The 57671-nt window shown below is 39.3% G+C and carries 55 protein-coding genes and 2 pseudogenes (2 of these 57 cut by a window edge); 27 read left to right on the top strand and 30 right to left on the bottom strand.

All coding sequences use genetic code 11. The features are described from left to right. Nucleotides 1-848 carry the 5' portion of an alpha/beta fold hydrolase gene (locus tag ACYU0V_RS00540; protein WP_461848655.1) on the bottom strand. The gene continues 349 nt to the left of window position 1, outside the view, so the window shows 848 of its 1197 coding nt (coding positions 1-848); it begins with the start codon at nucleotides 846-848; its stop codon lies off the left edge, out of view. A gap of 242 nt (nucleotides 849-1090) precedes the next feature. On the opposite strand from ACYU0V_RS00540, the gene ACYU0V_RS00535 reads away from it, so the two are divergent. Beyond that, nucleotides 1091-1849 (top strand): AcfC family putative adhesin, encoded by a 759-nt coding sequence (locus ACYU0V_RS00535; RefSeq protein ID WP_461848653.1) that lies wholly within the window; start codon nucleotides 1091-1093, stop codon nucleotides 1847-1849. Nucleotides 1850-1923: 74 nt separating this feature from the next. On the opposite strand, the gene ACYU0V_RS00530 is transcribed toward ACYU0V_RS00535, so the two are convergent. The 5 genes from ACYU0V_RS00530 to pncB form a co-directional block, all read right to left on the bottom strand. Beyond that, a complete protein-coding gene (locus ACYU0V_RS00530; protein WP_461848652.1) occupies nucleotides 1924-2343 on the bottom strand; it encodes a hypothetical protein in 420 nt (139 codons plus the stop codon). 130 nt (nucleotides 2344-2473) lie between these two features. Next, complete coding sequence (locus ACYU0V_RS00525) at nucleotides 2474-3694, bottom strand: acetamidase/formamidase family protein (RefSeq protein ID WP_461848651.1); 1221 nt, start codon at nucleotides 3692-3694, stop codon at nucleotides 2474-2476. A 427-nt stretch (nucleotides 3695-4121) separates the two neighbouring features. Then, a complete protein-coding gene (asd, locus tag ACYU0V_RS00520) occupies nucleotides 4122-4973 on the bottom strand; it encodes an archaetidylserine decarboxylase (protein WP_461848650.1) in 852 nt (283 codons plus the stop codon). Further along, nucleotides 4970-5818 carry a sulfurtransferase gene (locus ACYU0V_RS00515; RefSeq protein ID WP_017398995.1) on the bottom strand — a complete coding sequence of 283 codons (849 nt, stop codon included), beginning with the start codon at nucleotides 5816-5818 and terminating at the stop codon, nucleotides 4970-4972. Before ACYU0V_RS00515 ends, asd begins: the two co-directional genes overlap by 4 nt. Nucleotides 5819-5965: 147 nt before the next feature. Further along, nucleotides 5966-7180: a nicotinate phosphoribosyltransferase gene (gene pncB, locus ACYU0V_RS00510; protein WP_005078724.1), complete on the bottom strand. Its 1215-nt coding sequence runs from the start codon at nucleotides 7178-7180 to the stop codon at nucleotides 5966-5968. Between the two features lie 168 nt (nucleotides 7181-7348). Here pncB and dtd point away from each other — a divergent pair, with 168 nt between their 5' ends. Beyond that, nucleotides 7349-7792, top strand: a complete 444-nt coding sequence (dtd, locus tag ACYU0V_RS00505) for a D-aminoacyl-tRNA deacylase (protein ID WP_032005029.1) — start codon at nucleotides 7349-7351, stop codon at nucleotides 7790-7792. Nucleotides 7793-7836: 44 nt separating this feature from the next. On the opposite strand, the gene ACYU0V_RS00500 is transcribed toward dtd, so the two are convergent. Beyond that, a complete protein-coding gene (locus ACYU0V_RS00500) occupies nucleotides 7837-8316 on the bottom strand; it encodes a hypothetical protein (RefSeq protein ID WP_002119134.1) in 480 nt (159 codons plus the stop codon). 251 nt (nucleotides 8317-8567) lie between these two features. Continuing rightward, a complete protein-coding gene (aciT, locus tag ACYU0V_RS00495) occupies nucleotides 8568-8903 on the bottom strand; it encodes a ciprofloxacin tolerance protein AciT (protein WP_002119105.1) in 336 nt (111 codons plus the stop codon). 113 nt (nucleotides 8904-9016) lie between these two features. On the opposite strand from aciT, the gene ACYU0V_RS00490 reads away from it, so the two are divergent. Next, the gene (locus ACYU0V_RS00490) at nucleotides 9017-9289 is read left to right on the top strand and encodes a hypothetical protein (protein WP_016803107.1); all 273 of its coding nucleotides are present in this window, start codon (nucleotides 9017-9019) and stop codon (nucleotides 9287-9289) included. Nucleotides 9290-9312: 23 nt separating this feature from the next. Here ACYU0V_RS00490 and serB read toward each other — a convergent pair whose 3' ends face one another. Further along, nucleotides 9313-10536, bottom strand: a complete 1224-nt coding sequence (gene serB, locus ACYU0V_RS00485; protein WP_057069122.1) for a phosphoserine phosphatase SerB — start codon at nucleotides 10534-10536, stop codon at nucleotides 9313-9315. Nucleotides 10537-10595: 59 nt separating this feature from the next. Here serB and ACYU0V_RS00480 point away from each other — a divergent pair, with 59 nt between their 5' ends. The 8 genes from ACYU0V_RS00480 to glmS all read left to right on the top strand — a co-directional run bounded on the left by ACYU0V_RS00480 (nucleotide 10596) and on the right by glmS (nucleotide 18859). Then, nucleotides 10596-11903: a hypothetical protein gene (locus tag ACYU0V_RS00480; protein ID WP_014207968.1), complete on the top strand. Its 1308-nt coding sequence runs from the start codon at nucleotides 10596-10598 to the stop codon at nucleotides 11901-11903. A gap of 240 nt (nucleotides 11904-12143) precedes the next feature. Next, nucleotides 12144-13265 (top strand): bifunctional 3,4-dihydroxy-2-butanone-4-phosphate synthase/GTP cyclohydrolase II, encoded by a 1122-nt coding sequence (ribBA, locus tag ACYU0V_RS00475; protein ID WP_069124340.1) that lies wholly within the window; start codon nucleotides 12144-12146, stop codon nucleotides 13263-13265. Nucleotides 13266-13276: 11 nt separating this feature from the next. Further along, entirely contained in the window at nucleotides 13277-13747 is a 471-nt protein-coding gene (ribH, locus tag ACYU0V_RS00470; protein ID WP_002119264.1) for a 6,7-dimethyl-8-ribityllumazine synthase, read from the top strand. 3 nt (nucleotides 13748-13750) lie between these two features. Then, a complete protein-coding gene (gene nusB / locus ACYU0V_RS00465) occupies nucleotides 13751-14200 on the top strand; it encodes a transcription antitermination factor NusB (RefSeq protein ID WP_002119137.1) in 450 nt (149 codons plus the stop codon). 16 nt (nucleotides 14201-14216) lie between these two features. Next, nucleotides 14217-15134 carry a thiamine-phosphate kinase gene (thiL, locus tag ACYU0V_RS00460; RefSeq protein WP_461848647.1) on the top strand — a complete coding sequence of 306 codons (918 nt, stop codon included), beginning with the start codon at nucleotides 14217-14219 and terminating at the stop codon, nucleotides 15132-15134. Continuing rightward, nucleotides 15112-15627, top strand: coding sequence for a phosphatidylglycerophosphatase A family protein (locus tag ACYU0V_RS00455; RefSeq protein ID WP_016143831.1), 516 nt, complete (start codon nucleotides 15112-15114; stop codon nucleotides 15625-15627). The genes thiL and ACYU0V_RS00455 overlap by 23 nt, the downstream gene beginning before the upstream one ends. 16 nt (nucleotides 15628-15643) lie before the next feature. Continuing rightward, nucleotides 15644-17008, top strand: coding sequence for a bifunctional UDP-N-acetylglucosamine diphosphorylase/glucosamine-1-phosphate N-acetyltransferase GlmU (gene glmU / locus ACYU0V_RS00450; protein WP_032005035.1), 1365 nt, complete (start codon nucleotides 15644-15646; stop codon nucleotides 17006-17008). Nucleotides 17009-17020: 12 nt separating this feature from the next. Further along, nucleotides 17021-18859 carry a glutamine--fructose-6-phosphate transaminase (isomerizing) gene (glmS, locus tag ACYU0V_RS00445; protein ID WP_086399886.1) on the top strand — a complete coding sequence of 613 codons (1839 nt, stop codon included), beginning with the start codon at nucleotides 17021-17023 and terminating at the stop codon, nucleotides 18857-18859. A gap of 241 nt (nucleotides 18860-19100) precedes the next feature. Here the strand turns inward: glmS and ACYU0V_RS00440 are convergent. Beyond that, nucleotides 19101-19395 (bottom strand): annotated as a pseudogene (locus ACYU0V_RS00440) (hypothetical protein). 1034 nt (nucleotides 19396-20429) lie between these two features. Here ACYU0V_RS00440 and ACYU0V_RS00435 point away from each other — a divergent pair. Then, nucleotides 20430-21623 (top strand): hypothetical protein, encoded by a 1194-nt coding sequence (locus tag ACYU0V_RS00435; RefSeq protein WP_336030620.1) that lies wholly within the window; start codon nucleotides 20430-20432, stop codon nucleotides 21621-21623. A gap of 185 nt (nucleotides 21624-21808) precedes the next feature. Continuing rightward, nucleotides 21809-22432 carry a LysE family translocator gene (locus tag ACYU0V_RS00430; protein ID WP_461848644.1) on the top strand — a complete coding sequence of 208 codons (624 nt, stop codon included), beginning with the start codon at nucleotides 21809-21811 and terminating at the stop codon, nucleotides 22430-22432. On the opposite strand, the gene murI is transcribed toward ACYU0V_RS00430, so the two are convergent. The 10 genes from murI to hutC form a co-directional block, all read right to left on the bottom strand. After that, nucleotides 22419-23219: a glutamate racemase gene (gene murI, locus ACYU0V_RS00425; RefSeq protein ID WP_461848642.1), complete on the bottom strand. Its 801-nt coding sequence runs from the start codon at nucleotides 23217-23219 to the stop codon at nucleotides 22419-22421. The genes ACYU0V_RS00430 and murI overlap by 14 nt on opposite strands. 23 nt (nucleotides 23220-23242) lie before the next feature. Continuing rightward, complete coding sequence (locus ACYU0V_RS00420; RefSeq protein ID WP_461848641.1) at nucleotides 23243-23881, bottom strand: HAD family hydrolase; 639 nt, start codon at nucleotides 23879-23881, stop codon at nucleotides 23243-23245. Nucleotides 23882-23985: 104 nt separating this feature from the next. Continuing rightward, nucleotides 23986-25812 (bottom strand): DUF885 domain-containing protein, encoded by a 1827-nt coding sequence (locus tag ACYU0V_RS00415; RefSeq protein WP_461848639.1) that lies wholly within the window; start codon nucleotides 25810-25812, stop codon nucleotides 23986-23988. Between the two features lie 253 nt (nucleotides 25813-26065). Beyond that, entirely contained in the window at nucleotides 26066-26986 is a 921-nt protein-coding gene (hutG, locus tag ACYU0V_RS00410; protein WP_461848638.1) for a formimidoylglutamase, read from the bottom strand. 10 nt (nucleotides 26987-26996) lie between these two features. Further along, nucleotides 26997-28202: an imidazolonepropionase gene (hutI, locus tag ACYU0V_RS00405; protein ID WP_461848636.1), complete on the bottom strand. Its 1206-nt coding sequence runs from the start codon at nucleotides 28200-28202 to the stop codon at nucleotides 26997-26999. Nucleotides 28203-28253: 51 nt separating this feature from the next. Continuing rightward, a complete protein-coding gene (locus ACYU0V_RS00400; protein ID WP_016142696.1) occupies nucleotides 28254-29666 on the bottom strand; it encodes an amino acid permease in 1413 nt (470 codons plus the stop codon). A gap of 64 nt (nucleotides 29667-29730) precedes the next feature. Further along, nucleotides 29731-31269 carry a histidine ammonia-lyase gene (hutH, locus tag ACYU0V_RS00395; protein ID WP_000421598.1) on the bottom strand — a complete coding sequence of 513 codons (1539 nt, stop codon included), beginning with the start codon at nucleotides 31267-31269 and terminating at the stop codon, nucleotides 29731-29733. An 88-nt stretch (nucleotides 31270-31357) separates the two neighbouring features. Beyond that, on the bottom strand, nucleotides 31358-33025 hold the full coding sequence (hutU, locus tag ACYU0V_RS00390) for a urocanate hydratase (RefSeq protein ID WP_014207979.1): 1668 nt from the start codon (nucleotides 33023-33025) through the stop codon (nucleotides 31358-31360). 261 nt (nucleotides 33026-33286) lie between these two features. Beyond that, a complete protein-coding gene (locus ACYU0V_RS00385) occupies nucleotides 33287-33862 on the bottom strand; it encodes a HutD/Ves family protein (RefSeq protein ID WP_068929679.1) in 576 nt (191 codons plus the stop codon). After that, nucleotides 33859-34611: a histidine utilization repressor gene (gene hutC / locus ACYU0V_RS00380; protein WP_005066641.1), complete on the bottom strand. Its 753-nt coding sequence runs from the start codon at nucleotides 34609-34611 to the stop codon at nucleotides 33859-33861. Before hutC ends, ACYU0V_RS00385 begins: the two co-directional genes overlap by 4 nt. A 353-nt stretch (nucleotides 34612-34964) precedes the next feature. Here hutC and ACYU0V_RS00375 point away from each other — a divergent pair, with 353 nt between their 5' ends. Continuing rightward, nucleotides 34965-36077 carry an acyltransferase family protein gene (locus tag ACYU0V_RS00375; RefSeq protein WP_068929677.1) on the top strand — a complete coding sequence of 371 codons (1113 nt, stop codon included), beginning with the start codon at nucleotides 34965-34967 and terminating at the stop codon, nucleotides 36075-36077. Nucleotides 36078-36110: 33 nt separating this feature from the next. On the opposite strand, the gene zigA is transcribed toward ACYU0V_RS00375, so the two are convergent. The 3 genes from zigA to ACYU0V_RS00360 all read right to left on the bottom strand — a co-directional run bounded on the left by zigA (nucleotide 36111) and on the right by ACYU0V_RS00360 (nucleotide 39756). Further along, the gene (zigA, locus tag ACYU0V_RS00370) at nucleotides 36111-37376 is read right to left on the bottom strand and encodes a zinc metallochaperone GTPase ZigA (protein WP_461848633.1); all 1266 of its coding nucleotides are present in this window, start codon (nucleotides 37374-37376) and stop codon (nucleotides 36111-36113) included. 142 nt (nucleotides 37377-37518) lie between these two features. Beyond that, complete coding sequence (zrlA, locus tag ACYU0V_RS00365) at nucleotides 37519-38205, bottom strand: D-Ala-D-Ala carboxypeptidase ZrlA (protein WP_461848632.1); 687 nt, start codon at nucleotides 38203-38205, stop codon at nucleotides 37519-37521. Nucleotides 38206-38367: 162 nt separating this feature from the next. Then, nucleotides 38368-39756, bottom strand: coding sequence for an amino acid permease (locus ACYU0V_RS00360; protein WP_002119258.1), 1389 nt, complete (start codon nucleotides 39754-39756; stop codon nucleotides 38368-38370). Nucleotides 39757-40112: 356 nt separating this feature from the next. Between ACYU0V_RS00360 and fahA the strand changes: the two genes are divergently transcribed. The 4 genes from fahA (at nucleotide 40113) to ACYU0V_RS00340 (ending at nucleotide 43679) form a co-directional block, all read left to right on the top strand. Then, nucleotides 40113-41420, top strand: a complete 1308-nt coding sequence (gene fahA, locus ACYU0V_RS00355; RefSeq protein ID WP_039766583.1) for a fumarylacetoacetase — start codon at nucleotides 40113-40115, stop codon at nucleotides 41418-41420. Beyond that, nucleotides 41407-42039, top strand: coding sequence for a maleylacetoacetate isomerase (maiA, locus tag ACYU0V_RS00350; protein WP_461848629.1), 633 nt, complete (start codon nucleotides 41407-41409; stop codon nucleotides 42037-42039). The genes fahA and maiA overlap by 14 nt, the downstream gene beginning before the upstream one ends. Nucleotides 42040-42056: 17 nt before the next feature. After that, nucleotides 42057-42605, top strand: coding sequence for a VOC family protein (locus ACYU0V_RS00345; RefSeq protein ID WP_002119119.1), 549 nt, complete (start codon nucleotides 42057-42059; stop codon nucleotides 42603-42605). A gap of 294 nt (nucleotides 42606-42899) precedes the next feature. Further along, the gene (locus ACYU0V_RS00340; protein WP_002119135.1) at nucleotides 42900-43679 is read left to right on the top strand and encodes an IclR family transcriptional regulator; all 780 of its coding nucleotides are present in this window, start codon (nucleotides 42900-42902) and stop codon (nucleotides 43677-43679) included. 70 nt (nucleotides 43680-43749) lie between these two features. Here ACYU0V_RS00340 and hppD read toward each other — a convergent pair whose 3' ends face one another. Next, nucleotides 43750-44805, bottom strand: coding sequence for a 4-hydroxyphenylpyruvate dioxygenase (gene hppD, locus ACYU0V_RS00335; protein ID WP_284088206.1), 1056 nt, complete (start codon nucleotides 44803-44805; stop codon nucleotides 43750-43752). Between the two features lie 528 nt (nucleotides 44806-45333). On the opposite strand from hppD, the gene ACYU0V_RS00330 reads away from it, so the two are divergent. Next, nucleotides 45334-45804, top strand: a complete 471-nt coding sequence (locus ACYU0V_RS00330; protein WP_461848627.1) for a 2-thiouracil desulfurase family protein — start codon at nucleotides 45334-45336, stop codon at nucleotides 45802-45804. 20 nt (nucleotides 45805-45824) lie between these two features. Here the strand turns inward: ACYU0V_RS00330 and ACYU0V_RS00325 are convergent. The 3 genes and pseudogenes from ACYU0V_RS00325 to pncA all read right to left on the bottom strand — a co-directional run bounded on the left by ACYU0V_RS00325 (nucleotide 45825) and on the right by pncA (nucleotide 48971). Beyond that, a pseudogene (locus ACYU0V_RS00325) lies at nucleotides 45825-47158 on the bottom strand (MATE family efflux transporter). Between the two features lie 176 nt (nucleotides 47159-47334). After that, the gene (locus ACYU0V_RS00320; protein WP_347765881.1) at nucleotides 47335-48273 is read right to left on the bottom strand and encodes a bile acid:sodium symporter family protein; all 939 of its coding nucleotides are present in this window, start codon (nucleotides 48271-48273) and stop codon (nucleotides 47335-47337) included. A 53-nt stretch (nucleotides 48274-48326) separates the two neighbouring features. After that, complete coding sequence (pncA, locus tag ACYU0V_RS00315; RefSeq protein WP_461848624.1) at nucleotides 48327-48971, bottom strand: bifunctional nicotinamidase/pyrazinamidase; 645 nt, start codon at nucleotides 48969-48971, stop codon at nucleotides 48327-48329. Nucleotides 48972-49300: 329 nt separating this feature from the next. Between pncA and dapA the strand changes: the two genes are divergently transcribed. The 5 genes from dapA (at nucleotide 49301) to ACYU0V_RS00290 (ending at nucleotide 52949) form a co-directional block, all read left to right on the top strand. Further along, nucleotides 49301-50194 carry a 4-hydroxy-tetrahydrodipicolinate synthase gene (gene dapA / locus ACYU0V_RS00310; protein ID WP_017402863.1) on the top strand — a complete coding sequence of 298 codons (894 nt, stop codon included), beginning with the start codon at nucleotides 49301-49303 and terminating at the stop codon, nucleotides 50192-50194. 15 nt (nucleotides 50195-50209) lie between these two features. Next, nucleotides 50210-50812: a hypothetical protein gene (locus ACYU0V_RS00305; protein WP_002119179.1), complete on the top strand. Its 603-nt coding sequence runs from the start codon at nucleotides 50210-50212 to the stop codon at nucleotides 50810-50812. A gap of 36 nt (nucleotides 50813-50848) precedes the next feature. Next, the gene (gene purC, locus ACYU0V_RS00300) at nucleotides 50849-51568 is read left to right on the top strand and encodes a phosphoribosylaminoimidazolesuccinocarboxamide synthase (RefSeq protein ID WP_002119240.1); all 720 of its coding nucleotides are present in this window, start codon (nucleotides 50849-50851) and stop codon (nucleotides 51566-51568) included. Between the two features lie 191 nt (nucleotides 51569-51759). Continuing rightward, nucleotides 51760-51963 carry a hypothetical protein gene (locus tag ACYU0V_RS00295; RefSeq protein ID WP_032036259.1) on the top strand — a complete coding sequence of 68 codons (204 nt, stop codon included), beginning with the start codon at nucleotides 51760-51762 and terminating at the stop codon, nucleotides 51961-51963. A 149-nt stretch (nucleotides 51964-52112) separates the two neighbouring features. Next, a complete protein-coding gene (locus tag ACYU0V_RS00290; RefSeq protein WP_057085416.1) occupies nucleotides 52113-52949 on the top strand; it encodes a formate/nitrite transporter family protein in 837 nt (278 codons plus the stop codon). A 13-nt stretch (nucleotides 52950-52962) separates the two neighbouring features. Here ACYU0V_RS00290 and ACYU0V_RS00285 read toward each other — a convergent pair whose 3' ends face one another. The 3 genes from ACYU0V_RS00285 to ACYU0V_RS00275 all read right to left on the bottom strand — a co-directional run bounded on the left by ACYU0V_RS00285 (nucleotide 52963) and on the right by ACYU0V_RS00275 (nucleotide 56074). Further along, nucleotides 52963-54228: a replication-associated recombination protein A gene (locus ACYU0V_RS00285; RefSeq protein ID WP_017402866.1), complete on the bottom strand. Its 1266-nt coding sequence runs from the start codon at nucleotides 54226-54228 to the stop codon at nucleotides 52963-52965. 105 nt (nucleotides 54229-54333) lie between these two features. Further along, on the bottom strand, nucleotides 54334-55506 hold the full coding sequence (locus ACYU0V_RS00280) for a PQQ-dependent sugar dehydrogenase (protein WP_461848621.1): 1173 nt from the start codon (nucleotides 55504-55506) through the stop codon (nucleotides 54334-54336). A 109-nt stretch (nucleotides 55507-55615) separates the two neighbouring features. Next, complete coding sequence (locus ACYU0V_RS00275; protein ID WP_017399446.1) at nucleotides 55616-56074, bottom strand: YcgN family cysteine cluster protein; 459 nt, start codon at nucleotides 56072-56074, stop codon at nucleotides 55616-55618. Between the two features lie 193 nt (nucleotides 56075-56267). Here ACYU0V_RS00275 and ACYU0V_RS00270 point away from each other — a divergent pair, with 193 nt between their 5' ends. The 3 genes from ACYU0V_RS00270 to ACYU0V_RS00260 form a co-directional block, all read left to right on the top strand. Next, nucleotides 56268-56426, top strand: coding sequence for a DUF1328 domain-containing protein (locus ACYU0V_RS00270; RefSeq protein WP_002053759.1), 159 nt, complete (start codon nucleotides 56268-56270; stop codon nucleotides 56424-56426). Nucleotides 56427-56598: 172 nt separating this feature from the next. Beyond that, nucleotides 56599-57336 (top strand): dienelactone hydrolase family protein, encoded by a 738-nt coding sequence (locus tag ACYU0V_RS00265; RefSeq protein ID WP_002119163.1) that lies wholly within the window; start codon nucleotides 56599-56601, stop codon nucleotides 57334-57336. A 184-nt stretch (nucleotides 57337-57520) separates the two neighbouring features. After that, nucleotides 57521-57671: the start of an HIT family protein gene (locus ACYU0V_RS00260; protein ID WP_461848620.1), read on the top strand. 212 nt of this gene lie beyond the right edge of the window; the window shows 151 of its 363 coding nt (coding positions 1-151); its start codon is at nucleotides 57521-57523; the stop codon falls past the right edge of the window.

Raw genomic sequence — 57671 nt, 5'->3', positions numbered from 1 at the left:
CGACTGCGCGCTTGAGTTAGCACCGCATTCATTTCTGCACTGACTAAGTTTTCAGGAACAATACTTGGTTCTGCTGCTTGTGCTCCCAATAACACAATCGGGAAAAAAGCGGCCACACTAGGTTCTGGGTTCGGATTAGTTTTCACATATTCTGCAATGCCTTCATATTGATAGCCGCCTGGCGCAAGAGCAATTGCCCCTTTTAAATCTAGTTCAGGTGCATCTTTTTGACCATAGGCAGACACTGCAATTGCCGCAGCCCCTCCTTGACTGTGCCCCATCACCAACCACTGTTTATTAAAGCTCTTGGGCTTAAGCAAATGTAATGCCCGCACTGCATCGACAACCGTATGTAGTTGGCTCTTTGCATTCATATAAGGATGCCCGCCCGGTGTACCTAAGCCCTGATAATCAGGTGCAACAATTGCATAACCACGTGCAAGCCAACCATCTAAAGCTTTTGAAGCAACTTCTTGATATGAGTGAACTGGTCCACCCACATAGTCACCCGAAGGTGCACAAGTATCAGCAACTCCAGTCGTACCATGCACCCAAGCCAGTATCGGCCAGCCATTTTTTGGTGGTGTTCCTTTCGGTAATAAAATAAAAGCCGATGCAACAATAGGCTCGCCCTGAATACCTCGACTACGATAATTAACCAACAAGCGCTGATCTGCATGAGGAAATAAATCTGTCACATCTTGTTGTGCTATAGAGAGTATTGAGCCTGGTTTTTCGTTCACAATTTGCTTACCCAAATCGGTAATTTGAGCAGCCATAGCAGAGCCAGACACCAAACAAATACTGCTAAATAAAATTTTAAAAAAAGAATTACTTTTTTTAATCAAGGGATTACTCCTCTATTATTTACATTACATCTATTTAAATAATTAATTTATAAAATATAAATTACCATAGAATCTTCTATATTTATATTTAACTCAAAATAATTTACATTTATATATAGTCTATTAAAATCTCATTAAATATATTTTAAAGAAATGTATTATAAATATCGTTGCAAAAATTAATCCAATTTCAATAATAAAAAATATATGCTGATATTTTCTTAATTACTATAGTGATTAAAATGTCAAAACAAAAATTTATACCCTACCTGATTTTTCTTATTCTCGGTTCTCTATCTATCCATAGTTTTGCAGACGTACAAGTCTATGGTCCGGGTGGGCCCGCACCCGCCATGAAAGAAGCCGCCAAACAATTCACCAATAAAACTGGCATAGCAGTCCATGTGACTTCTGGTCCTACTGCTCAATGGTCTGAAAAAGCGAAACTAGATGCAGATGTTATCTATAGTGGTTCCGAAGCCATGATGTCTGATTTCGAAAATACCTTTTCTGATCAAATTATAAAAGACTCGGTTGAACCTTTATATTTACGCCCTGCAGCCATTTTAGTACGCAAAGGAAATCCTAAAAATATTAAAGGATTTAAAGATCTAGCTAAATCTGGCGTTAAAGTTTTAGTTACTCATGGTGCGGGTCAAGTCGGTATGTGGGAAGATATCGCTGGCAGAACCGGAAATATTCAATTAACAAAAGCTTTTCGAAAAAATATTGCCACCTATGCAGCCAACACAGGTATTGCCAAGAAAAAATGGGAAGAAAATAGCAGCTATGATGCTTGGTTAGTCTTTAATATTTGGGGAATCAGTAACCCAGATGTTGGACAAGTTATTCCTATCGAACCAGAGCTAGTTGTCTATCGCGATACAGGTGTAGCCTTGACTAAACATAGTTTAAAAGATGCCGAGGCTAAACGTTTTGTAGAGTTCTTATCTTCACAACAAGGCAATACTATTTTCAAAAAATATGGTTGGACTAAATAATTAAAAAAAAGGGAGCCAAGCTCCCTTTTATTTTTTAAAATTATTCACTCTAGTTCACCTAGAATATATTCGTTTCAAATTAAATATACACCTGCGGCATATAAAGCGCCCAATATTAAACAAAAGGCTGAGCTGACATACCAAAATAAATCACTATTACCGACAAATTTTGACTTTAACCATGGAAAAGCAAAACCACGGATAAGAAACACTGCTGCAACAAGCGACAAAATAATTTTTGTAAAAGGTAATACCTGTATTCCCTTTGCTGCAAAGAAGGCATATGTAGCACATACTGTTAGAATTAATCCCACAGTTATAGCTGTAAAATTAGGATACCAGTGCCCTCTTTCGGCCATCTGGACAATACTTTTCCCCGCCCCTAAAAACCGAAAACCATTTGCTCCCCAGAACACACAAACAAAATGAAGTAATGCGGCACAGAATGTTAATAGTGCAGCAAGATATAGTAGAACGTTCGGAAGTGATTGCATTAGATTTTATACTAATCAATATATGTGAGATTTATTATACTTAATTATAAAATATATAAAACTTATAAATAGTTAAAATAAAATTAACTTGGTATTTAATATTTTAAATACCAAGCTTGGGTCATCTCAATTATTTACTCTCAAACTCTTTAAAATCAGCTTTTCTGATTTTTGCATGGATCCCTTTGATTTTATCTACTACTTGTGAAACTTCAAAATCAGTCGCGGCACTTAAATAGGCATACGCTGTCGCTTCATCAATACCGTATTCTTGGTTTAAGAAACGAATGGCTTCACGTGTAGATTTCTTCATCGCTTCATCAAGATCTTCATCAAGTCCCGGTGTAATCCAAAACTCAGCATTTTCAGCTAAAGGTTGTTTTAAATCTTTGCCCGGTATTTTGTCCTTACCTGCTTTAAGTAAGGTAAATTTCAACGTGGCGCGGGCTGAAGCTTCTAGTGCCGTTAATGCTACTTCGCCATCCCCTTGCGCGAAATGACTATCACCCGTATAGAATAATGCACCTTTAACCTGAACAGGATAATACGCAGTTGAACCTGCACCTAGTTCATTAATATCAATATTTCCGCCATACATTGCAGGCGGTACAGAGTGAACAGGCTCAGACGTATTGGCTGCTACCCCCATAATCCCCATAAAAGGATAGAGCGGAAAACGTATTGATTTACCAGATTCTGTTTTTAATACACCTTCGTATTCACCTTTAGCATTTTTTTCGATTGGGGTGAAAATCGATACATTTCCATAGCGTTCAGGATGCTCAGCCGATGCATTTTCTTGCTTTGCTTTTTTAGGAAACTCCCCTACTAAAGCACCTTTACCATGTCGATTTGAAATCACACCGTAAGGAACACGTGGCTCAACTTTAAGTACTTCAACTTTCAGAATATCACCGGGCTGTGCGCCTTCAATTGCAACAGGGCCTGTCACAATATGCGGCCCATCTTTATGAAAATCATGCTTTAAATTTGACTGCGTAATTGTTTTTGCATCTTCCAAGATTTCATTAGATTTGACACCTTTCGATTGAAAGAACTTTTCAGCATTACGCCCTTGGTCTTCAAGCAAACCTTCATGAGAAACCGTATCAAATGTCACAACACTACCCGACGGAACAGTAAGCACGGGTTTAGCATCTCGATTTGGTAAATAGCCCCATGTAATGGTATTTAAAGTAGATGGAACATAATAATTACCTTTATATTCCCCAGTTTGAAGTTGAGTAGGCTGTTTTGAAATTTGATTTAAAACTTTAAAATCATTGGCATGAGTGAGTGAAATACAAAGTACAGATAAAACTGAAGCTGTCAGACATTTAACTTTTAACATGATTTCAGAACCTAAAAAATATGAAAGTTACAGTAAAGTCCTGAATAATTAGCAAGCATTGTGCCAAGGCTAAAGTTGTGTAATATCTAAAAAGTGCTTCATGCTTATAAAAAACTAAATAATTTTTTTAGATTTAATAACTTATCTTCAAATAAAATTAAAACCTCGACTTAAGTCTAACTTAAATATTTCATTCTATTTTTATTTATTAATTTTTAATCATATTAATATTTTTGCTCTTTTCAGATACATATTTATAGACTAGCTTATATAAGGTACTCATTTAGATCACTTAATAATAATTATATTTTCATATAATATAAATCCAAACATAATTATAAATTTTAGGTTTATATAATTTAAATCAAAAAAAACCCTGAATAATTAAAATCAGGGTTTACTTGTTTTTAGGGAGCAATATAACGGACTAAATGGTATGTCCCATGCGCTCGCCCATTACAACTACAGACTCAGCTTTAAAACGTTTTTCCCATTCGATCTTATCTTTTTCAAATAAAATAACAGCTGTAGAACCTAAATAAAAACGTCCAAGCTCAGCACCTTTCTCTAGCTTTAACTGATGATGTTGCAATTCAATACGGCCTGAAGGTTTTACCTTGCCTGTTGCCACAGTTTCAATACCTGCAACAATCATCGCACCTACTAGAACAACAGCCATACGGCCAAGTTCAGTATCAAACAAACACACCATACGTTCATTACGAGCAAATAATCCAGGTACATTTTCAGCAGTGACCTGATTTACTGAAAATAACTCGCCTGGCACATATAACGTTTCTGTTAATGTCCCTGCAAACGGCATATGAACACGATGGTAATCACGCGGTGATAAATAAACTGTCGCGAACTCACCGTCTTGGAATGGTTGAGCAAGTTGTGGATCGCCAATGAGTTTCTCTACAGAGAAACTTTGACCTTTTGCTTGAAAGACTTCACCCGCAGTAATTTTACCAATTTGGGAAATTGCGCCGTCCGCTGGTGAGACAATGCTATCTGTATTTTCATCAATCAGACGTACCCCCTCTTTTAATGCACGGGTAAAAAAGTCATTAAAAGATTTATATTTCAGTGCATTGCCTTGTTCAGCAATCGATAAATCAATCCCATATTTAGCTTTAAACGCATGAATAGCAGCGTTTTTCACAACTGGATTTTCACTCGCAGCAACTTTACCTACCACACGGCTCAATTGATGCTGTGGTACAAGGTTTTGTGCCTTAATAAATAATTCTTTTTTTAATCGAGATGTGAAACTCACGACGGTGATTCTCCAGTAATAATAGGACTATCGAGGCGATTGCCCCATTCACTCCACGCACCATCATAGGCTTTTGCTTCCCAGCCCAAGAGTCTAGCCAGAATATAGGCCAAACCGGAACGGTGATGTGACTGGCAGTACACAACTACAGGTTGTTGTAAATCGAACCCAAGTTGTTCAAGGCGCTGCCGCGTGCGTTCAAGCGGATGCAATTTTAGATGATTTTGACGATTAAGTGCAGTACTCCATTCAAAATGGAGAGCATTTGGAATGTGACCGCCGCGTCGCGCTGCTAAACGGACACCACTATATTCATCACTCGTCCGGCAATCCCACAGTTGCACACTTTCTTGCTCAACTTGTTTGCGTAGCTCTTCATAGTTCACTCGGAACTGCGCAGCATGTGATAAATCAATCTGAATTAAGTCTGTAACAGGAGAAACTTTTTCGACTTCTGCTGTAGTGGGTAAGCCTGCACCTAACCATGCATGGATACCGCCGTTAATTAAACTGGTACGGGTAAATCCTAAACAGTGCAAATTCCAGATTAAACGCCCAGCCCATGCTCCGCCTTCATCGTCATAAACCACGACATGATGATTAGGTGAAATATTTAATTTTTCAATAAGTGCTTGTAAGCCCGCTTCATCTGGCAAAACACCAGTAGCTTCTTCTTGTTGAGCCACTAACCATTTAGGCTGTAAATGAATGGCATGTGGAATATGGAGTTGTTCATAAACCGATGCACGGCTCAAATCTATAATGCGAATATATTCATTGCCTAAATAAGGCACTAATTCTTCTGCTTCTATTAATAAATCGAGTTTAAAATCAGGGAGTGTCATCGTCATGGTTTCTTTTTATACCAGCTTATTTTCAATCTTAGCATAAGCATATATCTAACAAACTCTGATTTTCTGCTACGCTTTAGCAGAAAATCAGATATCAGCATTCTCACTTTTAAAAATAAAAATAGCGAGACTACTTTTTATTTAAACCACTTCTTCAAGTTCTTCGATTTCAAAAACCTGACGTAAATAGGCCAAGAAAGTATCGTTGTCAGTCATGGTTTTACCCGGACTATCAGAGATCTTCGCAACTGACTGACCGTTACATTCAACCAGTTTCAACACAATATTCAGTGGCTTTTGCCCCATATCGTTGGTTAGGTTAGTACCAATACCGAAACTCACCTGAAAACGATCTTTAAAGTATTGATGCAACTCCCATGCCTTTGGCAAATTAAGGCCATCGCTAAAGGTCAGCATTTTGGTTTTGGTATCAATTTTTAATTTACGGTAATGTGCATACGCCTTATCACCCCATTCATACGGGTCGCCACTGTCATGACGTAAACCATCAAATAGTTTGGCAAAATACAGGTCAAAGTCGCGTAAGAAAGCATCCATCCCTACCACATCAGTTAGGGCAATTCCTAAGTCTCCACGGTACTCTTGTACCCACGTTTCCAGAGCAGCTTTTTGGAAATCACGCAAACGTACATCAAGTGCCTGAAATGCTTGTAGGAATTCATGTGCCATGGTCCCGATTGGAGTAATGTTAAGCTCTTTAGCAAGCAAGACATTACTTGTACCACGGAACACATTTGGTACAGTTTTATGAAATGCCGCTACGACATGTTTTTGCCAAGCAAAGCTATAACGACGACGTGTACCAAAATCAGAAACTAAAAACGGTGGATCATTTGGTTGTTGAGATTTTTCATATTGCTGAATCAAATCGAGTTTTGCTTGTAATCGGCGTTCGCCTTCGGCCCAAACTTGGTCTGTTTTGATACGGCTAAAATACAACTCGTTTACAATGGCTAGGACAAAAATCTCGAACATCATCGCCTGAACCATCGGTCCTTCAATATGAATATCTAAACGGCCTTCTGCATCAATACTAGCCTGAATAAAACGACGTTTGAGTTGGAATAATTCTAAGTAATCGACAAAGTCGCTTTTAATAAAGCGTAATTTTCTTAGATATTGTAGCTCGTCTTCTTTATATTTGAGATTACATAAATGGTCGAGTTGCTCGTTTAAGTCATCCAAAATATCCACTAATGGATAGACTGTATCTTCTAAGTTTCTGCAACGAAAATGATAGACACTATGTGTTTGCGGGAATTTATGCAAAACCACTTGTAGCATCGTAAATTTGTACAAGTCTGTATCTAGTAAAGAATGGATAATTGGAGACATAGTCAATGATTATTCGCTTGCTTCTTAGCATTAAAGCATATTTTTATGGATGAATTACGAGGTTTTATACCATTGTTGCAGTTCCATGAAATTTCCTTTTAAAAATCATTTAATTTAAATTCTGCTAAACTACGTTAATTCAATTAATTATAGAAATTTGCTTTAACTATGCGCGCTTTAATACAACGAGTTCTTGAAGCCAAAGTGGTTGTAGACGGTGAAACTACAGGCGAAATCCAACACGGCCTACTGGTTTTCTTAGGCATTGGCCGAGATGATACTTTGGCTATTGGTCAAAAGCTTATTGATAAAATTTTGAAATATCGAATTTTTGATGATGAACAAGGCAAAATGGGTTGGAACGTGTCTCAAGCAAATGGTGGAATCTTGCTTGTGTCACAATTTACCTTGATGGCACAAACACAAAAAGGTTTACGCCCAGACTTTGGTCCAGCCATGCCACCTAGCGACGCAAAAGCGTTATATGAACAATTGGTTGAATATGCACATTCTCAATTTGAAAAAGTTCAAACCGGAATATTTGCTGCTGACATGAAAGTACACCTCATTAATGATGGTCCGGTGACATTCAATCTGGAAGTCGAAGCATAAATATAAAAAAACTCCCAAAATGGGAGTTTTTTTATAGCTGGATATTAACGTCCAGTTTTCTCTTTAATGAAAGCACGCGCCTGACGTACTTTATCTTTTACTGGTTTTGGTAACTTAGGTGGAATGAGCTTAGCAACTTGGTTGAACCATACCAATAGGCTGAAGTCACCTTCCATTTTAATGCTGCCGTCTTGCATACCCGTCATAAATGCTGTTGGGTCACCTTTGATCAAAGTTTTTACACCTTGCTCACTGTCTGCAAATTGCAAAATAAAATCAGCTTTTTCAGGTGCGCCTGCAACAGTATCAATCTGACCATTATTAATAATGATCTGACGTGCAACACCTAAATCTGTACCGATCTGAATACGGAATGCGCGGTCATGAATCAGTTCAATAAACTTAGGGCTAGTACGCGCCAACTGCTTCATACGCAGCACTAAACCTGCTACCAACAAATCTAATGGGTCTGTACTGACATCAACAAGAGGTAACTTGACTACAGGTATGGAAGAAAGTTTCATGAACATTCACGCCTATTGTATTTTTATGAAAACTTTAGAGCAAAACTTAGCAAGGACATACCATTGCCTGTGTTTTATGCATCAATTGATATTTTTTAGCTGGCAACGCAATCTAGATGAAACGTCAACAGACCCATCTATCGTAGCATAACTGGCTATTTTTTAATAAATGCTTTGTATAATAAAAATCACGTTTCGTAAATAAAAAAGGCATGCTGTGCATACCTTTTTACCTTTAGATAACAATTTAATTATCGGCTAGAACATTGCTGCTGATCATCTTCATATACTGGCGTGTGTTCTATATATTGGCGATTTGCCAATGCCTTTTGTGCTTGTTTATCCTCACGTAACAAAATAAATGTAACCATTACCATCGCTAGACTTAATGCAGTTAAATAACTATATGTGACTGGCATTTCAAAAGTGACTTGAACTCCAAAACGGACCACTTCCAATAGCCCCCAAAAGAACATCCCTGCAAGCATAAAACCAAGCCAACGACGGTAAGGAGAAAAGAAAACAGCAACAAGCGCGACAGCAATTAAGCTGAATCCGGCGATAGCGGCAAAATTCGCTGTTACCATAGAAACCTCCGTCTTAATGAAAACGTCTAAAAACATTCGGTCTTTAATACCCGACCTCATTCCAAAAACAACTTTAATTCATGATTTGTGTTGAAGCTTACGATGCATTATGGATGTTTTTTTTTAGAAAAAAAGACCCGTTTTTTCTTAATGCGACATACTTTGTCGCAACATTCTTTTGTCATTACATTTTTGCAAAATTCAAAAAGTTCGATTCCCTATATGGCATCAATTCTGGCGTGTCATTACAAAAAAATATGCTGTTTTTAAGGACCAAAATAAGTTTTTTTCAGATTTTTTTATTGCCTTTTTTCTGTGCAAAATTTTGTCATAACTTGCTTGTTTTTATGACTATTCTGCATAAAAAAAGCGCTACTCTGAAGTAGCGCTTAAAGCTTATCCATATAGGTTAAGCACGATTTAAATCTTTATCATGCATACCGAGTAAATAAAGCACACCATCTAAACCAACACTTGAAATTGCCTGATTTGCGTTTTGGCGTACTAATGGTTTTGCACGATAAGCAACCCCTAAACCTGCAATCGCAAGCATCGGTAAATCGTTTGCACCATCGCCTACGGCCATCGCTTGCTCTAAAGAAATTCCCATCTTATTTGCAAGTTCGCGTAATAACTCAGCTTTACGGGCACCATCAACAATTGCACCTTTTACTTCGCCTGTTACGAAGCCGTCTTGCACATCTAAAATGTTAGCGTGAACTTCATCAATACCGAGTTTGCCTTGTAAATATTCAGCAAAATACTGGAAACCACCAGATAAAATTGCTGTTTTATAACCAAGTGCCTTTAAGGTCGAGATAAGACGCTCTGCACCTTCGGTAATGGTTAAACGCTCTGCAATTTTAGGTAAAACAGCAGCATCAAGCCCTTTTAATAATGCAACACGTGCACGGAAGCTTTGCTGGAAATCAAGCTCACCTTGCATCGCTCTTTCAGTAATTTCAGCAACTTGTGCGCCTACCCCTGCTTCAATCGCCAACTCATCAATCACTTCTTGTTCAATTAATGTTGAGTCCATATCGAAACACACCAAACGGCGGTTACGGCGATAAGCGTTGTCTTCTTGAACAGCAACATCGATATTTAGTTCGCTTGAAAGAAGTAAACATGCAGCACGCATGGCTTGTGCATCTAAAGTTGGGCCGCTACTTAGACCAAACTGTACACAGGCACGACGTGGGAATGCGCTATCTCTTTCGAAGTCTACACGACCTGATAAACGCGTTACTGTTTCGATGTTAAAGCCTTGGCTAGATACAATTTTTGTAACTGCTTGTAAGTGTGCCGCAGTGAGTTCTGGGGCTAAAGCCGTGACGATATAACGGGTCCGACCACCTTCACTTACCCATTGATCGTATTCTGCGCCCGTGATTGGTTTAAAGCGCACTGTTAAGCCAATATCATGTGCTAAAATCAGAATCTCTTTCATTGCCAATGCGGTCGCAGTTTCATTATCAGAAGCGACTACAATGCCTAATGTAAGTTGATTATGAATAACAGCCTGACCTACATCCAGTATTTGCAATGAATGTACGGATAGTACTTGCATTAATCGGGTAAACTGGTTTGGTTGGTCCGGTCCTAAAAAGGATATAAGAATGATTTCTCGCATGAATTGACTCTAGTCTGAGTGACAACTATTGTAAGAATCATAATCGAATTTCAATATAATTGCCTTGGAAGTTTAACTTGATTGCGCCTAGACAAGGGCTATTTGCTAGCCTACTGATCGTTAGTTTTGCATTGCATACCTTTTTATTGGTCATTGCAACGACACACCAGCTTAATGAAAACCGTGCGAGTCAAGGTCAGCTCATGACCAGTCAGCTCGTTGCAGACAGCTTATCTGAGCTTGAACCTGCTAATACGGTGTCTTTAGCTCTGATTGCCAATCGCTATGCGACCAATCCAAGTGTTGCGTCTATTCGCATTCTTGATGCGAACAAACAGGTTCTAGCAACAAGCGGAATTTCAAAAACCCGCCAAGGCGAAATTTTTGCTCGTGATGCCCTTCAAAATGAAAAGAAAGTCGGATCTATCGAAGTTACGTTGATTCAGCCAAGTATCGGAGAAATTCTTCGTACTCAATGGCTTGCAATTTTAGCTTCTCTGTTTTTGCATGTTTTATTGTGGCTTGCCTATCGCGCGATTGCTCGCCCAACACGAAGCGAATATTTGGCACGCATTAATGAAGAAAACCGCTTGAAGCATGAAATTCAGCAGTTAACTCAAGCATTGGCTCTAGAAAAACAAAATACGGTAACTTTGGTTGCACAAGCGCAGCAACAAGCGAAAGCGAAACCAGCAGCTCGCCAACAAGCCGAGAAAACTTCAGATTCAGCTGACCAACATACGTTGGCACTCAATATTCAGTTTTATGATCCTAAACAGTTATTAAGCAGTGTTAACCAATCGGTATCTGTTCCTTATTTCAAACTCTGCCAGCTCTTTTTAAACAAGAGTATTGAGTTATGCGTTAAGCATTACCAATTGAAGCTCACAGATATTGAAGTAGTAGATGAGTTTAATGCCGAAGGCGCGACACTTGCGATTTCAACCTCTCATACGCATGCCGTAGAATGTCTGCTTATGATTGGAACCGTATTCCAATTACTTTCAGATGTTTTATATAAACGTTACCGTGAAGATAAACGTTTTGCGCTGCAAACTCGTAGTGCAACATGTAATGCTGTAGAAGCGATGCAAATCGATGCAAAAGAAGCTGCTCAACGTTTAGCACAACATCTTCACGCTAAAGAGTCGGCTTTATATCTCGAAAATGAACAACTCAAAGCAATTCAAGACAGCTACCAACTTGTTGCAATGCCAAACCCAAGCAATGTGATGACACGTCACGCATTTATGATCAATGGTATGAATGCAGAATGTGCTGAACTTGCTCAAAATATCCGGACTGAAATTTTAATGGGGAAAAAATCAATCCCACAAAATGATAGTCCAAGTAGTGCAGCTTCATAAAAAGTAACTACGCGCATCAGAACCTAGCCTTTTGGCTAGGTTTTTTTTATTTAAATTCATGGCTTTTATTTAAAACCACTCCATTTTCTTATGATTTATTTGTATAAATAAATCTCGATCTATTCTTAGATGTCACAAATTTGGATAAATCAGAATCATAGGCAAAATTCTCTAAACAGCGTAAACTATGCAAAATTTATTAAATAGAAATTGTCTTACGACAAAAAAAGGTGAAAGCGAATGCCGCTGAGTCGTGTTGAAGATCTTGTCGCCGATATTCGTGCAGGCAAAATGGTTATCTTGATGGATGACGAAGATCGCGAAAATGAAGGTGATCTTGTCATTGCAGCAACGCATGTTCGTCCTGAAGATATTAACTTCATGATTACCCATGCACGTGGTCTAGTTTGCCTAACGCTAAGCCGTGAGCGCTGTAAACAGTTAAACCTTCCATTGATGGTTGACCAAAACGGTGCTCAGCACAGTACAAACTTTACCTTATCAATCGAAGCCGCTGAAGGGATTACCACAGGTATTTCAGCAGCAGAGCGTGCACATACAATTCAAGCTGCTGTCGCAGCGCATGCAAAACCAACTGATATCGTACAGCCGGGTCATATTTTCCCGTTAATGGCACAACCAGGTGGTGTTTTACATCGTGCAGGCCATACCGAAGCAGGTTGTGATTTAGCACGTTTAGCAGGCCTTGAACCGGCTTCTGTCATTTGTGAAATCATTAATGAAGATGGCACAATGGCACGCCGTGCAGATTTAGAAATTTTTGCTGAGAAGCATGGCTTAAAAATTGGTACAATTGCGGACTTGATTCACTACCGCATGACTAATGAGCAAACGGTTGAACGTCTGGATCAAAAAACCATTCAAACAGAATATGGTTCATTTGAACTTTATCGTTATCGTGAGATTGGTAACCCGGACATTCATTTGGCTTTAGTTAAAGGCGAGCCAAAAGAAGGTATTACAACAGTACGTGTGCATGGTTTTAGTCCAATTCGCGATTTGCTTAAGCTAAATAAAGCTGATGGTGAACCTGCGTGGAACTTAGACCGTGCCCTACAGACGATTGCAGCGAGTGATCGCGGTGTTTTAGTCTGGATCGGTCAAGATCATTTGCAAGACTTGGGACCAGCGTTGGATGATTTAAATAAGCCAAAACCGGTGAAATCCAATGCAGCACTTTCACATCAATATCAAACCATTGGTGTCGGTGCTCAAATTTTGCGTGATTTAGGTGTTGAAAAAATGAAGCTTCTTAGCTCACCATTACGTTTCAATGCCTTATCTGGCTTTAATTTAGAAGTAGTGGAATATGTCACTGCTGATCAAATCACAACGAAATAATCGAGGTTGCTATGGCAATTCGCCGTATTGAAGGTTTATTACATCTCGCAAGCGAAGGTCGTTATGCGATTTTAGTGGGTCGTTTCAACAGCTTTGTTGTTGAACACTTATTGGATGGTGCAATCGACACATTAAAACGTCACGGTGTAAATGAAGATAACATTACTGTTATTCATGCTCCTGGCGCATGGGAACTCCCGATTGTTGCTAAAAAATTAGCTACATCAAACCAGTTTGATGCAATCATCGCACTTGGCGCAGTGATTCGTGGTAGCACACCACACTTTGACTTCGTTGCAGGTGAATGTGCAAAAGGTTTAGGTGTAGTCGCGTTAGAAAGCAGCTTGCCTGTCATCAATGGTGTATTAACTACTGATAGCATCGAGCAAGCCATCGAACGTTCAGGTACAAAAGCAGGAAACAAAGGTAGCGAAGCTGCTTTAACTGCAATTGAAATGGTTAATTTATTAAAGGCAATTTAAAGCATGTCTCAAACACTGCAAGCCGCTTATGCAGCAAAACGTAAAGCACGTCGTTTTGCTGTACAAGGTATTTATGAGTGGCAAATGAGTCACAACCCTGTACATGAAATCGAAGCACGCACCCGTGCTGAAAATGCAATGCACAAGGTAGACTTAAACTACTATCACGAACTGCTAACACAAGTGATTGCACAGCACGAAGATCTTGATGCATTACTTATTCCGGTACTTGACCGTGAACTTAGTGCACTTGATGGTGTAGAGCTAGCAACATTACGCTTGGGTGCTTATGAGTTACGTGATCATTTAGAAGTACCTTACCGAGTAGTTCTAGATGAAGCTATTGAACTCGCTAAACACTTTGGTGGAGCAGATAGCCATAAATATATTAATGGCGTTCTAGATCGTTTAAGTTCAACACTACGTAGTGCTGAAAAACAACAAGCAAACTAATAGGTTTGAAGTTGATATGGCTGAGTTTTCTATTATTGACCAATACTTTAACAGACAATCTTACACAGATGTCACCTTGGGTATTGGAGATGACTCAGCCTTAATTACCCCTCCCGTAAACCAACAATTGGTGATCTGTGCAGATACACTCGTTGCTGGACGTCATTTTCCTCTTGATACCTCTGCCCATGCAATTGGCTGGAAAAGCGTAGCTGTCAATCTTTCAGATATTGCAGCAATGGGGGCAAAACCGCATAGTATTTTACTGGCGCTCAGCCTACCTACAATTGATCATGAATGGCTTGAAGGATTCAGTCAGGGAATTTATGACTGCTGTAATCAATTTGGGGTTGCTCTCATTGGTGGAGACACGACCCAAGGCCCTCATCTCACCATTACTGTCACAGCCATGGGCTGGGTTGAAAACGGACAAGCCGTTTTACGTTCAGGTGCCAAAGTCGGTGACTATGTTTGTGTGAGCGGTCAAGTTGGTGATGCCGCGTATGGTTTACAGCACCTAGGTCATCCATTACAAGAAAGACTAGACTACCCGACACCACGTTGTCAGCTTGGACAACAGCTGAAGGGATTAGCATCTAGTATGATTGATATTTCTGATGGATTAGCCCAAGATTTAGGCCATATCTTAAAAGCTTCAAACGTCGGTGCCCGATTACTTTTAGAAAAGTTACCAATTGATTCAACGCTACAAGCACTACCAGAACAACAGCGCTGGCAATATGCTTTGGCCGGTGGTGATGATTACGAATTATGTTTTACAATAACACCGCAAAATTATGAAAAACTTTTGCAAAAACAACTAGACATTAAGATTACAATGATCGGAGAGATCATTGAGCAAACACAACTAACTTTTGAGCACTTGGGTTCAGATTACCCATTGCAAATTCATGGATACCAACACTTTGCATAAGCCACCGATTCATTTTAAGGACATGTCTTGGTTCAACCGCTGCATCGTTTTCTGTGGAGTTGGTTTCGGATCTGGTCTCGCACCTAAAGCTCCCGGTACTTTTGGCTCTGCCTTTGCCCTACTTTTCGTTCCAATCTGGTTATCGCTTGGCTTTAACTTAAGCTTGATCGCTATCCTTATCATGTCCTTGGTAGGAATTTATATTTGTGGTCAAACTGCAAAAGTTATTGATGTACACGATGATGGTCGAATTGTGTGGGACGAGTTTGCAGGTCAATCTATTACCTTCCTTCCCCTGCTTTATTTACAACAAATGAATTGGATGTGGGTGATTGGGGGATTTATATTATTTCGGATTTTCGATGTTTGGAAACCTTGGCCTATACGCGTTATTGATCGTCAAGTGCATGGTGGTTTTGGTATTATGCTTGACGATATTATTGCCGGTGTATGGGCTGCTCTTTGTACACTAATTATTATCCATTTGAGTTAAATCATTAGAGTTATTCATGTCAACTACCGTCATTATTCTTGCTGCAGGCAAAGGAACGCGTATGCGTTCTCAGCTTCCTAAAGTATTACAACCTTTAGCGGGTCGCCCACTTTTAGGACATGTCATTCAAACAGCAAAAAAAATACACGCAGAAAATATTATTACGATTTATGGACATGGTGGTGACCACGTCAAACAAACTTTTGCACAAGAAAAGATTCAATGGGTTGAACAAGCAGAACAACTAGGTACAGGTCATGCGGTACAAATGACCTTACCCGTACTTCCTAAAGACGGTATTTCATTAATTCTTTATGGTGATGTACCTTTAGTACGTCAAACAACGCTAGAGCAACTTGTTGAAGTTTCAAGTAAAACGGGCATTGGCATGATTACTTTACATGTCGACAACCCAACAGGTTATGGTCGTATCGTTCGTCAAGAAGGTAAGATTCAAGCGATTGTTGAACATAAAGATGCAACAGAAGCTCAGCGTCAGATTCAAGAAATCAACACAGGTATTTACTGTGTTAGCAATGCAAAACTTCATGAGTGGTTGCCTAAACTTTCAAATGAAAATGCGCAAGGCGAATATTATCTAACTGACATCGTAGCAATGGCTGTTGCAGATGGTCTAGAAATCGCATCTATTCAACCAGAACTCGCTTTTGAAGTTGAAGGTGTCAATGACCGCTTACAACTTGCTGCACTTGAACGTGAGTTCCAGCAACAGCAAGCAAAAGAGCTTATGCAACAAGGCGTAACTTTTGCTGACCCTGCACGCTTTGACTTACGCGGTTCTGTGAAAGTTGGACATGACGTTCGTATTGACGTAAATGTGATTATTGAAGGTGACTGTGAACTGGGCGATTTTGTAGAAATCGGCGCTGGATGTATTCTAAAGAATACAAAAATTGCCGCAGGCACCAAAGTTCAGGCCTATAGCGTTTTTGATGGCGCAGTTGTAGGCGAAAATGCTCAAATTGGACCATTTGCACGCTTACGTCCAGGCGCTAAATTGGCAAATGAAGTACATATCGGCAACTTTGTTGAAGTTAAAAACACAACGATTGGATTGGGTAGTAAAGCCAACCATTTCACCTATTTAGGTGATGCAGAAATCGGTGCTGAATCGAATATTGGGGCAGGTACGATTACTTGTAATTACGACGGTGCAAATAAACACAAAACCACTATTGGCGATGCCGTTTTTATCGGTTCTAATAGCTCGCTGGTTGCTCCGGTAACCATTGGGAATGGCGCAACAGTTGGTGCGGGTTCTGTGATTACGAAAGATGTAGCCGAACAAAGTCTCTCCTTTGAACGTGCGCAACAAATTTCAAAAGCAAATTATCAACGTCCCCAAAAGGTTAAAAAATAAGAGGATTGAAGTATGTGTGGTATCGTCGGAGGCGTTGCAGAACGTTGTGTAACCGAGATTTTAATTGAAGGTTTAAAACGTCTTGAATACCGCGGTTATGATTCTGCGGGTGTTGCTTTACTGAATAACCAACAAATTTTACGTGAGCGTCGTGTAGGTAAAGTAATCAATCTTGCCGATGCAGTTGCTGAACACCAGCTTACAGGGGCTATCGGGATTGCACATACCCGTTGGGCAACACACGGTAAACCAACTGAAAACAATGCTCACCCGCATATGTCTGGTAAGGTTGCTGTTGTACATAACGGTATCATTGAAAACTACCAAGAATTAAAAGATGACCTTCAAGCTTTAGGTTACGTTTTTACTTCTCAAACAGATACTGAAGTTGTTGCACACTTAGTTGCTGAAGCATTAAAAAGTACAGATAGCCTTTTAGAAGCTGTTGAAACTGTTGTACCTCAGCTTAAAGGTGCTTACGCGCTAGGTATTATCCACAGCGATTATCCGGATGAACTGATTACTGTACGTGAAGGCTCACCACTCGTGATTGGTGTAGGTATTGGTGAAAACTTTATTAGTTCAGACCAACTTGCACTTTTGCCTGTAACTAACCGCTTTATGTACCTAGAAGAAGGCGATATTGCACGTCTTACTCGTACTTCAATTGAAGTATTTGCAAATGGCGAACGCGTTGAGCGTCCAGTACGAGAGCTTGATGCAACTGTAAGTAGTGCATCAAAAGGTGAATACAAACACTACATGCTCAAAGAAATTTATGAGCAACCAGAAGCAATCAAGCAAACAATTTCTCAAGCGCTTGATGGCAACAGCTTACGTGATGATTTCTTGAAAAATGCTGATGCAGATTTCAACAAAATTCAAAGCGTACAAATCATTGCGTGTGGTACAAGTTACCACTCAGGAATGATTGCGAAATATTGGTTTGAGCAACTGATTGGTGTGCCTTGCCAAGTTGAAATCGCAAGTGAATTCCGCTATCGCACTCCTGTAATTGTTGAAAATACACTTTATATTTGTATTTCACAGTCAGGTGAAACTGCCGATACTTTAGCTGCACTACGTGAAACTCAAAAGCGTGCGAAAGCAAACAATATCGATATTCAGACTTTGACTATCTGTAACGTTGCTACGTCTTCAATGGTTCGTGAAACTGATCATCACTTATTGACGCTTGCTGGCCCTGAGATTGGTGTTGCATCAACTAAAGCGTTTACGACTCAGCTTGCTGCGCTTATGTTGTTAATCTTGAAAATTGGTCAAGTTAAACAACGTATTAGCCCTGCTCTTCTTGAAGAAATTACACGTGAGTTATGGCACAGCCCGAAAGTTATTCTTGATACGCTTAAACATGATCCAGAAATTTTGCGTTTGTCTGAATTATTCGTTGAAAAAAATCACTGCTTATTCTTAGGACGTGGTACGAATTATCCAATCGCATTAGAAGGCGCATTAAAGCTAAAAGAAATTTCATATATTCATGCAGAAGGCTATGCAGCTGGTGAGTTAAAACACGGCCCATTGGCACTTGTTGATAATGAAATGCCAATCGTGATTCTTGCTCCAAATGATGAAATGCTTGATAAGCTCAAATCAAATATGGAAGAAGTTCAGGCACGTGGTGGTGAATTATTTGTTTTCGCGGATGAAAATAGCGGAATCAGTGAAAAAGACCGTCAACACGTTGTACATATTCCAGCAGTAAACGAATGGTTAGCTCCAATCGTTTATAGCGTACCAGTTCAGTTATTGTCTTATCACGTTGCTGTATTACGTGGTACAGACGTTGACCAGCCACGTAACTTGGCTAAGTCAGTAACTGTAGAGTAATAATCAGACATGCTATCTATGCCATAAAAGGTGTAGATCGCTTCTGTTGATTAGAAAGCCCGATATGCATTAATTGCCTATCGGGCTTTTTTATTGCGTTCATATCGCTACACAAGCGCTTTTACGTGAAAGAAAATCTAGTTTGATAGTAAAGCCCCTCTAGGACCCTGTGTCACAACGGACTTTTACTTTTGCGCTGATTTAAAGTTTGAGAGATCATTGCGACACAGAGATAAAGGAGCTAAGCGAACTTAGCCCATTTCAGTTTTGTCGCAGCGTCGAATGATGCCGAACAAGTTAGGGGCAAAGTCCTGTGGGAGATCAGGACTTTGCAAACTGGTGTGTTTTAAACGTTGTACGGTTTGAGGCGAATACACCTGTGCAAGCTGTTGGCAAATACAATCGCAACTGGCTTGCATGTGTTCACCTGATAAACAAATTCTTTTAAATTCCTGCTGAGCATTGGCTTCATCATTTGTAATACTGTAAGCACCGACCACAAGGTTTAAAACTAATATAAATTTATGAAGTTTCATATTATTCTCATGATTATTTATATCTTTAAATAAAATAAAAATATGATCAATCTTAATATTAAAATAATTTTTTAAATAACAATTAACCCTCCCATAAATATAGGAAAATAAAATAATTAAAATTTTAAAATAAAAATAATTTATAAATTTAAAAAATCAGGTTGAAAGAGTCCCAATTTTAAATAAATAAAATTATTAACTGAGAGAGAAAATAAGTTTAAATAGTGGCATGGCCAACTCCTTAAAAATGGAGTCCTACCACCAAATCACCGTCAATTGATTAGGGTGGCAGAACGAAAGAGGGTTGACAGACTAGACCTAGCGACCAGCACGCGCGAACGCGTCCCCCTTCCGCCCTACCATAGAGAAAAAGGGGGCACAAAGGTTCCACATGGGAAATACTCAGAAAGTATAACCCATTTGCTAAGTACGGTCTGTCAAAACCGTCTGGCAATGTAGGCCAGCAACGAAATATTAATCTGTATAATAAAGAACGTCAATTTATTTTAATGAAAAAGTTTAAATATAATAATTTAATTAATGTTTATATAATATTTTCCTTATTTTATATTTATAGCTTTTAATAAAATTTAAAATATAAACATGAGTTATATATATTTAGTTAATAAAATAGATTAATCGTTAATTCTAATTTAACAGTCTATATAAATATATAGAGAGATATTGCCCGATCATGTAACTTGGCTAAGTCAGTAACTGTAGAATAATTTAAAAATATCGTGTTATGAAAGTCACCTTTGTTCTGATAATTCATCTATTAAAAAGCCTGATATGTCTTTGAAATACATACTGGACTTTTTTATTACGTTCATGAAACTTTAGAAAATAGTGGTATCTTCTTCTTAAGATATTCTAATAAATACAAATAAATCAATATGTTATATACAAAAACCAACAAAAACACTTGGATTTATATGTGAAAAATTATGGTATAAATCACGCTTCGAAATTTACTTGATAACTATTAATTTCGACAACTACAAAAACTTTCTAATTATAAGGAGCAACTCATCATGGCTAATGGATTTCCAAGTGGAGACTTTAGAATCGTTAACAAAGAAACAGGTGCATGTATCGCAAGTGCATACGGTGGACAATCCCATGGTGTAGAAACGGTATCTAGACGTGGTCAAACAGCTGAGTTCAAATATTCTCATACAAATGACCGACTATTTATGGTACATGACAAGGTTAAAAACATAGACGAAGAACTTTGGTATTTTGACAGCCACGTATATATCGGTCGTCGAGAGAATAAACTATTCAACAAAGTCAGTGACATACGTTCTAATTGGGTATTAGGTGCTATCGTTAATACAAGACCAATTGAATATAAATTACGAGACCACGACTTAGAAAATTTTCTTAGTCTTTTACCAAAGCAAGATGAAGAAACACTAGCACATTTAAGAACCAGTGATTGTCTTGATATTATTGAACTATTAAAAACTTTATTAAGCAAATTGATCTATACTAACAGTGAAGAAACAATTCAATCTGAACTGCTCGGTAAGCTCGATGATAAGAAGTTTGATGACTATTTAAATAACACTTTGGTTGATGACTTAGTTGAGAAAAGCAGATACGGATTCGAAGAAGATTTAAGCTTTCGTTTTGGCTACTACGATTCCGCTCATCTTTCTGAAAAACTCTACAAAATATTTGTTGCTTCTAGCAAATTAGATATTTTGAACCAACAAAGTTATAGCTCATATCCTGTAGAATTTCGATTACGTCTAAGTCAGCAGAATATCATTACACTTTTAGAAAAATTAAAAAAAGAAAGATTCTGGGAGCTATCAAACAGAGAGGAAATAGACGACAACATTGAAGATCCGATCCAAGAAGCAACGAAAATCATTCAAGAGCTTAGAAACGATCTAGATTTACATACTTTTGAAAACAATTTTAATACTGCCAGAAAGATTTGGCAGACAGGCTTAAAGTCAAATGAGTCTTTTGAACAAATCAAAGCCGCATTAAAGAGTATGAATAATATAAAGTTACAAGCAGTGAATAGGCATAGTGGCAAGGTTTTCTTACAAGGCGCGGGTCTCGATTACCAAACTAGTTGGGCCTTTGAAGATGGTTATATTTTTGTAGAAGGTCAACCAGATGCTGTACTAACACATAGCTCGGGTTCATCTGTAAAGATTAGCCATCGATCTAATGACCCAAAACAGCGCTGGGAACTTAAAAGAGCTTAATAGGCAGCGACTCTAAAAGCTAAATAAGCTTATTTTCAATCATCCAAAGAATTTAAATCATTCTTTGGATGATTTTGAGTTTTATAGAAATAAATCTGCTTATAAAATTGAAATACTTATAAATTTCTTATACTTTAAATTATTTAAAATTCATTCAAAAATAGCAACAATAAGATAGGTAAAACATGATTTCTTTAGAGTTATTCATTACATTTTTAATTACTACAATTATTTTTGCTTATATTCCGGGTCCAGCAATGCTGTATACCGCTGCACAAACGCTTTCTCGCGGTAGAAAATCTGGTTTAATGGCAGCATTTGGAATTTTCTTAGGAGGCTGCTTTCATATCATAGCGGCGTCTTTAGGCTTAACGACCATCTTTCAAATTATTCCAAAACTCTATGATATTATTAAAATTTTAGGTGCTTTGTATTTAATTTGGTTAGGTATTAAATTAATTAAATCGTCCTCGTCCCCGACTCTTCAGCAAAATGCTGAAAATGGTCAGTTATCTTTAAAGCAGAGCATTCTGGTCGAAGTCTTAAACCCTAAAACCGCTATTTTTTATATCGCCTTTTTACCTCAATTTATTAATACCTCATTAGATTTTCCTGTTTGGTCTCAATTCATCATTTTAGGACTGATTGTTAATCTAATCTTTGTTTCTGCCGATGTTGTTTGTGTGTTTTTAGCCAACTACATTAGCCAAAAATTAACTAAATCAAAGAAGCCCCAAAAATCTATGTCAGTGATGGGTGGACTCATTTTTATGGGGCTAGGCGTTTTTCTTGGCTTTAAAAACCAGTAGTTTTTACAGGTAAATGCTTACCTAACAAAGAGAAACTAACATCCGCAACTTCCAACGGGTCTGAACTGGTCCAAATAATATGATTCCCCTCATTTGGACTTTCAGAACTTAAATGATATTGATTGAGCTGCCGAATTAATTGCGCTGTTACAGCTTCCGAAGGCTCAATAATTTGAATATCACGACCTACAATTTCCTGAATCGTATCTGAAACAAATGGATAGTGTGTGCATCCTAAAATAATCGTATCGGCTTTTTGTTCGACCAACGGCGCCAAAATATTTTCTAAATAATCCTTAACTTCCGCTGTATGCGCTTTACCCGTTTCGATTTTTTCAGCTAAGCCAATACAAGGCACTAAAGACACTCTAATATCTTGCGCATACATTTCAATTAAACTTTTTAAATTTTTACCCTTTACCGTGGTGGCAGTTGCCAAAACCGCAATATGCTTACTTTGAGTGATTGCCACAGCTGGTTTTACGGCGGGTTCTATTGCAATAAGTGGCACATTAATTTGCGCTCTAATCGTTTCAATCGCTACAGCCGTCATGGTGTTACAAGCAACCACAATCGCTTTGCAATTCCCGTCATTTATAAGATTTGAGATTAAGTGAGTGGTTCGTGAAACAATCCAGTCGCTTTCTTTGTCTCCATACGGGACATATTTCGAGTCTGCAAAGTAAATAATATCTTCATTCGGAAGGGCCTGCCGAATATGCTTAAAGAGAGACAACCCGCCTAAACCAGAATCAATCATTCCAATCGGGTTGTTATTGTTATTCATGGTTTGTCCTGCATTTCATATATTTAGAAAAATCTTTTCATGGTTGCCAAGTCTGTTAGCACGACTTTGGGCTGAATGGTTTTTAATTTTTCAGCCGATGTATACCCCCAACCGACCGCAGCAAAATCAATACCTGCTTTATGTGCAGCTTCGCCATCCGTGGTTTGGTCGCCGACATAAATTGCTTGGTTTTTACTTACATCCAAAATGCTGAGAACACGCTTAATTCGTTTAGCTTTGCCAAATATAGACGAGCCGCCATCAATATGGCTAAAAAGCTCACATAGTTCTGTACCCAAAAGATTTTGACAGTTTTCTTTAGAGTTTGAAGTGATAATTGCGAGTGTATATCCCCGCTTATGCAGTTCAATTAAGTGGTCCCGCATGCCCTCAAACATGTAAACGTCTTGATCTCTTTCTTTCATTAAACGAATGAAATCTTTGGCAATCCAAGGCAGTTTCCATCTGGAAACATTCATCTCTTTCATAATTTCTTTTGGTGAAAGATGTTTGTACTGCTCTACTTCATGTAGCTCTACAGATTTAAATTTATACTTCTTGGCAAGCTGATTTAAAGCACCTAAAAAAAAGCTAAAGGAGTCGACTAAAGTACCGTCCATATCAAAAATAATAGCTTGGTATTCTTTTAAAGATTTTTCCATTTTAAAGTTCTGAAATAAAATATATTTTTTATTATTATATTCTGTTTTCTAGCAGTTTTTAAATCAGGCCCAACGAGGACCTGACCTAAATTTCGATTTTTGTTTTAAGCTGCCGCTTTTTGTTCCTTAATCCAATTTTTAATACGTGCATCCAGAATATTTAAAGGCAATGTTCCTGCATTTAAAATCATGTCATGGAATGCTTTGATATCAAAACGATCTCCAAGCTCCTGTTTCGCGAGCTCCCGTAGCTCTAAAATTTTTAGTTGACCCATTTTGTAGGCTAATGCTTGGGCAGGAATAGCAATATAGCGATCTGTCTCTGCCTGAATATCTGGTTCATCTAAAGCAGAATGTTCACGCATAAAATCAATCATTTGCTGACGGGTCCATTTTTTATAATGTACCCCAGTGTCAACCACTAGACGACAAGCACGGAACAACTCACTCGATAGTCTTCCATAGTCTGAAAGCGGGTCTTTATAAAAACCAACATCTTTACCCAACTGCTCTGCGTAAAGTGCCCATCCTTCAATGTAGGCGGTGTGGTTGGGTTGCTTTCGGAACATCGGTAAATTTGGCAAGTTTTGGGCAATATCAATCTGCATATGGTGGCCGGGAATTGCTTCATGGTAAGCAGTCGCTTCCATTGATATTTTGGAACGTTCAGAGAAGTCGCCAGTATTCACATAGACTTGTCCGGGGCGTGAGCCATCAGGCGTACCTTGATGATACTCCGCACCTGCCGCTTCTTTTTCTCGATATTGCTCTACAGGTAAAACTTCGACTTTATTTTTGGGTAATAAACCAAAGAGCTTCGGCAACTCTGGTTGCATTTGGGCAATATATCCCCGATAAATCTCTAAAATTTCTTCACGAGATTTTGGGAAAACAGCGGGATTTGTTTTTAAGGATTGTTGGAAACTTTTTAAGTCATTGAAACCTTGTGCTTTAGCAATTTTCAGCATTTCCGCTTCTATACGAGCAACTTCTTTTAACCCAAGCTGATGAATATTTTCAGGGCTTTCAGAGGTTGTCGTATTGTTTTCTACATAAAAGCGATAGAGCTCGTCACCGTTTGGCAAGCTCCATATACCCTCATGTTGTCGGCCATGGGGTAAGTAATCTTTCTGAATAAATGTTCCAAGTTTTTGATAAGCAGGCCGAACATTCTGATCTATGGCTTGTAGCACTTCACGGCTTAAACGCTCTTGTTCTGCTTTCGAAATATTTTTTGGAAATTGCTTTAATGGAGAAGCAAACACACTGTCTTTCCCTGCGGGAGTTGCAATGCTATTAATCTGCTTTGCCACCTTTTCAATTAAATATTTGGGTGGCATCAAACCATCTTTTTGTCCTTGTTTCGCTAACTGAATACCTTGATCAAGAATAAGAGGAATTTGTTTTAAACGAGAAATATAGTCTTGATATTGCTTAGCATTATCAAATGGAATCGAACTAATAAATCCCGGAAATTGTAAATGTAGGCCCCACATTTGATTAAAAGGCATCTCATACAATTTCAAATCATAATTTTTAAGTGTTTCTTTCAACTGATAAATCATTAAATCTTTATTTAATTGATCAGTTGCTGAAAACCCTGTGCTATCAATCGCTTCAAAACCTTTTAAAAAATTTTGAGTAGTTTTTTTATCTTTCTCAATCTGATTTTTTGAAAGCTCTGTCCATCGATCGTTGTAGCGTAAATCTCCTAAAACGGTTGCAGTTTCAGGACTATTTTTCAAAGTATATTCCCACTGTTCCTGTAAAAGTTGGTTTAAAGCTTTCACCCGAACAGAGATATCACTCTTTTGTTTAGATTGTGATTTTTCGATGGTATTTGTATTTATTTCGGGGGTTGTAGCATTAGAAGAATGAGACATCCAAAATAAAACACTGATACAAGCCAATTGTAAGGTTCTGTTTTTCATTTAATTATCCAGAAATATTTAACAAAGGTTAAAATAAAGACAAAACAAATTACGTGCCAAGCAGCATATAAAATGGTGTAAAAATCGAGTATTTTTTTAACTAAATGATTTTATAAATTAATTTTCTTTTTAATTATATTATTTATAGTTGCTATCTATATTCCACATCTGACTTTAATAGACCAAGAACTTAAAAAAAGTGCACATGAGCAATCTCAGTGCACTTTTTCATTTCTACATTAAAAATTGTTTCTCAAGAAAACAAATATTGATAAACAATATAGGCAGCCAGTTTTGCTGTTCTATTGTCTAAATCAAATTTTGGATTGCACTCGGCAATATCTAAAAGTTTAATTTTTCCAGTCTCTTGAATATGCTTAAAAATCGCTTCAAAAGTCGCTAAGTCAATTCCTTTAACAGCTGGTGCACTGACCCCCGGTGCAACCGCAGCCGCGAAGACATCTAAATCAATCGTAACGTACAAACAGTCTACTTTTTCAATAAAAGCATCAACCGCTGCGAGCACGTTGTTTAGGTTAAAAATATTAACCTCATGATCACGTAAATATGCACAATTTAGAGCATCGGCCGTATCAAACAAAACTTTAGTATTGGCATGGTTGGCAACCCCAATACATAAATAATTAAATTGTTTTTGATGCTGTTGTGAAAGTCGAGCTGCCTGTAAAAATGGTGTTCCAGAAGTTGCATGCTCAGCTTCACGCAAATCAAAATGGGCATCGAAATTAATAATGCCTATTTTTTTATCTGGTGCGTGGGCTTGTACATATTGGAACAGACCGCTAAAGCTACCAAATGCAACCTCATGTCCACCGCCCAATACAATCGGTTTCAAACCATTTTGTAAGCTGTTTGCGACTTGTTCAGCTAACTCAGCTTGTGCTTGCTCTAAATTGTCATATTCGCAGGTCACTGTACCCAAATCGACAATACTGACTGGACGATGAATCGGTAAGTTAGCAAGCTGATTACGGATTGCGTCTGGCGCATCGGCAGCACCGACTCGGCCTTTATTGCGCTTCACGCCTTCATCAGAACTAAAACCAATCAGCGCAAATTCGGCATGTTGGGTTTTATTCATAATATGGTGAATACGTTGGTGTGCTTTACCCTCGCCATCATGGCGACCTTGCCATTTAAATGTGTGATTCATGTGACACCGTTTAAAAAATAACTTCTTGTCCATGCTGAACGACTCGCTTAGGCAAATCGCCGCCCAGCCAGTAAACAATTTCAGATGGATGCTCAATATCCCAAGCCACAAAGTCAGCGACTTTACCCTGCTCTAAACTGCCGTGTGTTTGCTCTAAACCGAGCGCTTGTGCAGCATGAATGGTGACACCCGCTAATGCTTGCTCAGGCGTTAAGCGGAAAAGTGTGCTGCCCATATTCAGCATTAAACGTAAAGAAAGTGCTGGAGATGTACCCGGATTTAAATCACTCGACAGCGCAATACGCACTCCGTGTTTAATAAGACTTTCAATCGGTGGATATTGTGTTTCACGTAATAGATAAAAGGCGCCCGGTAATAACACAGCAACCGTACCCGACTCTGCCATTGCTTTGACATCATCTTCGGTCATGTACTCTAAATGGTCTGCCGACAAAGCATGATAACGTGCTGCCAAACTTGAGCCACCTAGCGATGAAAGCTGTTCAGCATGAAGCTTAACCGGTAGATTCAAAGACTGTGCTGTTTTAAAAACACGTTCAACCTGAGCTGGTGAAAATGCTAAATGCTCACAGAAAGCATCAACTGCATCGACTAAACCTTCAGCATGCAGTTTAGGCAACATTTCTGTACAAATATGCTCGATATAAGCATCGCTTTGATCTTTGTACTCTGGCGGTAAAGCATGTGCAGCCAAGCAAGTACTTTTGACCGTCATTGGTAAAGCTTCACCAATTTGACGGATCACACGCAGCATCTTGCGTTCATTTTCGTAATTGAGTCCGTAGCCAGATTTGATCTCGATGGTTGTAACGCCGTCTTGTTGCATGCAACGAATACGTTTAAGTGCTGAATTTAATAGTTGTTCTTCGCTTGCTTCACGCGTTGCACGTACTGTACTAGCAATACCGCCACCGCTTGCTGCAATTTCAGCATAACTTACACCTTGTAAGCGCTTTTCAAACTCAACACTACGGTTGCCACCAAATACACTATGCGTATGACAGTCGATGAGCCCTGGGGTTACCCAAGCGCCATTTAAGTTAACTGTTTCGGAATAAGTGTCGGCAGGAAGTTGTTGTTGTTTTCCAATCCAGTGAATGAGATGCCCTTCTGTGACGATTGCAGCATCTTCAATGTAGGAATATTGCCCATTTTGCATGGTCGCAATGTGGCAATTTTGCCAAAGTTTTTTCATTAGCCCTTCCTCAAAACTGCCCAATAGTTCAACCATTGGGCAGTTCATTTGTTAGCTTTCTATCTCAACATTTTGCTGGATAGGATTACTTTCCTTTCCCAAGCTTTGCTCTGGCTTGACCCAAATGCGATAAGCAATCGTTAAGAGAGCAAGCCAAGTGATTCCTACATAAATTGCAGGACGTGAATCTGGGAAATACCCCATCATGACTAAGATGAACGCCATAAAACCAATCGCAAACGCAGGTGCATATGGCCAACCCCATACAGGGAAGTCAAGTGCTTTAATTTCAGCAGTAGATAACTTACGGCGCATTGCAACTTGTGAAAGCAAGATCATGAGCCACACCCAAACGGTTGCGAAAGTTGCAATTGATGCAATGATCATGAATACATTTTCAGGAATCAGGTAGTTCAGCACCACACCAATTAATAGCACACCTGCCATAACCACGACGGTCATCCATGGCACGCCATTACGTGATAATTTCTGGAAAACTCGAGGCGCTTGACCACGATTTGCCATACCATAAAGCATACGGCCAGCACCAAATACATCACTATTAATTGCCGAGATCGCAGCGGTCACCACCACCATATTTAAAATATGCGCAGCAGATGGAATTCCTAGGTTTTCAAAAATTTGAACGAATGGACTACCTTGGCTACCAATTTGATTCCATGGGAAAATCGACATGAGTACAAAAATGGTTAGTACATAGAAAAGTAAAATACGTACTGGAACTGCATTAATTGCTTTTGGTAAAGTGGTTTTCGGATCTTGTGACTCACCTGCTGTAATACCAATAATTTCGATACCACCGAAAGCAAATACAACCACAGATAAACATGCAACTAAGCCGGCAATCCCATGCGGCATAAAGCCATCATAAATCCATAAGTTTTGAATCCCCGGAACTACACTGCTATGGTCAGCATGGAAGCCGTAGAACATTAAGCCTATTCCACCTAAAATCATGGCAACAATGGCGCTCACCTTGACAATAGACAGCCAAAACTCGAGTTCGCCAAAGACTTTAACGTGAATGAGGTTAATGGCACCTAAGAACATAATCAGGGATAAAATCCAGATCCACCGTGGTACATCGGGATACCAGAACCCCATATAAATACCAAAAGCAGTCACATCGGCAATTGCAACAATCACCATTTCAAAGACATAAGTCCAGCCTGTCGTAAAGCCAGCCAATGGACCAATGTACTGTGATGCATAGTGGCTGAATGAGCCAGAGACAGGATTATGGACAGCCATTTCACCCAATGCGCGCATAACGATATAAATTGCAATCCCTGCAACGATATACGCAAGTAATACTGAAGGCCCTGCCATTTTAATGGCAGTTGCCGAACCATAGAAAAGCCCAGTTCCAATTGCTGAGCCCAATGCCAAGAAACGAATATGGCGGGTGTTTAAACCCCGCTGTAGTGTGGAGTTTTGTGACATTATAATCTCCAATCCTTGAGGATATTTAGTTAGATTCGGCCACTCCATGTGACCGTTTTATCAATCACACTTCAGATAAACTAGGGAGTAGTTTTGGAATAATTAACTCGTTTAAGCAGCCGCTTGAGAGTAATTCACTTGCTTGCTCAATATCAGGAGCAAAGAAACGGTCTTCACTGTAGTAAGGCACTTGAGCGCGCAAGATTTTACGAGCTTGTTCAAGTTTAGGCGAGCTTTTTAGGCCTTCACGGAAGTCTAGACCCTGACAAGCGCCTAACCATTCAACAGCTAAAATGCCACGGACGTTGTCAGCCATATACCAAAGACGTTTACCCGCATTCGGAGCCATTGATACATGGTCTTCTTGGTTGGCAGAGGTCGGCAAGCTATCCACACTTGCCGGATGTGCAAGCGCTTTGTTGTCACTCGCAAGAGCAGCAGCAGTTACTTGAGCAATCATAAAGCCTGAGTTAACACCACCATTTGCCACCAAGAACGGTGGAAGTTGTGACATGTGACGGTCCATCATCATCGAAATACGACGTTCAGACAGTGAACCAATTTCTGCAATTGCCAAAGCTAGATTATCAGCCGCCATTGCAACAGGTTCTGCATGGAAGTTCCCACCAGAAATCACGTCACCTTGTTCAGCAAAAACAAGCGGGTTATCAGATACAGCATTTGCTTCAATTTCTAATACTTCAGCAGCCTGACGGATTTGCGTTAAACATGCACCCATCACCTGTGGTTGGCAACGTAAAGAGTATGGGTCTTGAACTTTGCTACAGTCTTCGTGTGAATGCGCAATTTCACTTGAGTCTGTTAATAGGTCACGATAAGCTGCAGCTACATCAATTTGGCCACGTTGACCACGTACTTCATGAATACGCGCATCGAATGGTGCACGTGAACCCAGCATTGCTTCAACGCTTAAGCCACCACAAACTGTTGCAGCTGCAAATAAATCTTCCGCTTCAAATAAGCCGCGTAAAGCATAAGCGGTTGAAACTTGTGTACCATTTAAAAGTGCTAAACCTTCTTTAGCTGCTAAAGAAATCGGTTCTAAGCCTGCAACTTTTAAAGCTTCAACTGCTGGTAACCATTCACCTTTATAACGCGCCTTACCTTCACCAAGTAACACTAAAGACATGTGTGCAAGTGGTGCCAAGTCACCTGAAGCGCCTACTGAACCTTTCAGTGGAATGTGTGGGTAAACTTCGGCATTAATTAAAGCCAACAAAGCATCAATCACTTTACGACGAATACCAGAGAAACCACGCGCCAAGCTATTTGCTTTCAACAGAATAATTAAACGAACCATTGCATCATCAAGTGCTTCACCAACACCTGCGGCATGTGAAAGAACTAATGAACGTTGTAACTTTTCTAAATCTTCAGGAGCAATTTTGGTTGAAGCAAGTAAGCCAAAGCCCGTGTTAATACCGTAAGCTGTACGTCCTTCATTTACAATTTTCTCAACGCAAGCCACGCTTGCATTAATTGCAGATGAAGCACTTTCATCTAATTTAACTTTAATTGGGTTGAGGTAGGCTTGACGTAAATCGGCTAAGGTCAGTTTTCCCGGTTGGATCAATAATTCCATGTTGGCTTCCTAATTTTTTGCACTATATTCTGCTGAGGCGGTGCTTTTCACAATTGCAAAAAGCACCGCCAGTTCTTCCGTGTATTTTTTATTGCGTGATCATTGGCAAGTGGAGGCCTTGCTCTTTCGCACAGTTAATCGCAATTTCATAACCTGCATCGGCATGACGCATAACACCTGTTGCAGGGTCATTGGTCAGTACGCGAGCAATACGTGCAGCAGCTTCATCTGTACCATCACACACAATCACAACGCCTGAGTGTTGAGAGAAGCCCATACCTACACCACCACCGTGATGTAAAGACACCCAAGTTGCGCCGCCTGCCGTATTGAGCAACGCGTTTAATAAAGGCCAGTCTGATACTGCATCTGAGCCGTCTTGCATTGCTTCAGTTTCACGGTTTGGACTTGCAACTGAACCTGAGTCTAAATGGTCACGACCAATCACAACTGGTGCAGACAATTCACCGCTACGAACCATTTCGTTAAATGCCAAACCAAGTTTTGCACGTAAGCCTAGACCAACCCAACAAATACGCGCTGGTAAACCTTGGAAGCTAATACGTTCACGTGCCATGTCTAACCAGTGATGTAAATGTTCATCATCAGGAATTAACTCTTTAACTTTGGCATCTGTTTTATAAATGTCTTCTGGGTCACCAGAAAGCGCTGCCCAACGGAATGGACCAATACCACGGCAGAACAATGGACGGATATATGCAGGTACGAAGCCTGGGAAATCAAAAGCGTTTGCTACACCTTCTTCTTTCGCCATTTGACGGATGTTATTCCCATAGTCAAAAGTTGGAACACCCATTTTTTGGAAATCAAGCATCGCTTGTACGTGCTTCGCCATCGACTGTTTTGCAGCTTTTACAACAGCTTCTGGTTCAGTTTTCGCACGTGCACGGTATTCATCCCAAGTCCAACCTACTGGTAAGTAGCCATTAAGGGGATCGTGCGCACTTGTTTGGTCAGTCACCATGTCTGGACGTACACCACGGCGTACAAGCTCAGGTAAAATTTCAGCAGCGTTACCATGAAGCGCAATTGAAATTGCTTTACCTTCTTTCGTATAACGGTCAATACGCGCTAAAGCGTCGTCTAAATCAGTTGCTTGTTCGTCTACATAACGCGTACGTAAACGGAAATCGATACTTGCTTGTTGGCATTCAATATTTAAAGAACATGCACCTGCAAGTGTTGCAGCTAGAGGCTGAGCACCACCCATACCACCTAAACCAGCAGTAAGCACCCAACGACCTTTTAAGTCACCGTTGTAGTGTTGGCGGCCTGCTTCAACGAAAGTTTCATAAGTACCTTGTACAATGCCTTGGCTACCAATGTAGATCCATGAACCTGCTGTCATTTGACCGTACATTGCAAGTGCTTTTGCGTCTAATTCGTTAAAGTGTTCCCAGTTTGCCCAGTGCGGTACAAGGTTTGAGTTTGCAATTAAAACGCGTGGTGCATCTTTATGAGTTTTAAATACACCTACTGGTTTGCCTGATTGAACCAATAAAGTTTCATCAGTTTCAAGATTTTTTAGCGTATCTACAATTTTGTCGAAACATTCCCAGTTTCGTGCTGCACGGCCAATACCACCGTATACAACCAACTCTTTCGGGTTTTCTGCAACGTCCGGATCAAGGTTATTCATCAACATACGTAATGGAGCTTCAGTTAACCAACTTTTAGCCGTCAATTCAGTGCCGCGTGGCGCACGAATTTCTACATCACGAAATTTTGTTGTCATTGTTGTCACAGGCGGACTCCTTCCTTTGAGCTTACATCAGCAGAACATCACTTGTTTCTGCATTTGTATAGTAATGTATTAACTTGTATATACATCTATATACTACACAAATATTTTTCGGCGTGAAGAGGTTTGCTCATATTTTTTTGAAAAATTTGAATAAGCTCATGAATTAAATTAATTTATTTTTATATCAAGCATAAAAAAAGCACATATCTTTTCACGAGACATGTGCTTTTGAATAAGCAAATTACTTAAGTTTTAACGTTGAATTAGCTCCATGACATAGCAGCTTTTGAGTTGTTTTTTGGGAAAACTAATCGATGTCACGCCAGCGTTTTTCTCAATTTTTAGTGTTTCTTGAGCAGCAAGCTGAACGGAATGATCATCAACGTTCACTTCCGTTTCACTACCCTGATTAAAAATGAAAATCAGGTCTGCCGAACTGATAAATGCCTGCTCCGCTGCATCATTCAACCACTGAAAACGAGCATAGAACTTTGCGGGATCATAAATTAAATTTAAATCTCGAATTGCACCGTCGACCAGTTCACTTTGGACCTGACTCTCGCCATGGAAAGCAAAAATATCGCCTTGGTTCAGCGTTTTGGCAGGAAGATCATCGACATGCAGTACCATACCCTGTCCATCGAGTACGCTAATAATGCGCTGCTTATTGGGAAATAGCGAAAATGGCCCAGAAGTGGTCACATCTGCCATCGAAATACGCCAATCGAAATCAGCTTCACCTTGGCTTCTGGCAATTTCTAAAGTAAAACCTGCACCATTTTTCCAAAGCATTTTTGTATATTGATCGGCCCTGATCAATTCAATCATGGGTTAAATTTCCCTTCGAGATAGTAGCGGCTACCCGGATAAATCAGACGCGCACTTGAAATGAGTTGTTTGTTTGACCATGTACGGCGACGGATCAGTAAGCATGGTTCAGCTTTGGTAATCTTTAACCACTTGCACTCTTGAGGTGATGCTAAAACTGCCTCAACAATATGCTCACCTTCTGACACAGGTGCTTTTGCCATGAGGTAAGCATTCGGGGTAATGGTTTTAAAATCTTGTTGTAGATAATCTGGAATCAGTGCTGCATCAACTAAACGATCTTCGACCTGAACAGGTACATCATTTTCATAATGCACAATAATCGAATGAAATAATCTTTGCCCTTCACGAGTCTGCATTAACACGCTTTGCTCTGCATTTGCATAAATTTGTTCTAAGACTAAAACTTCAGCGTGGTGCTTATGGTTTCGTGCAATAATCTCATCGGCAATATTATTAATTTGAAAAAGTGCAGTTCGGCCTTGCCCTTCAGCTACGAAAGAACCAACGCCCTGAATTCGAACGAGTAAGCCTTCTGTTGTTAACTCACGTAGCGCACGGTTTACCGTCATACGGCTACAGCCAAGTTGATTAACTAGTTCACTTTCCGAAGGAATTTTTTTATTTACAGCCCACGAGCCTTCATAAATCTTTTGTGAAATCAGCTGTTTTACGCGTTGATATAAAGGAACTGGACTATCAGCTTCAATCGAAAGCTCAGCATGTTCTTGTTTTGATGTTCTGGGCATAACAAATACTCAAAAAGGCGGCAGGCAAAAAAGTATTTTAGTTGACATGCTATGTATATACAACCACATACAACATGTTAATTTTTGAAATAAATAGATTTTAAAAAGTTTAAAAAATAAACATAGCTCAATAAGAGCTAATTTAAAGTTTTATGTAGAGAAATTCAAATATATAAAGACTTTATCAATATTTATTTAATGGTTATTTCTGCTATGCCTGTGCTCAATTCAAGGATGTAAAAAGTATTGTCTTTTCTGATTTACGAAATGATGCTTAAAACTTTTATTTAAAATAACTGATCGATAGTATTCTTCTGCCACACAGTATATTAATAAAACTGGAAGCACATCGAATGCGTAATTATAAAATAGATATTCTTCGAGGAATTTCTATCCTTTTGGTTCTTTTACACCATTTTAATATTCCCTATAAACTTAAAGATACATGGTTAGGTTTTGATTTCTTAGGTGAAGCATTTAGCACAGTCATCGCAAGAAATGGAAATTATGGCGTCACCATGTTTTTTGTGATTTCGGGTTTTTTAATTACCCATCACACTTTAAAACGAGACAAACAATTTTCTGCAATTAACCTCAAGCATTTTTATATCCGACGAGCAGCGCGTATTTTACCGTGTCTGGTATTACTCATTTTAGGTGTAAGCATACTTGGTTCATTTGACTTAAAACCCTTTATGAACCAAGCGCCGAATGGCATTGAGGTCTCTTATCCTTTAACCATATTTGCAGCCTTAACTTTCTGGATGAATATCCTGATTATTAAATTCGGTTGGGTAAACTACGCTTTGGGTGTGTTGTGGTCGCTCTCTGTGGAAGAAGTTTTTTATTTTGTTTTTCCATTATTGTGCTTGCTTACGCATAGTAATAAGGTCTTTGTTGCTGTACTAATTGGAGTCATTTTATATGGCCCTTATTTTAGATCTTTGCATTTTGGAGAAGAAAGCGGCGCCTATTTATATCATTATTTTTCGAGTTTTGATGGTATAGCGGTAGGCTGTTTAACTGCCATTTTTTCTTATAAATATCAGCCAAATTGGACCTATAAAAAACCTCTTTCGTGGTTAATTATTTTGAGCATGACCGCTCTCTATTTATATGCGCCAATTAAAGAAGTCAGTACATGGGGTATTAGCTTATTTACTTTTGCTACTGGCTTACTTATTTTGTGTTTTCAACATCCTGCTGGAACGCATGCGCACAACCTATTTACCAAAGTGATGGTCTGGTTGGGGCAAAGAAGTTACGAAACTTATTTGTTTCATCTGGTTGTATTGGGCCTTATGAAAGTTGCGTTTATTCCTGCTCAAACCGACTCTAGCATCAAAATTATGCTTTTAATTAGCTATCTGGTTTTGACTTTTATCATTAGCGCAGCAATTGAAAAATATTATTCCACACCACTTAACAGCTACATTCGAAAGGTTTTTATTAAAGATAAATCATAAAAATAAGCCCCTTTAAAATAGGGGCTTATTTAATTAAGCAATCAACATGGTTTCATCTTCTTGCTTAAAAGGATTAGACCAGCTCTGCCAAACTTGCGGACCTAAAGCCATTTCTTCATCGCTTAACAAGCAGCGATCCAAGCGTTGTATTAAAGCTTGCTCATCCATTTGCATACCAATTAAAACCAGCTCCTGACGCGCATCACCTGTGCGGGCATCCCAGTTTTTCTTAATTTCTTCAATACTGGCTAGATCACTCGGCCAGTCTTCTTCTGCAACGGCTGCCCACCAATAACCAGCTAAACCGTGTCGAGCCATTGCACCCGCTTGTGACCATGAATAAGCCAATGTAGGTTCAGCAGCCAACCAGAAAAAGCCTTTGGAGCGCACGACTCCCGGCCATTCAGCCTGTACCAAATCATAAAAACGTTCTGGGTGAAAAGGTCGGCGGGCACGGTAAACAAAGCTACTAATTCCATACTCTTCAGTCTCTGGCGTATGCTCACCACGTAACTCTTTTAACCAGCCTGGTGCTTGGGCAGCTTCATCAAAATCGAATAATTGCGTATTTAAAATTTTATCTAAAGCGATCTTTCCAAATTGAGCAATTTCAATTCGGGCACGCGGGTTTAGAGTTCTTAAAATGGCGATAAGCTGGTCTTGCTGAGCCCGATCAATCAGATCAATTTTATTCAGCACAATCACATCACAAAACTCGATTTGATCAATGAGAAGATCGACTACAGTTCTTTCATCTTGCTCACCTAATGATTCGCCACGTTGTTGCAGTGAGTCAACTGAACTGTAATCTTTAAAGAAGTTAAAAGCATCGACTACCGTGACCATGGTGTCGAGTCGAGCGAATTCATTGAGTGAGTTTCCATCTTCATCTTCAAAGGTAAACGTTTCTGCTACAGGTAACGGTTCTGAAATGCCAGTTGACTCAATCACCAATTGGTCAAAGCGCCCTTCGTCGGCTAAACGTCTCACCTCAACCAATAAATCTTCGCGTAACGTACAACAGATACAGCCATTACTCATTTCAACCAGCTTTTCATCCGTTCTTGAAAGCTCCGCCCCACCTTCGCGTACTAATGCCGCATCAATATTCACCTCAGACATATCATTGACAATCACGGCAATACGGCGGCCTTCACGATTATTTAAAATATGGTTGAGTAATGTGGTTTTTCCTGCACCCAAAAAGCCTGATAAAACAGTGACGGGAAGCTTGGCAAATGAGTTGGCGATTGCAGTGCGCATGGCTTGATCTCTTCGAATAATATTTAAACTGATCATGGCTGGCCATCTAGGTATGGCCAGATCACAGGCGTAATCTATTTCTAAACCACAATAATGTTATGTTATAACATAACTATTGATCAAGTTTTTATTCCGCTTTTATTTAAATCAATTTACTTAGTCGTTGAAAAAATTGCTTTTATAGTCCCTGACAAATTGAGGTTTTGTAGTGATGGTCAGGCCCCCATGCACGGAATCCTTGGCTATCAATATGGATTTGTCCTGAAGCATAAACACCTAGTCCCATATTAAGCGCTTGGCCTTTAGTCGCCCAGAACTGACAAAGCTTAGTTTTAGTTTGCTGAATATTGAATTGGTCTAAATCGGTAGGCTGTTCTGGGCCAATTCGGAAATCAAGCGCTGCATTAAAGACATGTCGAGAAGCATCAGCACCACCTGCACAGCGGTTTAGAGACAACGCTCGGTAGACCGAAGTCACTTCAAAATCATTAATTACGCCATCATCAACTAACGCTTTTAAAATGCTAAACGTCGGAACGATATTGGACCAAATCTCTCTTGGTGGCACCGCATAAGGCTCAACTCCACATTTTTGCCAATCGCGAGCCGAACTTAATAATTCATGGTCTGGCACTAAATCTGCAAGTCCCTTTTGCTTAAGAAATTGCTTGTAAGCTTGTACAGCCTGTCGATGGTCTGCTGAAGCTAACCACGCAACATACGCCTCGGGTTGAGACTTTATTTTGACCAATGTTTTTGTAGTTTGAGGTAAAGATGTTTGGGTATGCAGAGGGGTTGTTGGCTTGGGTGTTTGAGTGCTACATGCTGTGAGAGATAATAAAATTAAACCGAAATAACGCTTCATAAATATGCTCTATCTTCACCAAAAATGGGAAAATTGCTCATCATTAAATTAATGAAATGTTATATTATAACAATAATAAAATCCTTTAATTTCTGTTGCTAAATTTTAAAAATAAAAAGGACGTCTCTCAGACGTCCTTTTTAGATACAACTCAATAACTTATTAAATATCTGCTTCTAAGGCAGGTACAGACTGCTCAGCTTTTAATTTTCGGCGTTTAAATTGGTAAGCCACCATCAAACACAAGATCCAGCCAGGAATCATCATGACCGCAACACGCATATCTGGTGTTAAAGACATCACGACCAAAATGCCAAGCATAAATAATATGCATAAATAGTTGCTAAACGGATACATAAAGCTTGGGAACTTCGTTGTTTGCCCTTGGCGCTGCATATATTTGCGGAATTTTAAATGCGTCCATGAAATTACAACCCAGTTAATCACAATCGCTGCAACCACAAGCATCATGAGTAAACCAAATGCTTTTTCAGGGAAAATATAATTTAACAATACACATAAAATAGTGACTGCCGCAGAAAGGATCACTGCATTGGTTGGAATACCGCGTTTATTAATACGTGCAAATACTTTTGGTGCATTTCCTTGTTGCGCAAGGCCTAACAACATACGGCTACTGCAATAACTTGTCCCGTTATAAACTGAAACAGCAGCAGTCAAAATCACAAAGTTTAATAACGTTGCAATTCCTTGGCTATCTAAAGAAGCAAAGACCATTACAAACGGGCTTCCGCCTTGTGCCATTTGGTTCCATGGGAACAGCGAGAATAAAACAAAAAGCGTCGCAATATAGAAAATCAAAATACGATAAATAATTTGATTCACAGCTTTAGGTAAAGTTTTATCAGGGTCACGTGCTTCAGCTGCAGTAATACCGAAAAGCTCAATACCACCAAAAGCAAAAATAATGACCGCCATTGCCATCACTAAGCCTTCAACACCGAACGGGAAGAAACCGCCAAGTGCCCAAAGGTTTGAAATGCTTGCCTGTGGACCTGCTGTGCCTGTTGCAAGTAGATATGAACCAAAGCCAATCATTGCAAGAATTGCTAAGATTTTGACAATAGAAAACCAAAATTCCATTTCGCCAAAAAACTTAACGTGTAGCAAATTAATGCCGTTAATTAAGACAAAGAAGGCTAAAGCAGATGCCCACGTCGGGATTTGCGGCCACCAATATTGAATGTAAAGACCAATTGCGCTTAGTTCTGCCATACATACGAGTACATTAAGTACCCAATAGTTCCATCCTGACATGAACCCTGCAAATGGTCCCCAATATTTGTAGGCAAAATGACTAAAAGATCCACTAACTGGCTCTTCTACCACCATTTCACCAAGCTGACGCATCATTAAAAAAGCAATAAATCCTGCAATGGCATAACCGAGGATGACCGATGGACCTGCTAATTTAATCGATTGTGATATACCAAGAAAAAGCCCTGTGCCAATCGCCCCACCCAATGCAATAAGCTGGATGTGCCGATTACTCAAACCATGTTTCAGGTTTCCTTGCTCTTGTGCTGACATATGATTATTCTCATCCGTGTCACGTAATTTTTTTCCAATAAATTACGTATATCATAAATTGATCAAACTTTCATAGAGATTCATGAAAAAATAATTGCGTGACTTTTCTCATGACCGCGAATGAAAACAGAAAATACAAGAAATGACAATTATTATGAAATGTGTAATTAAATTATGTATTGCGTAATTTGATGAATTCAGTATTATAGAGACATGAAGCAATTGGTTGTGCTCGGTCTATATCAAACTCATAAGACAAAAGATGATCTAAGCAAAGGTTAAAACTTATTGAGTAGCTCAGTCCTAGACCGAACTTTTATTTGTATAAGACCCGAGATAAAGACAAGGAAGCGAAAATGGAACAAAAACTAAACTCTTTTATTGAAGTTTCACCTCAATCAGATTTCACTATTCATAATTTGCCTTACGGTGTTTTTAGCAGAGCTAACGAAAGTGAGCGTCAAGTTGGTGTAGCTATTGGTGATTGGGTGATTGATCTCGCTGCTCTTGAAAAGCATGGTCTTTTAAAACTTTCAGAACAAGACACATACTTTAACCAGCCTACTCTGAATAAATTTATCGAGTCTGGCAAAGCCAACTGGTCAAAAGTTCGTAAGACACTACAGTCTCTTCTCTCGGTTGAAAATTTAACGCTTCAAGAAAATGAAGCATTGCGTCAGGAAGTTTTGGTTAAGCAAGACAGCGTTACTTTGCATTTACCACTTCAAGTATCTGGTTATACCGATTTCTATTCTTCTAAAGAACATGCCACCAATGTAGGCTGTATGTTCCGCGACCCTAAAAATGCTTTACTGCCAAACTGGACTGAATTGCCTGTTGGTTATAACGGCCGTGCTAGCTCTGTTGTCGTCAGTGGCACTCAAGTCGTGCGTCCATCTGGTCAAATTAAACTTCCAAATGAAGAGCGCCCAGTTTTCTCAGCTACGCGTAAACTCGATTTCGAACTTGAAACAGCATTTGTTATTGGTAAACCAACAGAGCTTGGCCAGCCGATCTCGATTGAAAATGCTTGGGATCATATTTTTGGAATGGTATTACTCAATGACTGGTCAGCACGCGATATCCAGCAATGGGAATATGTGCCTTTAGGCCCTTTCAATTCAAAATCATTTGCTAGTGCCATCTCACCTTGGGTAGTCACACTTGAAGCACTTGAGCCATTTAAAGTGGAAGGCCCAAAACAAGAGCCTAAACCTTTAACGTATTTACAAGAAAATATCGCGAATAGTTATGACATTAATTTGAGTGTTGAAATTCAAAGCCCGAAATCGGCACAAGCTGACATGATCTGCAAAACCAATTTTAAATATATGTATTGGTCTATGGCTCAGCAGCTCACTCACCACACCATTGGCGGCTGTAACGTTCAGGTTGGTGATTTAATGGGTTCAGGTACTATTTCAGGTTCTACACCAGATTCGTATGGTAGCTTGCTTGAGCTTACATGGAACACCACCAAGCCTTTAACACTTGCCAATGGTGAAACTCGTGGTTTCTTGCAAGACGGCGATACCCTGATCATGAAAGGTCACTGTGAGAAAAATGGTATTCGCATTGGCTTCGGTGAAGTTCGAAATACAGTCCTTCCTGCATTAAATTTCGATTTTGCAGAAACTTCGGAGCCTGACTATGAAGCTGTATAGTTACTTTCGTAGCTCTGCAGCCTACAGAGTACGGATTGGTCTAAACATTAAAGGTTTAGCTTATGAGACTGTTCCGGTTCATCTGGTAAAAAACGAACAGCAAAGCGAAGACTATTTAAAGTTAAACCGTAGTGCTCTAGTTCCGACTTTAATTGACAGCGATTTAACCTTGTCTCAATCGTTAAGTATTTTGGAATATCTAGATGAGCAATATCCAGAAACCAAACTACTTCCAAATGATGTGCAAGAGAGAGCAAAAGTTCGCGCTTTTGCTCAAGCAATCGCTTGCGATATTCATCCATTAAATAACTTACGCGTACTGAAATATTTAAAAAATGACTTAAATGTTTCAGATGAGCAGAAAAATTATTGGTATCAGCACTGGATTATTGAAGGCTTTCAAAATCTCGAACAGCTACTTCAAGATTCAAATGGACAATTCTGCTTTGGACAACAAGCAACAATTGCTGATTGCTGTCTGATTCCACAGGTCTACAACGCGAAACGCTTCAAGATTGATTTATCTGCGTTTCCAAAAATTGAATCGATTTATCACCATTGTTTGTCTATCCCAGCCTTTTATAACGCGGCGCCAGAACAACAACCAGATTGGGAATAGTAAAAAGGAGTTTTAATATGACATTTGCCATTAAAAAAATACATCACGTTGCATATCGTTGTAAGGATGCGAAAGAAACTGTTGAGTGGTATAAAAAAATGCTCAACATGGACTTTATTTTAGCTTTTGCTGAAGACCATGTGCCGTCAACTAAAGCCTTTGACCCATACATGCATTTATTCTTAGATGCTGGTCAAGGCAACGTTTTGGCATTTTTTGAATTGCCAACTCAACCAGAAATGGGCCGAGACGAAAATACGCCTCAATGGGTACAACATATTGCTTTTGAAGTTGAAGACTTAAATGCGTTGATGGCTGCCAAGCAACATTTAGAAGAAAATGGTGTGAAAGTTTTGGGTGTGACTAACCATGGCATTTTCCACTCAATTTACTTTTTCGATCCAAATGGTCATCGTTTAGAACTGACTTATAACGATGCTCATGCTGAAGAAAAAATTGCAAAAATTACTGAAGAAATGAAAACTGAAATGCTAGAGGAATGGAGCAAAACCAAACGCGCTCCGCACCATACTCATTTCTTGCATGAAGAAGAGTTAGGAACCTAATTTTTAAAGAGCGTAATAAAAAATCGGCATTGATTAGAATTGTTTTAAGAGCAGTTCTATATCAATGCCGATTTATATTATTTAAAACCGCTAAATTTCTAGAAAATTGCGCTATAAATAAGAGCATAGTGATTTTAAAAAATTGTTGGTTATTAAACATGTCAATTTCGCTAATAGAAAAAGGTGATTTCTATTTTTCACTAGGCTCAGGCATGATGTAAAACGCGCCAATTTCAATTTATGTTTTGATCGTCACTGTTTAACAGCTAAAGTAAATTTATTAAGGGTATTTAAATGATTGAAGAAAAAGTATCTGGGGGGGTTCAATCACTTGAAGTCGGTTTATCTGTACTAAACGCCCTTTTGGAACACAATCAACCTATTATTCTCAAAGATCTGTCTAGCAAGCTAGAAATGCATCCTGCCAAGGTTCACCGCTATCTGGTTAGCCTTATTCGCATGGAATATGCAAAACAGCTTGATGATGGACAATATGCTTTAGGTGATCAGGCATGGCGCTTAGGTCTCAACTGTGTTCAACATAGCGACACCCTACAGCTGGTACAGCATTTAATTTACGACCTACAAAACAAAATTGGTTGCGGCATACAAATTAGTAAATGGTCACCTAAAGGCCCTGTAGTTGTTCAATCGATTGAATCAAACCACCCTATTTCGATTGTGACTAAAGTCGGCTCGATTATGCCTTTAGTCAATTCTGCTGCGGGACGTCTATTTGCTTCTTATCTTCCAGAACATTTTGTTCGTCCCTTAATGGAAGCAGAATGGCAAAAGCATCAAGAACTTGGTCTGCACATCGCACCACAAAACTGGCAAGCATTTACAGAGCTTAAAGACACTATTCGCCAGCAACAAATGTCGGCAGCGAAAGGCGATTTATTGACAGGAATTAATGCGGTAGGTTTACCTGTGTTTAATTCAAACCAAAGCATCGAGTTTTGTATTGTCGCACTGGATAGCGAAATGTTTTTACCAGTCGACCCTCACAGTAAAACGATTGAAATCTTGAAAAATGAAGTGAACCTCATTAATCAATATATTAAAAGTCGCTAATCAATAGTCATAAAAAAACCAAGAGATCAAACTCTTGGTTTTTTTAGATCAGGAATAAAGCTCAGCTTATTTATTTAGTTTCTAAAACACCACGGCGAATTTGGTCACGTTCAATCGACTCAAATAACGCTTTGAAGTTACCTTCACCAAAGCCATCATCATCTTTACGTTGAATAAATTCAAAGAAAACTGGACCAATCATGTTTTCAGAGAAAATTTGCAATAACAGCTTTTTCTGACCGTCTTTAGTATTACCATCAAGCAAAATACCGCGCTGTTTTAATTCATCAGTCGGTTCACCATGCTCAGGTAAACGATCTTCTAGCATTTCATAATACGTATTTGGCGGCGGAGTCATAAATTTCAGACCAAGGCCTTTTAACTTATCCCAAGTCGAGATTAAGTCATCACAAATAAACGCGATATGCTGAATACCTTCTCCATTAAAGTCAGATAGAAACTCTGCAATTTGGCCGTTTCCTTTGTCAGAGTCTTCGTTTAACGGAATACGGATCTTACCGTCTGGTGCAGTTAATGCTTTAGACGTTAAACCTGTGTATTCGCCTTTAATATCAAAGTAGCGAATTTCTTGGAAGTTAAAGATTTTTTCATAGAAGTTTGCCCAATACTCCATACGGCCTTTGTAGACGTTATGAGTTAAGTGGTCAATCTCATTTAAGCCTGCCCCTACTGGACGTTTCTCGGCATCATCAAAGAAAACAAAGTCATTTTCATAAATATCACGGTCAACTAAAAAGATTGGCATACCACCAATACCTTTAATTGCCGGGATGTTGAGCTCCATTGGCCCAACTTTTGAATAGATTGGTTCAGCACCAAGCTCTACTGCTTTTTGGAAAGCTTTTGCTGCATCACGTGTTTTAAAACCCATCGCACAAGCAGATGGACCATGTTCATTAAAGAAGAATGAAGCATAAGATTCTGGCTGATAATTCAGGATAATATTGATATTTCCTTGACGCCATAAGTACGCTTCTTTCGATTTATGCTTGGCTACTTTTGAAAAGCCGATTGTTTCAAACACTGGATCTAATTCATTTTCTTTTGAAACAAACTCAATAAATGCAAAACCGCATAATTCTAATGGGTTCTCTAAAATATCCATCTAGTTTCCCTCTGGTGATTACCTGTTCCGTTTATCTCTATTGCTGATGAACTCAGCTCCTTTCTCTATAGAATACGTTGCTATTGGGTGAAGACTTGAACCGTCAAATTGGCTTAACCCAACGCATCCTATGAGAAAAAAACGAGTCATTAAAATGAAGATATAATGAGCGTAGAGCTTTTAATGATTAATTTCCGTTCCATGTGGTGTTTGTTTTCCATACACACTGTCCTTTGTTATCTAAAAGTACGATTGAGATTTTTCAATAAACCTTTAAAAATCGTCTTTTCCTAAAAATCATTTATAGATTTATGGAGACCAACATCCTTGTTGGATCTCCAATGGCCATTTACCTTGAATTAGATGCTACTAAAAACAATTAAATTATGCAATACATAACTTAATTATGAATTACATAATTTTAGTAATCTTTTAGTTTGCCTGTTTTTAAAATCAATTATCATATTCGATATTCTGTTTATGATTCTTTATCTTCAAAAATCTCTCTTGCTTTGAGTTTGGAAAACTATGCTTTTAGTCAGTGCATGTTTAATTGGTGAACCTGTTCGATATGATGGTAAATCCTGTCCAAATACCCGACTAAAGCAGCTATTAATCAATAAAAAAGCCCAAGCATTATGCCCAGAGCTATTAGGTGGTTTTACCACTCCCCGTTTACCCGCAGAAATTGTGGGCGGAACAGGTCAAGATGTGCTTGATGGGAAAGCAAAAATTACCGATTCATCTGGTTTAGATGTAACAGAATTATATTTAAAAGGTGCTTACCGCACCCTAGAAGTTGCACAGCAAATAAAAGCAACTTGTGTGGTTTTAAAAGAAAATAGCCCATCTTGCGGTAGCCAAAAAATTTATAACGGTACTTTTCAAGGTGAGAAAATTACGGGAGTTGGAATCACCACAGCGCTTTTGCAGCGCCATGGCTTTGAAGTAATTTCTGAAAACGAAATTGAAGATTGGTTAGTAGAACATTCTCTTTAAGAGTGTGTTGATCTACCTAATCAAAAACCTCTTAATTGTTTTCTAAAATGGAAACAGATGGCACTCATTAGACAAGCCACTAAATAACTTATAGCAGCCATCCACCAGAAGCCATAAATTCCCATCGCAGAAATCGAGATATCCTGCCAATGCAGTCCTTTATAGGCCATCCACCAACCACCGCCTAATCCGAAACATAACACCACGACCAAGAAAATCAGCATTGGTAAAATCGACACATCCCAACAGCGCAACAAAGAGGTCAATAACGTCATTAAGCCATCTAGAAAGTGAGACAGACACACAATCAACAGCAGTGATGCAGCCAAAATCTGCACGGCCAAATCGTCTGAATAGAACGTAACAATTAAGTCCCGTTCCAACCATAAACACAGGGACAAACTGCCACTCACTGCCATAATCACCCATATACTTTGTCTGGCAATTTTGTTCGCTTCTTGCATGTTCCCGCTGCCCATAGATCGTGACACCAAAATACTATAAGCCGAGGCAATTGACGAAGGAAAAATAAACATGAAGCCGCCAGTACTCGCGACAATTTGATGTGCCGCTGACACCACACTCCCAAAAGGCAAGCAACCGAACAAAATGCAACAACGTCCATCAACGCCATGATCGCAGTCGGGATACCTATTTTTAAAATCATACGCAGACTTTGGCGGCTATCTTCAACTGACTGTTCGGGATGCTCAATAAAGATGTATCTTTTCTCCAGAAAAAACAGGTAGTAAACAGCCAACATAAACCACCGTACAATGAGAGTAGCTAACAAAGCCCCTATGGCACCGAGTGGCGGAATTGAAAATAAAGCGACACCATAAATCAAAAGATAGGACAAAATAATTTTAAGAATGAAGAAAACACTATCTGATAATAAAACCTTATGCGCATTTTCAGTGACCTGAGACAAAGCTGTAAATAAGCGCATTAATAAATGCGCGGGTAAAATAAATACCAAAAGCCAAATACAGTTTTTAGTAATTGAAACAACATGTTCAGATGCACCAAACAATTTGGGCAGATCACGGAACAAGTAAAGCAAGCCAATACTCAGCAATGCCGAACATAACATCAGCCAAAGGCCTTGAATAAAAATTTGACGAATACGTGGTATGTCATGGCAACCATAAGCTTCTGAAAGCTTAAGTATCACACCTTGTAGAATCCCCATACCAATGACATAGATCACTGTATATAGAGATAAAGTCACCGATAATGCTGCTACATGATCGTTACTAAAATGCCCTACATAAGCAATATCAACCAATCCACTTAAAACTAGAATTAAATTGCTTGAGAGCATAGGAATAAATAATTTAAAAATCTGGTTCATCAAGGAAATGCCTTATTTTTCTTTACGATTTATACTCATATTCACGTTATTTTTAGTGCATCAATCCAAAGCAAAAGACATACCAGTTCTAAATTAAGCTCCTATAAAATCTGCTTTAAATGAAAAGGCCAAACTATTCGTTTGGCCTTCTTTTGTCATGTATGTTGTTTATACAGTTATTCTTGTTTGTGTTTACTTGCCCAATAAGTCGCTAGTGCAGGCCCAGAAATATTATGCCAAAGACTGAAAATCGCGCTTGGTACTGCTGTAATCGGAGACGCAGCAAAATGGACTGCTGCGAGCGCAACACCTAAGCCTGAGTTTTGCATCCCCACTTCAATAGCAATCGCCTTACTGTCCGCATAAGGTAATTTAAAGAAACGCGCTGCGGTAAAACCTAATAAATATCCAAGCCCATTATGTAAAATCACCACAGCCAAAATAAGCAAACCCGACTGTAAAATTGCTGCTTTGCTTCCACCAATAATCGCGGCCACAATCGCTACAATTGCAATGACCGAAACTAAAGGCATGACTTGAATATAAGATTCGACCTGACGTTTAAGCCATGTTCTTAAAATCAAACCAACGATAATAGGTAGTAGCACCACCTGCAAAATCGAAATAAACATCGAAGCTGCATCAATCTTTAGCCATTGGCTGGCAAGCAGATAGAAAATCGCTGGTGTTAACACTGGTGCCAAAAGTGTTGATACCGATGTACAGGCTACCGATAACGCCACATTGCCTTTAGCCATATAGGTAATCACATTTGAAGCCGTTCCCCCTGGGCAACAACCCACCAAAATGACCCCAACCGCAATTTCAGGCGGTAAATTAAATAATTTACATAAAACATATGCCAAGCCAGGCATTACGACAAACTGCGCTACCACCCCAATCAATACCGCTTTAGGGCTTTGTAATACCCCTTTAAAGTCATCGACGGTCATGGTCATTCCCATACCAAGCATAATAATGCCCAATATCCATGGAATGTACGCTTTGAGCCAGACAAAAAATTCAGGCTGCCATAGCGCTAGCGCTGCAAAAACAATCACCCATAGGGCAAAAGTTTTTTGAATAAATTGGGTAAAGCGTAGGAATGCAGCCATACTTTCTATCCCTAAAAATTAAAATATGAAAGTTAAAAACTAGAGCAATATAATTAGCGCTCACTCAACAGATCAGTCGACTGAATACGGACAACACCTTGCTGCTGCATGGTTTGCCATGCTTGTTCTAACGAACCATTCAGATCAATCCCTTTACAAGCATCTTCAACCACTAAAGTTTTAAAACCTTGCTTAACTGCATCCAAAGCAGTCCATGCTACACAAAAGTCCGTAGCAATTCCGACCACATAAACTGTATCAATACCACGCTCTTTTAGGTAACTGGTTAAACCCGTCGTTGTAGAGTGGTCTGCTTCCATAAAAGCCGAGTAGCTATCAATATGTGCATGAAAACCTTTTCGGATAATCAGTTGAGCAGTCGGAATATTTAAAACAGGATGAAACTCGGCATCTTGAGTACCTTGTACACAATGCTTAGGCCAAAGCACCTGCTGTCCATAGTCGAGTTCAATGGTTTCAAATGGCTGTTTGCCCGCATGATTTTGTGCAAAAGAGATATGATTATCGGGATGCCAATCTTGTGTCAGAACAATATTTTCAAAACAATCAGCAATTTGGTTGATTATTGGAATAATTGTATCGGCATCGGCAACTGCCAAGTTTCCACCCGGTGTAAAACCATTTTGTACATCAACTACGATTAAAGCTGCATTTTGGGGTTGTTTATTCATGCTCATGTCATCTTCAATCCCAACCGGGGAAATTGCATTCTATCTTGCCATAAAAAAAGCCCATATTAAGTAAGGCTCAGTCGAATCAAGCCGTATTGTTATGTTTACTGGGTATTCTTAGCGCGTAATAATGAAAACATCCTATCTTTTCCTCAAGTTTACACCGCGATTATCCGTTAGGCGTATTGTTCTTATGCGTCTGATCAGTCATAATTTGCATAATTGTCATTCAACAATCTGTTATTGTTAGAACTGGACAATCAAAATACTGCAACCATCCCACATTTTGTTTTTCTTACCTCAGATTCGGATGGATAAATAGGATATTTTTAAAAATGACTCAGCAAGCACAGACCATTCAAGGCTCAATCGTCGCAATCGTCACACCAATGTTGAAAGACGGCGGTGTAGATTGGAAGGGTCTTGAGAAGCTGGTTGAGTGGCACATAGAACAAGGTACAAACAGTATTGTAGCCGTCGGTACAACCGGCGAAGCCTCAACATTGAGCATGGAAGAGCACACACAGGTTATTAAAGAAATTATTCGTGTAGCCAATAAACGTATTCCAATTATTGCCGGTACTGGTGCAAACTCAACCCGTGAAGCAATCGAATTAACTAAAGCTGCTAAAGAGCTTGGCGCAGATGCTGCTTTACTTGTAACACCATATTATAACAAGCCAACCCAAGAAGGCCTTTACCAACACTATAAAGCGATTGCTGAAGCTGTTGAATTACCACTTATTCTCTATAACGTACCTGGTCGTACTGGCGTAGACCTTTCAAACGACACAGCTGTACGTTTAGCAGAGATCTCGAATATTGTTGGCATTAAAGATGCAACAGGTGATGTACCTCGTGGTAAAGCTTTAATTGAGGCATTAAACGGCAAGATGGCTGTGTACTCAGGTGATGATGAAACAGCATGGGAACTTATGCTTCTTGGCGCTGACGGTAACATCTCGGTTACTGCAAATGTTGCACCTAAAGCAATGAGTGAAGTATGTGCTGTCGCGATTGCCAAAGATGAACAACAAGCGAAGACGCTTAACAATAAGATTGCAAATTTACACAATATTCTATTTTGCGAATCAAACCCAATTCCTGTGAAATGGGCACTACATGAGATGGGACTGATTGATACTGGTATTCGTTTACCACTCACTCCTCTCGCTGAGCAATATCGCGAACCTCTCCGCAATGCCCTAAAAGATGCGGGAATTATTTAATAAGAGCAATTTATGATGCAATTACGTCTTGGTTTAGTCCTTGCAGTTTCAGCCTTAAGTTTAGCTGGTTGTGGTCGCTTCGCAATTAATAATCACTCTTTAGATTATAAAAATGCCAAGCAACTCGCCCCGCTTGAATATCCTGCCGATGCAACTGTACGACCAGCGACACCTTTGTATCCTGCACCAACTGTAGAACAGCGCGCTATCGATAACGCACCGAAGTTTGAAAATAAGCGTGGCAACCGCTATGCACTGCCACGCCCTGAACAAACGCAAGGTAATGCGACACTAGATGCCTCTGCTCAAACGACGACTGCGCTTGGACGTCCTCAGCTTGTGACTGACGGTAATAAAAACCCGTTGTTAAAAGTTGATGGAAATACAGCCGAGATCTGGCAATACACCAAAGCAACTTTAAGTACTTTAAATTTCAACATCATCGCTCAAGGCAGTAATCAAGCGACGATTAAAGTAAATGACAATACTTATGTGCTTAAACTTACTGGTGTAGGTTCTAGTCATACTCTTGCTCTATTTAATGTAGATAACACTTTTGCAAGCCCAGATGTGGCTGCTGAAGTGCTAAACCAGATTTACCAAAATTGGCCAGCCTAGTCGTTTACTAGGCATTTTTTTTAAAAAGGTTCCCTCATGTTAAAACAAACCTTGCTCTATACTGGTAAAGCAAAATCTGTATATGAAACAGACAATGCCGACCATCTGATTTTAGTCTTTCGTGATGATGCCTCTGCGTTCAACGGCGAAAAAATCGAACAACTAGATCGTAAAGGCAAGGTGAACAACCGTTTTAACGCCTTCATCATGGAAAAACTTGCTGCTGCGGGTATTGAAACGCATTTTGAAAAATTGCTTTCTCCAACTGAAGTGCTTGTTAAAAAACTTCAAATGATTCCAGTTGAATGTGTAATTCGTAACTACGCAGCTGGTTCTCTATGCCGTCGCTTAGGTGTAGAAGAAGGTAAAGAGTTAACTCCTCCTACATTTGAATTGTTCTATAAAGATGACGGTCTAGGCGACCCAATGGTTAACGAATCTCAAGCGATTGCTTTAGGTTGGGCGACTGCTGAACAGTTAGAACAAATGAAAGTTTTAACTTATAAAGTAAACGATGTATTAAAAGCATTATTTGCTGAAGGCAACATGATTTTGGTAGACTTCAAGCTTGAATTCGGTGTTTTCCATGACCGCATCGTGCTTGGTGATGAGTTCTCTCCAGACGGCTGCCGTTTATGGGATAAAGACTCTAAGAAGAAACTCGACAAAGACCGTTTCCGTCAAGGTTTAGGCGGTGTTGTTGAAGCTTATGAAGAAGTTGCTGCTCGTTTAGGCGTAGATTTATCTGACATCTAATCAGTAAAACTTCATAAAAAAACCGGGCCAAAGCCCGGTTTTTTATATTCAGCGCCATGCGCCCCAAACAATGTAGACAGATTTGTCTATTTCAATAAATTAACACTTGCATAAGCTTAATTTAAAACACTAAAATCTAAAAAAACACAAAGCACTTCACAATAATTAAATTTAAAAACTCGGATGAACCTATGGAATTATCTAAGCTTGAAAAGAGATTAATGAATCATCCAATCCATTTTGGTGAAAATCCTTTGGTCTTATTAAACAACTTTAGCACTTCTGCCTTAAAACAAGGATGGAGCGAAGCTGAAGTAGAAACCGTCATTTCTGAAGCTTCTCAAGGTGACTATATGGCACTTATCCGTACTTTAAGAGCTTATACTTTTCTTTGATTTTGTTATTGATGATTTAGCCATTGTGCATTCAATTTATAAAAAGACACATAAAGCTGTTATGAATAGACTAGATTTATCCTGAACACTGCCTTAACAATAAATAAAACAATAAATATAAGATATTTATTCAGTAAGGAGTAACCCTGATGGACCATGAAATAGAGGAAAAGAAAGTCGAGAAAACTTTAAGCTGGCGTGAAAAAATGGCAGTCGAAGAACATGAGAAACTGTCACCCCGTCTGGTTTATGAAATTATCCGCCGTGATGGTGCCGAAGAGCTTGATCGTCCAACAACTGCACTGATCTTTTCAGGGATTGCCGCAGGTTTAGTCATCAGTTTTTCATTTGTATTTAAAGCGATTATTGCTGCTTATCTCCCAGCTGATGCAGTCTGGACCGATTTAATCACTAATGTGGGTTATACCATTGGGTTCTTGATCGCTATTTTGAGCCACATGCAACTCTTTACCGAAAATACCATCACCACAGTTGTGCCTTTATTTAATCCTTTTACTTTCGATAAATTACGAGCAGTGGGCCGCTTATGGGGCATTGTGATTCTATGCAACATCATTGGAACAGCTTTGGCGAGTTTATTTTTCCTAACTACTCACCTGTTTACGCCAGATATTGATAAAGCACTAGATGAACTCGCACATCATGTGGGTTCCTTTTCTGCAACCCAGAATCTGCTCAAAGGCATTATGTCAGGGCTGTTAATTGCTGCATTGGTCTGGATGTTGCCTTCAGTCAGTAATAAGTTTCTGCTCATCTTTTTTATGACGTATTTGATAGGACTGGGTGACTTTACCCATGTAGTAGTTGGTTCTACAGAAATGTCCTATCTAGTCTGGCAAGGAGAAGCCTCTATTAGTAAGTATCTGTTTACTTTCCTCGTCCCCACCACCATTGGTAATATTATTGGCGGTACAGGTGTGTTCACGCTACTGATTTATGGTCAAGTCACTGAAGAGCTGGAATAGCATAAAGCAGGAACTATTGTTCCTGCTGCCATCTGCGTTGCTGTAAGCGCTCACCTTCAACCTCACGCTTATTTCTTGCAGACTCATAGAGTTTGGTCCCTTTTAACTCAGGCGGCAAATAGTCTTGCAGCACAAAGTGCTCAGGGTAATCATGAGGATAGAGATAATTAATACCATAGCCTTGCTGTTTCATAAGCTTGGTTGGCGCATTTCTCAAATGCAAAGGCACAGGTAAATTTGCCGTTTTTTCAGCAAGTTCTAGAGCCTTATTAATCGCTAAATAAGTACTATTACTTTTTGCACTCGTTGCTAAGTAAACTGCTGTTTGACCTAGAATAATTCGAGCCTCAGGCATACCCACCGCTTGTACAGAGCGGAAACACTCACCTGCAAGCAATAGCGCATTTGGGTTGGAGTTTCCGATGTCTTCTGAGGCTGCAATCAGCATACGTCTTGCAATAAAAACTGGATCTTCTCCGCCTTTAAGCATACGTGCCATCCAATATAGCGTTGCATCTGGATCACTGCCTCGAATTGATTTAATAAAGGCAGAAACAAGGTCGTAATGCTGCTCGCCCGATTTGTCATAACGCGCAATATTTTGCTGAGCGACTTTCACTACTACCGCATTGGTAATCGTGTTTTCAATTTCTGGTTCAAAAGTACTTGCGATCAAGTCCAGTAAATTAAGCGCTTTACGTGCATCACCTGCTGCGAACTGAATGAGCGCATCATATTCTTCTATATGAATGTAACGTTCTTTTAAGAATCTATCGCTTTGAAGTGCATTGTTGAGTAGTGTCTGAATTGCCTCACTGTCTAAACTATTTAAGGTATAGACCTGACAGCGTGATAAAAGCGCGCTATTCACCTCAAAAGACGGGTTTTCAGTTGTTGCACCAATTAAAGTAATTTTGCCTTTTTCAACTGCACCTAATAAAGCATCTTGCTGTGATTTATTAAAACGATGAATTTCATCAATAAAAACAACAGGTGTCAGTAAATCACCACTTTCTGCAATCACTTCACGTAATTCTTTTACGCCCGTATTCAGCGCAGACAAGCTCACAAATGGACGGTCTATTGCCTGCGCCAAAAGTAAAGCAATCGTTGTTTTACCAACGCCTGGTGGTCCCCAAAAAATAATAGAAGGCAAATGTCCCTGATCAATCATTTGACGTAAGGGCGCATGTTCACCTAATAAATGATCTTGCCCAATAATTTCAGACAAGTCTCTTGGGCGCAGGCGTTCGGGAAGTGGAATATGGGTGTCTGACATCTCAAATGGCTTTATCGTCTTTTCACTATAGTCTATTGTGTCTCACAGAAATCTACAATTTGAATCTATGAGACACGTTCTTTATTTACAGGCTCTTGCTTAGCATTAAGAGGGTTTCTTACTCAGCTTGAGTAAACGCGCATTTGAGCCATCTTCAATCACCCAAATCGAACCATCTTTTGCTTCATGCAACCCACGAATACGTTTTTTCATATCCAATCTTTGCACTTCTTTCACGGGCTTATGCTCTAAATCCACCACAATAATCGCTTCGGAAGATAACCCGCCAATTAAGGCTTTATTTTGCCATGCAGGAAATTGTTGTCCGCGATAAATGATCATACTCGATGGAGAGATAACAGGAGTCCAGTCAATTTCTGGTGCTTTAAACTCTGGCCGAGTGTGATGATCTGGAATAGGTTGGCCCGAATAATGGTCTCCATTTGAAACGATTGGATAACCGTAATTTTCACCTTTGGTAATAATATTAAGTTCATCACCACCTTTAGGCCCCATCTCAACCACCCACAGCTGTCCTTGGCGGTCAAAAGCCATACCTAACGGGTTACGGTGTCCCAGTGACCATATTTCAGCAGTGACCCCGCCTTGCTTATAAAAAGGGTTATCTACAGCCGCGGTGCCATCCTCATTTAAACGCAAGATTTTACCTAAGTTACTTTTCATGTTTTGGGCAGGATCAAACTTTTGTCGCTCACCTGAACTGACCCACAGCTTACTATCTGTACCAAAAAGCATGCGATGTCCATAATGGCCTTGTCCCGAGACTTTAGGTACTTGCTGCCAAATCTGCTTTATACCGGTGAGTTTTGGCTGATTAGGATGAGATAAATCTAGTTTTGCACGTGAAATCACTGCGCCAGATCCACCTTGCCCTTTTGTAGCATAGCTGAGATAAACCCAATGATTCTTGGCAAAGTCAGGGTGTAAAATGACATCTCCTAAACCACCCTGTCCTCCATAGTTCACCGCTGGAACACCTTGCACGTCCAACATTTGCTTATTTTTAGGGTTAAAAATTTTTAATTTACCTTGCCGTTCAGTCACTAATAAACGCTGATCAGGCAGACTGGTCACAGCCCAAGGCTCATTAAAATGTGAGACTGCTTCAACCTGATAAGTTTGTTTGATGGCAACAGACTGATCTGCTTTTGCAGTCGTATTTTGTTCAGGATTTTTTGAATTGGTATTATTAGACCCACAGGCCATTAACAAAAAAAAGCTACTACATAATAAGGGGGCTGCTAATCGTCTCATCATTTTTATCTCCTTTGTTTTTATTGTTATATTACGGAGATGAGCAAAAAAATTACGATAAAAGTGTTACTTTATTATACGCTGTAATCAAACATTCTCTTTTAAGACTAAATTAGCGCACCCACCGCACAATATAATCTTCAAGATCATCTTCATGGACATCAACTTCAGAAATACAACGTCCTGCAACTGACTTTTTCGCCTTAACCACGCTTTGCCTCGAACCCGTATTTAAATAATGCCAAGAAGGTAAATTCTTGCCTTCATTCAAGCGCTTATAGGCACAGCTTGAAGGTAACCAGTGGATTGTTTTTAAAGACTCTACCGTTAATTGTAGGCAGTCAGGTACTTGCTGCTGACGGTTTGGATAGTCCGTGCAACGCCCTGTACCACAATCAAGTAACTTACAGGCCACTTTGGTATAAGCCACCTCATGCGTATCTTCATCTTCTAGTTTTACCAGACAGCACAAACCACAGCCATCACATAAAGCTTCCCACTCAAGTTGAGTCAGTTGCTCTAACGGATAGTTTTTCCAAAAGAGTGGTCGGAGTGAGGTCTCGGTAGACATAATCTTTTAACAGCTGATGAGATAAAACGATGTATCAGTATAGCATTGAAGTGGTCTGTACTAAAAAAGAAGCTGTATTTATGACATCACAAAATGATTGTTTAATATACATTTCAACCACATAAACGACACATTCCGAGTAAAAAACACGCTATATAGTTAAATGACAATGAAAAATAAGGAGGACAGCATTATGTTCCGTTGGGCGATAATTTTTGCAGTAATTGCACTCATTGCCAGTCTATTAGGGTTTGGTGGTGTTGCAGGGCTATCTAAAGACTTTGCCGTGATTTTATTAGTTGTAGCTGTAATTCTAGCTGTAATTGGGTTCATTTCTCGAGGCCGAACCTAATTCAATCATGACTACATAAAAAGAAGGAACTGGTTTCCTTCTTTTTTTATTGCTTATAACTTTGTATCTTTTTCTTTTGATGTAGATTTTTACATAGTTATTTATTTTAGTTCTTAATTTTTATGCTTTAATCAAGCGTATTTAAATCGATTTAAATTTCAGGATTAATGTCATGAGTACTGCAATTAAAACCCGTGAAATTCAATATACTGCACCAGACGGTAGCCATTTAATTGGTTACTTTGCGGCTCCAGATAGCGAAACACCTGTTGCGGGTGTGATTGTTGCTCCTGAGTGGTGGGGACGTAACGAATATACAGAGCAACGCGCACGTGAACTTGCTGAGCACGGCTATGCTGCGCTTGCAATTGATATGTATGGTGATAAAAAAGTTACAACGACCGCAGCTCAAGCCTATGAATGGATGATGCAGACATTTGAAGAGTTAGACACGGTGACTGATCGTGCCAATGCTGGGCTTCAAACTTTAGCTGCTCAACCGGAAGTAAACAGTGAAAAAATTGCCGCTGTCGGTTACTGCTATGGTGGTAAAGTCGTATTAGATCTTGCGCGTTCAGGTGCTCCACTAAAAGCAACTGCAACTTTCCATGGCACATTAACGCCTAAAGCTCCTGCTCAAAAAGGCGACATTCAAGGTGAAGTTTTAGTTCTACATGGTGAATTAGACAGTATGGTCACCTTAGAAGATGTTGCTAATTTTGAAAAAGAGATGCAAGCTGCTGAGGTTAAACATGAAGTAGTGGTTTTAGAAGGTGCTAAACATGGCTTTAGTAACCCGCTTGCCGATGAAAGAGCTAAAGCGAACGGTGTGGACCTTGGCTACAATAGCGAAGCGGAAAAACAAGGCCTTGCTAAAATGTACGCTTTATTAGATCGTACTCTAAAATAAAAGAAGCAAATTTGGAGCAAATGATTTTTTTGCATTTGCTCCCTTAAATGTTTATGACTTTGCAATATTTTTACTGTATTTTTTAAACCATACTTCAATAACTATACTCCCGTTGAGCTAGAGCAAAGCCTAGTCTTATTTCCCGCACTCGGGGTTTAATGGAATAACATGAGAGGATACAACAATGACTGACAAGAAATGTCCGTATTGCGAATTTGATGAATATGACATCATTGATAAGAATGAATTTGCCGTAATTTTGCCTGATTCTAATCCGTTATCTAAAGGCCACTGTGTCGTAACTCCATTACGTCACGTCAACTCGTTCTTTGATA

It is taken from the genome of Acinetobacter sp. X9 (genome assembly GCF_054889255.1).
This window is presented reverse-complemented; position numbering and strand designations above follow the sequence as displayed.

What these genes read in the sequence shown, in the direction of transcription:
- ACYU0V_RS00535 (WP_461848653.1), top strand. Translation starts at nt 1,091, where the DNA reads ATGTCAAAACAAAAATTTATACCCTACCTGATTTTTCTTATTCTCGGT.
- ACYU0V_RS00530 (WP_461848652.1), bottom strand. Translation starts at nt 2,343, where the DNA reads ATGCAATCACTTCCGAACGTTCTACTATATCTTGCTGCACTATTAACA.
- ACYU0V_RS00525 (WP_461848651.1), bottom strand. Translation starts at nt 3,694, where the DNA reads ATGTTAAAAGTTAAATGTCTGACAGCTTCAGTTTTATCTGTACTTTGT.
- ACYU0V_RS00515 (WP_017398995.1), bottom strand. Translation starts at nt 5,818, where the DNA reads ATGACACTCCCTGATTTTAAACTCGATTTATTAATAGAAGCAGAAGAA.
- pncB (WP_005078724.1), bottom strand. Translation starts at nt 7,180, where the DNA reads ATGTCTCCAATTATCCATTCTTTACTAGATACAGACTTGTACAAATTT.
- dtd (WP_032005029.1), top strand. Translation starts at nt 7,349, where the DNA reads ATGCGCGCTTTAATACAACGAGTTCTTGAAGCCAAAGTGGTTGTAGAC.
- ACYU0V_RS00500 (WP_002119134.1), bottom strand. Translation starts at nt 8,316, where the DNA reads ATGAAACTTTCTTCCATACCTGTAGTCAAGTTACCTCTTGTTGATGTC.
- aciT (WP_002119105.1), bottom strand. Translation starts at nt 8,903, where the DNA reads ATGGTAACAGCGAATTTTGCCGCTATCGCCGGATTCAGCTTAATTGCT.
- ACYU0V_RS00490 (WP_016803107.1), top strand. Translation starts at nt 9,017, where the DNA reads ATGTTTTTTTTTAGAAAAAAAGACCCGTTTTTTCTTAATGCGACATAC.
- serB (WP_057069122.1), bottom strand. Translation starts at nt 10,536, where the DNA reads ATGCGAGAAATCATTCTTATATCCTTTTTAGGACCGGACCAACCAAAC.
- ribBA (WP_069124340.1), top strand. Translation starts at nt 12,144, where the DNA reads ATGCCGCTGAGTCGTGTTGAAGATCTTGTCGCCGATATTCGTGCAGGC.
- ribH (WP_002119264.1), top strand. Translation starts at nt 13,277, where the DNA reads ATGGCAATTCGCCGTATTGAAGGTTTATTACATCTCGCAAGCGAAGGT.
- nusB (WP_002119137.1), top strand. Translation starts at nt 13,751, where the DNA reads ATGTCTCAAACACTGCAAGCCGCTTATGCAGCAAAACGTAAAGCACGT.
- thiL (WP_461848647.1), top strand. Translation starts at nt 14,217, where the DNA reads ATGGCTGAGTTTTCTATTATTGACCAATACTTTAACAGACAATCTTAC.
- ACYU0V_RS00455 (WP_016143831.1), top strand. Translation starts at nt 15,112, where the DNA reads ATGGATACCAACACTTTGCATAAGCCACCGATTCATTTTAAGGACATG.
- glmU (WP_032005035.1), top strand. Translation starts at nt 15,644, where the DNA reads ATGTCAACTACCGTCATTATTCTTGCTGCAGGCAAAGGAACGCGTATG.
- glmS (WP_086399886.1), top strand. Translation starts at nt 17,021, where the DNA reads ATGTGTGGTATCGTCGGAGGCGTTGCAGAACGTTGTGTAACCGAGATT.
- ACYU0V_RS00435 (WP_336030620.1), top strand. Translation starts at nt 20,430, where the DNA reads ATGGCTAATGGATTTCCAAGTGGAGACTTTAGAATCGTTAACAAAGAA.
- ACYU0V_RS00430 (WP_461848644.1), top strand. Translation starts at nt 21,809, where the DNA reads ATGATTTCTTTAGAGTTATTCATTACATTTTTAATTACTACAATTATT.
- murI (WP_461848642.1), bottom strand. Translation starts at nt 23,219, where the DNA reads ATGAATAACAATAACAACCCGATTGGAATGATTGATTCTGGTTTAGGC.
- ACYU0V_RS00420 (WP_461848641.1), bottom strand. Translation starts at nt 23,881, where the DNA reads ATGGAAAAATCTTTAAAAGAATACCAAGCTATTATTTTTGATATGGAC.
- ACYU0V_RS00415 (WP_461848639.1), bottom strand. Translation starts at nt 25,812, where the DNA reads ATGAAAAACAGAACCTTACAATTGGCTTGTATCAGTGTTTTATTTTGG.
- hutG (WP_461848638.1), bottom strand. Translation starts at nt 26,986, where the DNA reads ATGAATCACACATTTAAATGGCAAGGTCGCCATGATGGCGAGGGTAAA.
- hutI (WP_461848636.1), bottom strand. Translation starts at nt 28,202, where the DNA reads ATGAAAAAACTTTGGCAAAATTGCCACATTGCGACCATGCAAAATGGG.
- ACYU0V_RS00400 (WP_016142696.1), bottom strand. Translation starts at nt 29,666, where the DNA reads ATGTCACAAAACTCCACACTACAGCGGGGTTTAAACACCCGCCATATT.
- hutH (WP_000421598.1), bottom strand. Translation starts at nt 31,269, where the DNA reads ATGGAATTATTGATCCAACCGGGAAAACTGACCTTAGCCGATTTACGT.
- hutU (WP_014207979.1), bottom strand. Translation starts at nt 33,025, where the DNA reads ATGACAACAAAATTTCGTGATGTAGAAATTCGTGCGCCACGCGGCACT.
- ACYU0V_RS00385 (WP_068929679.1), bottom strand. Translation starts at nt 33,862, where the DNA reads ATGATTGAATTGATCAGGGCCGATCAATATACAAAAATGCTTTGGAAA.
- hutC (WP_005066641.1), bottom strand. Translation starts at nt 34,611, where the DNA reads ATGCCCAGAACATCAAAACAAGAACATGCTGAGCTTTCGATTGAAGCT.
- ACYU0V_RS00375 (WP_068929677.1), top strand. Translation starts at nt 34,965, where the DNA reads ATGCGTAATTATAAAATAGATATTCTTCGAGGAATTTCTATCCTTTTG.
- zigA (WP_461848633.1), bottom strand. Translation starts at nt 37,376, where the DNA reads ATGATCAGTTTAAATATTATTCGAAGAGATCAAGCCATGCGCACTGCA.
- zrlA (WP_461848632.1), bottom strand. Translation starts at nt 38,205, where the DNA reads ATGAAGCGTTATTTCGGTTTAATTTTATTATCTCTCACAGCATGTAGC.
- ACYU0V_RS00360 (WP_002119258.1), bottom strand. Translation starts at nt 39,756, where the DNA reads ATGTCAGCACAAGAGCAAGGAAACCTGAAACATGGTTTGAGTAATCGG.
- fahA (WP_039766583.1), top strand. Translation starts at nt 40,113, where the DNA reads ATGGAACAAAAACTAAACTCTTTTATTGAAGTTTCACCTCAATCAGAT.
- maiA (WP_461848629.1), top strand. Translation starts at nt 41,407, where the DNA reads ATGAAGCTGTATAGTTACTTTCGTAGCTCTGCAGCCTACAGAGTACGG.
- ACYU0V_RS00345 (WP_002119119.1), top strand. Translation starts at nt 42,057, where the DNA reads ATGACATTTGCCATTAAAAAAATACATCACGTTGCATATCGTTGTAAG.
- ACYU0V_RS00340 (WP_002119135.1), top strand. Translation starts at nt 42,900, where the DNA reads ATGATTGAAGAAAAAGTATCTGGGGGGGTTCAATCACTTGAAGTCGGT.
- hppD (WP_284088206.1), bottom strand. Translation starts at nt 44,805, where the DNA reads ATGGATATTTTAGAGAACCCATTAGAATTATGCGGTTTTGCATTTATT.
- ACYU0V_RS00330 (WP_461848627.1), top strand. Translation starts at nt 45,334, where the DNA reads ATGCTTTTAGTCAGTGCATGTTTAATTGGTGAACCTGTTCGATATGAT.
- ACYU0V_RS00320 (WP_347765881.1), bottom strand. Translation starts at nt 48,273, where the DNA reads ATGGCTGCATTCCTACGCTTTACCCAATTTATTCAAAAAACTTTTGCC.
- pncA (WP_461848624.1), bottom strand. Translation starts at nt 48,971, where the DNA reads ATGAGCATGAATAAACAACCCCAAAATGCAGCTTTAATCGTAGTTGAT.
- dapA (WP_017402863.1), top strand. Translation starts at nt 49,301, where the DNA reads ATGACTCAGCAAGCACAGACCATTCAAGGCTCAATCGTCGCAATCGTC.
- ACYU0V_RS00305 (WP_002119179.1), top strand. Translation starts at nt 50,210, where the DNA reads ATGCAATTACGTCTTGGTTTAGTCCTTGCAGTTTCAGCCTTAAGTTTA.
- purC (WP_002119240.1), top strand. Translation starts at nt 50,849, where the DNA reads ATGTTAAAACAAACCTTGCTCTATACTGGTAAAGCAAAATCTGTATAT.
- ACYU0V_RS00295 (WP_032036259.1), top strand. Translation starts at nt 51,760, where the DNA reads ATGGAATTATCTAAGCTTGAAAAGAGATTAATGAATCATCCAATCCAT.
- ACYU0V_RS00290 (WP_057085416.1), top strand. Translation starts at nt 52,113, where the DNA reads ATGGACCATGAAATAGAGGAAAAGAAAGTCGAGAAAACTTTAAGCTGG.
- ACYU0V_RS00285 (WP_017402866.1), bottom strand. Translation starts at nt 54,228, where the DNA reads ATGTCAGACACCCATATTCCACTTCCCGAACGCCTGCGCCCAAGAGAC.
- ACYU0V_RS00280 (WP_461848621.1), bottom strand. Translation starts at nt 55,506, where the DNA reads ATGATGAGACGATTAGCAGCCCCCTTATTATGTAGTAGCTTTTTTTTG.
- ACYU0V_RS00275 (WP_017399446.1), bottom strand. Translation starts at nt 56,074, where the DNA reads ATGTCTACCGAGACCTCACTCCGACCACTCTTTTGGAAAAACTATCCG.
- ACYU0V_RS00270 (WP_002053759.1), top strand. Translation starts at nt 56,268, where the DNA reads ATGTTCCGTTGGGCGATAATTTTTGCAGTAATTGCACTCATTGCCAGT.
- ACYU0V_RS00265 (WP_002119163.1), top strand. Translation starts at nt 56,599, where the DNA reads ATGAGTACTGCAATTAAAACCCGTGAAATTCAATATACTGCACCAGAC.